The sequence below is a fragment of the Solirhodobacter olei genome (assembly GCF_004010155.1).
GTDB lineage: Bacteria > Pseudomonadota > Alphaproteobacteria > Rhodobacterales > Rhodobacteraceae > Solirhodobacter > Solirhodobacter olei.
The window spans coordinates 111837-166969 of record NZ_RRYH01000003.1 but is presented as its reverse complement, the minus strand read 5'-3'; the positions used below and the strand labels follow the sequence as shown (position 1 = coordinate 166969).

Here is a 55133-nt window from a genome sequence, read left to right as displayed (position 1 = left end):
AGCGTGGCGATCAGCAGGTTCTCCTTGCTCTCGAAATGGAAGTTGACGATGCCGCGCGACAGCCCCGCGCCGTCGGCCACGTCGGCCATGGTCGTCTCGGCGTAGCCGCGCTTGGCAAGGCTGTCGATCGTCGCCTCGATCAGCTGCGCCCGCCGCGCCGCCTTCGACGCCTTGCGTCCCTTCACCGGCGTCGCGGCCGTCGCCCGCCCCGGTCCCGCCTCGCCCGCATCATCCGCCATGTCCGCCCGTTCCAATCCTTCCGATCCGCCTTCCCGGCAGGCCCCGCCCCGGGCGCCGCCGCGCAGGAGACCCTACCCCAATCCCCGCCGCACGCAATGCAAGCGCCGCACAGGAGCGGCAGGACCGTGTAACCTGTGTGAAACGACTCGCCTCCGCCTTGCGCCAGATCAACGTCACGCCTGCCCGAGGTTGCTACCGAAACGCATGACCCGCGCGCCGCTGCACTTGCCCGATCCAACGCTTCTCCTCGCCGCCCTGCTGGCCGAGGGCATCCGCGTGATCGGCCCGGCCCCGGTACAGGGCGCCATCGCCTATGAACCGCTTGACCGGCCCGAGGACCTTCCCAAGGGCCTTTCCGACAGCCAGTCCCCCGGCCACTACCGCCTGGCCGAAACAGCGCCCGGCCGCTGGTTCGACTACGTCGTGGGCCCCCAGTCCTGGAAGAAATGGCTCTTCCCCGCCCGCCAGAAGCTCTGGAGCGCGGAACGCACGGCCGACGGCTTCGAACTCGGCCAGCCGGATGAACCCTGGCCCAGGACGGCCTTCTTCGGTGTCCGCCCCTGCGAGATCGCGGCGATGGAGATCCAGGACCGCGTCTTCGACAACGGCAGCTTCACCGATCCCGGCTACGCCCGCCGCCGCGCGGGGACACTGATCGTCTCCGTTAACTGCGCCCGCGCGGCAGAGACCTGCTTCTGCGCCTCCACCGCGACCGGCCCCCGGGCCGAGGCCGGCTACGACCTCGCGCTGACCGAACTTGCCACCGGCACGGGCCTCCTGCTGGAGATCGGCAGCGACGAAGGCGCGCGCATCGCCGCCACGCTCGCCCTCGCCCCCGCCACCCCGGCCCAGATCGCCGAGGCGAAGGCCACCAGCGCCGCCACCGCCCGCGCGCAGACCCGCGCCATGCCCGAAGCCATCGCCGGCACGCTGAAAGCCAACCCCGAGCACCCCCAGTGGGAGGATGTCGCCGCCCGCTGCCTTGGCTGCGCCAATTGCACGCTGGCCTGCCCGACCTGCTTCTGCACCGATGTCGAGGATGTCACCGACCTCTCCGGCGATCATGCCGAGCGCTGGCGGAGCTGGGACAGCTGCTTCTCCATCGACTTCACCTATGTCCACGGCGGCGCCGTCCGCCGCTCCGGCAAGTCCCGCTACCGGCAATGGATGACCCACAAGCTCTCCGCCTGGCATGACCAGTTCGGAAGCTCCGGCTGCACCGGCTGCGGCCGCTGCATCGCCTGGTGCCCCGTCGGCATCGACATCGTGGCCGAAGCCCACGCCCTGTCCGCCCCCGATCCCTCCCTTCCCGCTCCCGCCCCGCACGAGGAGGCCTGACTCATGGAAATCCACCGTTTCGAGGAGATCCTCGCCCAGCACCCCCTCTTCGCCAGCTTCGACACCGCGACGATCGCGCTTTTCGCAGGCTGCGCCCGGCACGAGCATTTCCGCGCCGGCGAGCGGATCTATTCCGAGGGCACCCCCGCCGACCGCTTCTTCATCGTCACCCATGGCGACGTCGCCCTCGAGGTCGCCACCCCGGAGCGCGAGCCGATCATCACCGAAACCGTCCACGCCGGAGAGCTCTTCGGCTGGTCCTGGCTGATCGCCCCCTTCAAGCATTCGAACGATGCCGTCGCGCTCAACGAGGTCCGCGCCATCAGCCTGGACGGCGCCTGCCTGAGAACGAAATGCGAGGCGAACCCGGCGCTCGGCTACACCATGTTCCAGCACTGGGTGCCGCATCTCGTCACCCGCCTGCGCTCGCTGCGCCTGCAGGTGCTCGACCTCTACGGCGTGAAGGCCTGAGATGGCCGCGCCCCTCCCGACGCCGGACCCGATGCTGCCCCGCCGCTATCGCGTGACCCGCGCGAAGGGCGAAATCGCGGGCACCGCGACGGTGGAACTTGCCCCCATCGACGGTGCGCCGATGACCTTCTCGCCGGGGCAGTTCAACATGCTCTACGCCTTCGGCGTGGGGGAGATCCCGGTTTCCATCTCCGGCGATCCGGCCCGCCCCGGTCAGCTCACCCACACCACCCGCGACGTGGGCCTCGTCTCGAAAGCCATCGTGGGTCTGAAGGAAGGCGACATGCTCGGCATCCGCGGCCCCTTCGGATCCGCCTGGCCGATCGAGGCCGCCGCGGGCCGCCACGCGCTTTTCATCGCGGGCGGCCTCGGCCTCGCGCCGCTTCGCCCCGCGATCTACCACGTCCTGAACAACCGCGCCGATTACGCCGGCCTCACCCTCGTCTACGGCGCCCGCTCTCCCGACGAACTGCTTTATGCCGAGGAGATCTCCACCTGGAAATCCCGCCTCGACACCGAGGTGGAGGTGACGGTCGACCACGCCCGCCCCGGCTGGACGGGCCGCGTCGGCGTGGTGACGACCGCGCTTCCCCACGCCTTGGCCGGCACCGATCCCGCAACGATCGAGGCCTTCATCTGCGGGCCGGAGATCATGATGCGCTTCACGCTGCAGGCGCTGGAGGCGGCGGGCGTGTCCTCCGATCACTGCTGGGTCTCGATGGAGCGCAACATGAAATGCGCCCTCGGCTTCTGCGGCCATTGCCAGTTCGGCGGCGATTTCATCTGCAAGGACGGCCCGGTCTTCCGCCACGACACAGTCGCCGCCCGCCTTGGCCTGAAGGAGCTCTGAGATGGCGAACCCGAAGCTCGCGGTCTGGAAATTCGCCTCCTGCGACGGCTGCCAGCTGACGCTTCTCGATTGCGAGGACGAGCTTCTGGAGATCGCCGGACGGGTCGACATCGCAGAGTTTCTCGAGGCCAGCTCCGGCCGCTCCGGCGGGCCCTATGACGTCTCGCTTGTGGAAGGCTCCGTGACGACAGCCCATGACGCCCAGCGGATCCAGGAGATCCGGGCGAACTCGAAGGTCCTGATCACCATCGGCGCCTGCGCCACCGCGGGCGGCATCCAGAGCCTGCGCAACTTCGCCGATGTCGCGGAATTCACCCGCCAAGTCTACGCCCACCCGGACTACATCTCGACACTTGCCACCGCGACGCCGATCTCCGACCACGTGAAGGTGGATTTCGAGCTGCGCGGCTGCCCGATCAACAAGCGCCAGCTGATCGAATTGATCTCCGCCACCCTCGCCGGCCGGACCCCGCATGTGCCGAAGACCTCGCAATGCACCGAATGCAAGGCGCATGGCACGGTCTGCGTGCTCGTCGCCCACGGCACCCCCTGCCTCGGCCCGGTGACACAGGCCGGTTGCGGCAACCTCTGCCCCTCGCACGGGCGTGGCTGCTACGGCTGCTTCGGCCCGAAGGAGGCGCCCAACCCCGAAAGCCTCTCCGCCCGGCTCGCCGAGCTGGGCGAGACGCCCCGCCAGATCCGCGACCTTTACCGAAGCTTCAATGCCGCCGCCCCCGACTTCAGCCGCGAAAGCCAGCGCCATGACTGAAAAGATCATCCAGGTCGACGCCCTCGCCCGGGTCGAGGGCGAAGGCGCGCTCTACGTCAAGCTGAACGGCGACGTGCTGGAGAAATGCGAGTTCCGCATCTTCGAGCCGCCTCGCTTTTTCGAGGCGTTCCTGCAGGGCCGCGACTACCACGAGGCGCCCGACATCACCTCTCGCATCTGCGGGATCTGCCCGATCGCCTATATCGCCTCCTCCTCGCAGGCGATGGAACAGGCGCTGGGGATCGAGATCACGCCCGAGATCCACGCGCTGCGCCGCGCGCTCTATTGCGGCGAATGGATCCAGAGCCACACGCTCCACGCCGCGATGCTGCACGCGCCGGATTTCCTCGGCCTCGACAGCGCGATGGACATCGCCCGCGACGCGCCGGACCTGGTGCGCAAGGCGCTGCGGCTGAAGAAGCTGGGCAACACGCTGATGGAGGTCATCGGCGGCCGCGCCGTCCATCCCGTCAACACGCGCGTCGGCGGCTTCTACACCGCGCCCCCCCGCGCCGCGATCGAGGCGCTTCTGCCCGAACTCGACTGGGGCGCCCAGGCCGCGCGCGAGCTGGCGCTCGACTTCGCCCGCTTCGACTTCCCCGACGATGAGGGCGATTATCACTTTGTCTCCCTCACCCACCCCGAGGTCTACCCAATCATTGAGGGCCGCATCGGATCCTCCCGCGGGCTCGACATCGCCCCCGCCGAGTGGGAGGCGCATTTCGTCGAAGAGCATGTCGCCCGCTCCAACGCGCTGCACGGCCACATGCGGGACGGCTCGGCCTATCTCACCGGCCCCCTCGCCCGATACGCGCTGAACTTCGCTCGACTGTCCCCCACCGCGCAGCAGACCGCGCGCGACTGCGGCCTGGGTGAGGTGGTGACGAACCCGTTCAAATCCATCCTCGTCCGCATGGTCGAGGTGCAATACGCAGTGGAAGAGGCCGCCCGGATCCTCCGCGGCTACACGCCCCCCGCCCCGGCCTTCGTCGAGGCCGCCGCCCCCCGCGCCGGCACCGGCCATGGCGCGACCGAAGCGCCGCGCGGGCTCTGCTACCACAGCTACCGCCTCGACGGCGAAGGCCGCATCGTCGAGGCGCGGATCGTGCCGCCCACCTCGCAGAACCAGCCGCAGATAGAGGCCGACCTCGCCCGCGTGGTTCAGGCGAACCTCGCACTGAACGACGGCGCGCTGAAGCTGCGCTGCGAGCAGACGATCCGGAACTACGATCCCTGCATCTCTTGCGCGACGCATTTCCTCAAGCTGACGGTCGACCGTGGCTGAGTCGGAGGGGCCGCAGGCGGGGGTTTCACACCCCCGCGCCCCCGTGGAGTATTTCGGCCAGGAGAAAGCAGGCGTGCTGATCCTCGGGATCGGCAACGCGATGCGGGCGGATGATGGGGTCGGACCCTTCGTTGCCGCGCGGCTGGCCGAGGCGGGGCTGCCCGCCCGAGCGCATGAGGGCGACGGGACCGGCGTGATAGATGCGATGGCGGAGGCGGCGCACCTCGTGCTGGTCGACGCCACCGCCAGTGGCGCGGCGCCGGGGCATCGCAGCATGCTCGACGGGCTGCAGCCGGTGCCGGCAGAGTTCTTCCATTACTCCACCCATCGCTTCGGCGTGGCGGAGGCGGTGGAGACCGCCCGCGCCCTGGGCCTCCTGCCCGCGCGGCTGACGATCCACGGCATCGAAGGCGCGGATTTCTCGGCCGGAGAACGGCTCAGCGCCCCGGTGGCCGATGCCGCCGGGGCGCTGATATCCGAGCTTTTGCAGGAGTTTGCGGGCTGATCCTCAGCCGCGCTTCTTTTTCTTGGCGACCATGGAGCGCGACTCGCGCTCCCCCGCCATCACCGCGTCTTCCTGCAGCTCCAGCCACATCGCGTTGACGACGGCGAAGCCCGCGGCCAGCGGCAGTCCCAGCATCCAGGCGAAATACCACATCTGCCTTCTCCTTCTCAGTAGACCGAGTCACTGGCCTCGGCGACACCATCTTCCGTCACCTTGCCCCAGAGCACTTTGTAGACCCAGGCCGTGTAGGCCAGGATGATCGGCACGAAGATCACCGCGCAAACCAGCATGACGAAAAGCGTCATTTGCGACGACGAGGCGTTCCACACCGTCAGCGAGCTTTTCGGGTCGGCCGAGGACGGCAGGATGAACGGGAACATCGTCAGCCCGACCGAGGAAATGATCCCGATGATCCCAACCTTCGACCAGGCGATGGCACCCAGTTCCCAGCCCCGGCGCAGACCCAGCGAGGCCATCAGCATGCCCAGGAGCCCCGCCACCGGCGCAATCGCGATCCAGGGCCGCGCGTCATAAGCCGCCATCCAGTTTCCGCCGCGCGCCATGTCGATCAGGAAGGGGTTGGAGGGCGCATTGGCCGCCGCCGGCCCCACGATGTGGTAGCCCACGATCCCCTCGGCCATCCAGACGCCCGCCAGCGCATAGGCGACGGCCGCGACAAGCCCGGTGACCGAACCAATGGCCCGCGCCCGCTCCGCCACCGGCCCCTCCGCCTTCAGTTGCAGCCAGCCCGCGCCGTGGGTGACCAGCATGGTCAGCGAGACGACACCCGCGAGCAGCGCGAAGGGATTGAGAAGCCCGAAGAAGGTGCCGGTGTAGATCGACATCAGGTCCTCGTTGAAGTGGAAGGGCACGCCTTGCAGCACGTTGCCCATCGCCACCCCGAAGATCAGTGCCGGCACCGCGCCGCCCACGAAGAGCGCCCAGTCCCAGGCCGAGCGCCAGCCCGCCCCGTCGCGCTTGGAGCGGTACTTGAACCCCACGGGCCGCAGGATCAGCGCCGCCAGCACCACGAACATCGCGAGGTAGAAGCCCGAGAAGCTGACCGCGTAAAGCGGCGGCCAGGCCGCGAAGATCGCCCCGCCGCCAAGGATGAACCACACCTGGTTGCCCTCCCAGACCGGGCCGATCGTGTTGATCGCGACGCGCCGCTCCAGGTCCGTCTTGCCCACGAAGGGCAGCAGCGTGCCGACACCGAGGTCAAAGCCGTCGGTCAGCGCGAAGCCGGTCAGAAGGACGCCCAGAAGGACCCACCAGATGACGCGCAGTACGTCGAGGGAAATGAGGTCATGCAGGATCATCAGTCTTACTCCGCCGGATTGCCGAAGGGCAGGTTGCCGTCATGGGTGCGCAGCCGGTGCTCATGCTTCGCCATCCAGCGCTCGGTCTCCTCGACCTCCATGTACGGGCCCTTCCGGATGTATTTCACCATCAGCCCCATCTCGACGATGAAGAGGACGGTGTAGAAGATCACGAAGCCCGCCAGCGTGATCGAGAGGTCGAGGATGCTCAGGTGGCTCACCGACATCGCCGTGGGCAGGACACCGTAGACCGTCCAAGGCTGGCGCCCGAACTCGGCGACGAACCAGCCCAGTTCGGCCGCGATCCAGGGCGTCGGAATCAGCGCCACCGCGAAGACCAGCATCCCGCGCGGGAACTTCATGCCGCGGAACGAGGCGCGGTAGAAGAAATAGCCCAGCGTGAAGATGAAGAGGAACCCGAGCCCGACCATGATCCGGAAGCCCCAGAACATCGGCCAGACGGTCGGCACCGTATCGGCGGCGGCCTTTTGGATATCGGCCTCTGTCGCCTTGGACGGGTCGGCCGTGTACTGCTTCAGCAGGAAGGCGTAACCCAGATCGCCTGCGTGCTCCTTGAAGGCCTTGGCGATCTCCGGCGTAACCGTGCCCTTACCCGCGCGATAGGCGGCAAGCGCGTCATAGGCGACAAGGCCGGACTTGATCTTGCCGACGGCCTGGGCCTCCAGCTCCTTGATCCCCGGGATCGGCGTGTCGAGCGAGCGGGTACCGATCAGCCCCATCACCCAGGGCACCTTCACCGCGTAATCGGTCTTGTGCTCGGCCTGGTTGGGAATGCCGAAAAGGGTGAAGGGCGCGGGCGCGGGCTCCGTCTCCCACATCGCCTCGATCGCGGCGAGCTTCATCTTCTGGTTCAGCGTCGCGTCGTAACCGCTTTCGTCGCCAAGCAGCACCACCGACAGGGCCGAGGCCAGGCCGAAGGCGGCCGCGATCGCGATGGAGCGGCGGGCAAGCTCGATATGCCGGCCCTTCAGCAGGTACCAGGACGAGACGCCCAGAACGAAGATTGAGGCGGTGACATAGCCCGCCGAGACGGTATGGACGAATTTCGCCTGCGCGACGGTGTTGAAGAGCACGTCGTAGAAGCTCGTCATCTCCATCCGCATCGTCACCGGGTCGAAGGTCGCGCCGACCGGGTGCTGCATCCAGCCGTTGGCGATCAGGATCCACAGCGCCGAGAGGTTGGAGCCGATCGCGACCAGCCAGGCCACCACGAGGTGCGCCCGCCGCGACAGCTTGTCCCAGCCGAAGAAGAAGAGACCGACGAAGGTGGCTTCGAGGAAGAAGGCCATCAGCCCCTCGATCGCCAGCGGCGCGCCGAAGATGTCGCCCACGTAATGGCTGTAATAGGACCAGTTCATCCCGAACTGGAATTCCATCGTCAGGCCGGTCGCGACGCCAAGGACGAAGTTGATGCCGAAGAGCGTCCCCCAGAATTTGACCATCTGTTTCCAGATCGGCCGGCCGGTCATGACGTAGACCGTCTCCATCGTCGCGACGATGATCGACAGTCCGAGCGTGAGCGGAACGAAGAGGAAGTGATAGAGCGCTGTCATCGCGAACTGAAGGCGTGACAGGTCGACCAGTTCTTGGTGCATGGGCTTGTCCCCGGTCTTGCCGGGCCAAAAGATGTCCCGGCGATTCAAATTACAGCATGATCTAGAACCAATGCAGATTTCCCGACTTGATCCCGATCAAAGTTTTCGCTGCGAACGCGAAGAAACTTGCTGCGTTCGTGAAATTATTAGGGCTGCCAGTCGGATATTCCATCGCGCTCGGTCTACATGAGACGAAAGACCGCTGCCCCTGTCCGTCCAGCGCGGGATGAGAGAGCAGGCGCAGCCCTGCGGGCCGGCACCCGCCCGGTCGCAGCACAGGCGCACCACGAATGATCGACCCGCCCGGGGCGTGACGGCGCGCGTCACACCAGCCGGATCACCCGATCCGCCCAGGCCAGCTCCGCCGCCCGGTGCGAGGCAGTGAGGATCGCCGCATCCGGCAGGAAGTCCCGGATCCCGGCCAGCACACGCTCCGCGGTCGCCGCATCCAGCCCCTCGGTCGGTTCGTCGAGAAGCAGCACCGCAGGCCGCCGCAGCAGCACCCGCGCCAGGGCCAGCCGCCGCTGCTCGCCCCCCGAAAGCCCGGCCCCCGCTTCGCCCAGCGTGGCGCCCAGCCCGCCCTTGTCGCGGATCACCGCGTCCAGGCCCGCCGCCGTAAGCGCGGCCCAGGCCTCGGCCTCGCTCACCCCGTCACGGGCCAGCGCGAGGTTCTCCATCACCGTCCCGGCCACCAGCGCACTGCGCTGCGGCAACAGCGCAAGCCGCCCGCGCAGGTCGGCCTCGCCCAGATCGCCGACCCGCGCGCCCGCGATCCGCACCTCCCCCGCCTCCGCCGGCAGCAACCCCGCCAGCACCCAGAGGAGCGTCGACTTGCCGGTGCCGCTTGGCCCCGCCAGGGCCACAGCCTCGCGCGGCGCGACGCGGAAGGAGAGGCCGTCGAGCACCGTCCGCTCCGCCCCCGGCCGCCTGAAGGTGAGGGCCGAGACCTCGATCCCGCCGCCTGTGGCCGCGCCCTCGGCACCGGGCGCGGCGGCAGTCCCCTCGACCCCTTCCATCACCCGGCCCGCGGCGTCCCGCATCCGGCCCAGCTCCGCCATGCCCCGCTGAAGGGCCGGGGTGATCTCGGCCAGCGCGAGCGCGACGAAGACCGCCAGCGCCGCCACCGGGCCAGAGATCGCCCCGCCGGCCACCAGCGCCCCGCCCAGCGCCATCGCGGCCGCCACGGCCCCCGCCACCACCAGCGCAAGCGCCAGCCCAGCGCCCCGGTCCACCCGGTCGAGCGCCCGCGCCGCCGCCCGGGCAGAGGCATCCTCCGCCAGCACCCGGGCGCGCTGGTCCGCCATCCGGCCATGGACGGTCAGTTCCACCCGCGCACGGATCATGTCGATCGCCTCGCGGCGAAGCGCCTGGCCCGCCCGCTCGGCCTGGACCGACGGCGCGGCGCCAAGCCGTGCGGTCAGCCACAGCACCCCGGCCCCGGCAACGACGAAGATCCCCGTGACCGCGAGCGCAACCTCCGGCCCGACCGCGACCCAGAGGAGGAGGACCGCCAGCCCCAGCACCGCCAGCGCCGCGACGAAGGGCAGAACAAGCCGCAGCGCCACCCCGTCGAGCGCATCGACATCCGCCGTCATCCGGTTCAGAGCCACCGCGCCCCGCAACCGCAGCATCTGTTCCAGCCCCGCCGCCGCCTGCCGGCGCAGCAGGTCCACCCGCAGCGCGGCCAGCGCGCTCAGCACCGCCTCGTGGGTCAGAAGCCGCTCGCCATAGCGCCCCGCCGTCCGCGCGATCGCAAGGCCGCGCACCCCGGCCGCCGGACCGAAGACGTTGAAGGCAAGGCCGAGGCCGGCCAGCCCCGCCGCGCCTGTCGCCGCGATGAACCAGCCGGAAAGGCCCAGCAGCCCGACCCCGGCGGCAAGCACCACGACCTCCAGCCCCAGCCCCGCCACCAGCACCCCTGGCCGCGCCCGCGCGATCAGCCGCCATACCTGCCAGAGCGGCCTCATAGCCTCAGCTCCCGCCCCATCGCCGCGATCAGCGCCGGGTCATGTGTGGCGACGATCAGCCCCACCCCTTTCACGCCCAGCGCCATCAGGGCTGAGATCACCGCATCCGCCGTTTCTGGGTCGAGGTCCGCCGTCGGCTCGTCCGCCAGCACCAGGTCCGGCCCCGCCGCCAGCGCACGGGCCAGCATGAGCCGCCGCGCCTCGCCACCGGAAATGCCGCCGCCGCTCTCGCCAAGCCGCGCCTGAAGCCCCCCCGGCAGCCGGGCCACCACGTCGCCCGCCCGCGCGGCCTCCAGCGCCGGGGCGAGATCGGCGCCCGTCCCGCGCGGGTCCAGGTTCTCCGCCAGCGACCGGTCGAGGAAATGCGGCGCCTGCCCGACCCAGGCGATCCGCGCGCGCCAGGCATCGGCATTGGCCTCGGACAGCGGCGCGCCCGCCACCAGAACGGCGCCGGAGGCGACCGGCACCAGCCCCGCCACGGCGGCCAGCAGCGTCGACTTGCCCGACCCGCTGAGCCCCGTGACCGCCAGCCGCTCGCCCGCGTCAAGCGAAAGCTCCGGCAGGCGCAGCCCCCGGCCGCCGCGCCGGATCTCCACATCCCGAACCACGACAGAGGCCGGGCCGGAAAGCCGCGCCGCGGGCCCGCCCGCGCCAAGAACCGCGACCGGCGCCACCGCCGCAGCTTCGGCCCCCGCCAGCTCGCCCGCCACGGCCAGCGCCGCCGCGCGGTCATGCCAGGCGGCAGCGACGTCGCGCAGCGGCTGGAAGAACTCTGGCGCGAGGAGCAACAGGAAAATCCCCTCGCCCGCGCCCAGCGGCCCGGCCCATGTGCCGAAACGCAGGTAGCCCAGAAGCGAGAAGCCCACGAAAACCGCCACCATCGCGATCCCGAGCGAGGCGAAGAGCTCCAGCACGGTAGAGGACAGGAACGCGATTCGAAGGACCGCCATCGTGCGCTGCCGCAGACCCTCGGCCCTCGCCTCGAAATCCCGCGCCGTCCGCCCGCCCGCGTCCAGAAGGCGGATGTCGACCAGCGCGCCCAGTCGCTCCATCAACAGCGTGTTGAGATCGCCGATCTCCGCCATCTGCTTCTGGCTCGCCTCCCGCGCCTTCATCCCGATCAGCGCCATGAAGGCCGGGATCATCGGCCCGGCGACAACCAGGATCAGCGCCGCCGCCCAGGAAAACCACAGCGTTATCAAAAGGATCACGGCCGGCAGCACCACGGTGCGCAGACGCGCCGGCCGGTAGCGGGTGAGGTAGGGCAGAAGCATCGGCAGCTTCTGCGCCAGAAGCGCGCCAAGCGCGGCGGACCCCGGGCCGCCCTCCGCCCGCCGGCTCTCCCGCGCCACGGCGGCGGCGCGCTCGGCCGCCACGACCCGGTCGGCGGCGGCAAAGACGATGCCGCCCGCGCGATGCTCGATGAGCGCGCGAAGCGCCGCCAGGGCCAGGAAGGCCAGGGCCGAGGTCACCGCGTCTTCGACGCCCGCGCGTTGGTTCAGCCAGCTTGCCACCAGCGCGGCGATGACCCAGGCCTGAAACGGCCAGATCAACCCGGCCGTGACGGAAAGCCAGCCTGCCAGCCGGAACGCCCGCCCCTCGCGCGCCTCCAGCGCCTCGAGCCGGATCGCATCTGCGGTCTCCTCGCGACCCGCGGAGCCAGCGGCGGCACCCGCGCCGGCATCCGCGCCGGCGGCCAAGGCTCAGCCCTTCTCCGCCGCCAGCGCCTCGAGCTGCGGACGAAGTCCCGCAAGCTGGTAGCCGTATTGCGCCGGCAGACCGATCAGCTCCTCGACCGGGCGCTTGCCCGCCTGGCTCAGGGCCCAGAGGACCGAGCTGCGGTTGCCCGAGGCGCAATAGGCGAAGACCGGGCCCGGGGCGGTTTCGATCGCGTTGCCCTGGCACTCGACGATCTCCATCGTCAGATTTCCGTGGCTCAGCGGGTTCTCGACGAAGGCCATGCCCTCGGCTTCCACCGCCGCGCGCACGGCTGCGGCGGAGAACTCGGGCGGCACCTCGGCATCGGGGCGGTTGCAGATCACCACGGCGAAGCCCGCCGCCTTCAGCGCCGGCACGTCCTCCGGCGCGATCTGCGGCGAGACGGCGTAACTGTCGGTGATCTGTCGGATGTCCATCGGCGCTCCTCGGGCTCTGCGTCCCGGGCCGGCCCGGGCGGCGGCGATCCTAGCCGCTCGCCCGGCGCTGCGAAAGCCCGTTCACAGGCCGTTGACGGGGACCTTGAGGTAGGTGGTGCCGTTCTCCTCCGGCTCCGGCATCCGGCCCGCGCGCATGTTCACCTGAAGCGAGGGGATGATCAGTTTCGGCATCCCCAGCGTGGCATCCCGCGCCTCGCGCATCTGGACGAAATCGGCCTTGGACCGGCCCCCGCCGATATGGACGTTGCGCGCCTTCTCCTCGCCCACCGTAGTCTCCCAAGCGTAATCCTCGCGGCCCGGGGCCTTGTAGTCGTGGCACACGAAAACCCGCGTTTCGTCGGGCAGGCTGAGGATCTTCTGCACCGAGTCGTACATGACCTCCGCCGAACCGCCGGGAAAATCGCAGCGTGCCGTGCCGAAATCGGGCATGAAAAGCGTGTCGCCCACGAAGGCGGCATCGCCGATCACATAGGTCAGGCAGGCCGGCGTATGGCCGGGGGTATGCAGCACGTCCCCTCTCAGCTGGCCGATATGGAAGCTGTCGCCCTCGGTGAAGAGCCGGTCGAACTGGCTGCCGTCGCGCTGGAAACGGGTGCCTTCGTTGAAGACCTTGCCGAAAGTCTCCTGCACCAGGGTGATCCGGTCGCCGATGCCGATCTTGCCGCCCAGCCGCTCCTGAATATAGGGCGCGGCCGACAGGTGATCGGCATGGACGTGGGTCTCCAGCAGCCAGTCGACGGTCAGCCCCTCGGCCTCGATCCAGGCGATCACCGCGTCGGCCGAGCGCGTGTCGGTCCGGCCGGAGGCATAGTCGAAGTCGAGCACGGAATCGACCACCGCGCAGCGGGTTCCGGCCGGATCGCGGACGACATAGGTGACGGTATTCGTGGCCTCGTCGAAGAACGCCCGCACGACGGGCGAGACTTTACTGGGCATGATCCCCTCCGCGTTTGCCTGCCTCTGGATATGGCGAGAAGGGGACATATATCAAGCTTTGAATACCACCCAGGCCCGGAGTGCACGACGCGGTTGATTTGCGTCAAGGCGGCCGGACCGGCCCGTCCCTAGAGTGGCGGGACGAAAGGGAGACATCATGACACCAATCGCCACCCGCAAGGCGCAGCTCGAGGACCGTCTGAACCATCTGACGGCCCGGCTGAACACCATCGGAACCGAGCTCGACACCCACAACTCCCGCGACTGGGAGGAGCTCGCCACCGAACGCGAAGCAGACGAGGCGCTGGAGGCGATCGGCAATTCCGGCAAGCAGGAGATCCGCATGATCGAGGCCGCCCTGCGCCGGATCGAGGACGGCGAATACGGCTTCTGCGCCACCTGCGGCAAAGAGATCGCCGAGGCCCGGCTGGACCTCCTGCCCTACACCCCGTTCTGCAGCAGCTGCGCCCCCTGACGCCCGCTGCCGCATCGCGAGACACCGAGAGAGAGGCCCCGATGCCCCGACAGCCCCGCCCCGAAGGTCGGCCCCTCCGGCCCGCCGATTCCGCGCTCGCCCGGTTGCGCGATGAGCTTCTCGCCCTCGCCGCCATCCTGCCCCCGGCAGAGGCGGGACAGGCCCCCCTGCCCGCCCGCGCCGCTGCCCGCGAGGCCGCCTGACGGCCCGCATGTGGACCGCATGTGGACCACCGGCGGATCGCCCCATGCGCGCCAATCGGCAGCCTCCCGCCGGGCCGTGCCACGCGCACCATTGCCAAATGCCTGTATTGTCTTGTTAATGCCCCAAAGGGGCTGGGCGTGGACAAGGGTCCCGCACCCCCGGGGCCGCCCGTCGCACCCCGGCCGCCATACCGTGCCCACCCGCCGATGCGAGGAGAGCCGCTGACATGACGAGCCCCGTGACCTGGGAAAACCGCGACGGCATCGCGCTGATCACCATCGACAGCCCGCCGGTCAACGCCCTCGGCCACGCCGTCCGCGCCGGGCTCTGGGAGGCGGTCGAGGCGGCCGAGGCCGATCCCGCCGTCCGGGCCCTTGTGATCACCGCCGCCGGCCGCAGCTTCCCCGCCGGGGCCGATATCCGCGAATTCGGCAAGCCCCCGCAGGCGCCGCTGCTGCCCGATCTCTGCGACCGGATCGAGGTCTGCACAAAGCCGGTGATCGCCGCGCTGCATGGCACCGCGCTCGGCGGCGGGCTGGAGCTGGCGCTCGCCGCCCATGTGCGCATCGCCCATGCCAAGGCCCGCGTGGGCTTCCCCGAGATCAATCTCGGCCTTCTGCCGGGCGCCGGCGGCACCCAGCGCGCCCCGCGCCTGATCGGCGCCGAACAGGCGCTGCAGCTGATGACCGGCGGCCGCCCCGTCCGCGCCGCCGACGCGCTCGCCATGGGCCTTCTCGACGGCGTCGTGGAGGACGGTCTGACCGAGGCCGCGCTCGCCCTCGCCGCCGATCTGGTGGCCGACGGCACCGCCCCGGTGCCGACCCGCGACCGGACCGAAGGCTTCCGCAACCCGCAGGTCTACGCCGAGGCCATCGCCGCCGCCCGCCGCCAGCCCCATCCGCCCGAACAGCCCGCCGCCACGCGCATCGCCGATTGCGTCGAGGCGGCGCTCCTCCTGCCGTTCGAGGCCGGCCTCGCCTATGAACGCGCCGCCTTCGAGGAACTGCAGGCAACCCCCGCCGCCCGCGGCCTGCGCCACGCCTTTCTCTCCGAGCGCCGGCTGTCCAAGACGCCGGAGGCCGGGACCGAGGCCCGGCCGGTCGAGCATCTCGGCGTCATCGGCGGTGGCCGCACCGGGGCCGCGCTGGTCCTCTCGGCGCTTTCCGCCGGGCTGAGGGTCACGCTGGTCGAACGCGACCATGACGCGCTGATTGCGGCGCTCGAACGCATCGCCGATATCCACGAGGCAGAAGTCGCCCGCGGCCGCCTGACACCCGAGAAGCGCGACGAGGACTGGGCCCGCCTCGCCGGCTCTGCCGAGCTGCCGCGGCTGGCGGAGGCCGAGATGATCGTCGAGGCCGTGCCCGAGGACCTCGGTCTGAAGGCCGAGATCTTCAGCCAGCTCGGCCGCGTCGCCCGCCCCGGCGCGATCCTCGCCAGCGCCACCGCGGCGCTCGACATCGCAGCACTGGCCACCGCCGCCGGCCGCCCGGCCGACACGCTCGCCTTCCGGCCCTGGACCGAGATACCGCGCTCCGGCCTCGTAGAGCTCGGCGTGACGCCCCGGACCGGGGCGGAAGCCGTCGCCACCGCCACCGCGCTCGCCGCCCGGCTCGGCCACCGCGCGGTCCGCGCCACCGGCCCGCTTCTCGGCCGGATGATGGGGGCCTGGGCGGCGGCGGCCGACGGGCTCCTGCTGGCCGGCAGCACGCCGCTTCGGATCGACACCGCCCTGCGCGGCTACGGCTACCGCCGCGGCCGCTACCAGGCCGAGGACCTGATCGGCCTCGCCACGCTCTCGGGCCTCCGCCGGCCGGGGCTGGCCGACGGCCTCGCCGCGCGGGGCCGCACGGGCTGCGCAGTGGGCGCGGGCTGGTTCGACTGGCCGGAGGGCACCCGCCGGGCGCAGGAGAACGACGAGGTCCTCGCCCTGGTCGAGGCCGAGCGCCAGCGCCACGGCCTTCCCTCCCGCCCGGTGGGAGAGGAGGAGATCGTGCTGAGCTGCCTTCTCGCCCTGATCGCGGAGGGCACGCGGGTCCTGGCGGACGAGACCGCGCTGCGGCCGTCCGACATCGACATGGCTCTGATGATCGGGCTCGGCTTCCCACGCTGGCGCGGCGGCCCGATGCTCGCCGCCGACATGATGGGCCTGCTCGACGCGAAGAATGCGCTTGCCGCGCTCGCGCCGGAGAACCCCGAGCTCTGGACGCCCGCGGACCTGCTGGCCGACCTGCTCAAGAACGGCCGCAGCTTCGAGGATCTGAACGGCATCTGAGGCAAAGGGCAAAGAACTGCCCGTAGGGTGCGCATTCATCGCGCACCATGCCGCACTTCCTCCCCCCTTCCCCCGGCCCGAATGAGCGGTGCGCAGCACCGCCGGGCCAGCGCCCGTCCGCCCCTAAGGGCGGGCGCTTCCGGTGAGTCTGCCGCCCCGACGAAAAGAAGGGGGCGATGAAACCATAAACGGACAGACCTTCACCGCCCCTCGCGCCCACCCGCGGACGGTCGCTGCCCCTCCTCACTGCGCAAACATCCCCGTCGTGCGCGTCACCCCGCGCCCTTCCCCTCCGCGCCGCAATCGGGCATATCTCCGCGCAAGCAAAGAGGTGAGACATGCACGACATCCGCGCCATCCGCGAGACCCCGGACGCTTTCGACGCCGCCCTGGCCCGCCGTGGCCTCTCGCCGCTTGCCTCCGAGGTGCTGGCCATCGACGAGGCCCGCCGCGCGAAGATCCTCGCCGCCGAAACCGCCCAGGCCGCCCAGAACGCCGCCTCCAAGCAGGTGGGCGCCGCCAAGGCCGCCGGGGACGAGGCCGAATTCGAACGCCTCCGCGCCCTCGTCGCCGACAAGAAGGCCGAGGTCGCGCGCCTGAATGAGGAAGCCGCCGCCGAGGACGCCCGGCTGCGCGACCTCCTCATGACGATCCCCAACCTGCCGCTCGACGACGTCCCCGAGGGCGCCGACGAGGAGGCCAATGTCGAGTTCAAGCGCTGGGGCAGCCCGCGCGACTTCGCCTTCACCCCCAAGGAGCATTTCGAGATCGCAGGCGTAAAGCCCGGCATGGATTTCGAGCTTGCCGCCAAGCTCTCCGGCTCCCGCTTCACCGTGCTGCGCGGCGCGGTCCTGCGCGTCCACCGCGCGCTCGGCCAGTTCATGCTCGACACCCATGTGACCGAGCATGGCCTGACCGAGACCTGGACCCCGGTCCTGGTGAAGGAAGAGGCGATGTACGGCACCGGCCAGCTGCCGAAATTCGGCGAGGACAGCTACCAGACCACGAACGGCTGGTGGCTGATCCCGACCTCGGAGGTGACGCTGACCAATACAGTCGCGGGCGAGATCCTCGATGAGGCGGCCCTCCCGATCCGCATGACCGCCCATACCCAGTGCTTCCGCTCCGAGGCGGGTTCGGCCGGCAAGGATACCGCCGGGATGCTCCGCCAGCACCAGTTCGAGAAGGTGGAGATGGTCTCCATCACCACGCCCGAAACCTCGCGGGCCGAGCATGACCGCATGACCGGCTGCGCCGAGGCGATCCTGCAGAAACTGGGCCTGCCCTACCGGGTCGTCGTCCTCTGCACCGGCGACATGGGTTTCGGCGCGACCCGGACGCATGATCTCGAGGTCTGGCTGCCGGGCCAGGGCAAGTACCGCGAGATCAGCTCGGTCTCCGTCTGCGGCGCCTTCCAGGCCCGCCGGATGAATGCCCGTTTCCGCCTCGCCGCGGGCGGCAAGCCGGACTTCGTCCACACCCTGAACGGCTCCGGCCTCGCCGTCGGCCGCGCGCTGATCGCGGTGCTGGAGAACGGCCAGCAGGAGGACGGCTCGGTCGACCTGCCGGAGGCGCTCCACCCCTATCTCGGCGGCAAGACCCGCATCACCGCCGAGGGCACGCTGGCCTGATCTCCTGTGGTGTGCTTCCACGGCGCACCACACGATGCCACCGCCTTGCGCAAACGGAGGGCAGCGCCCGACCGCGGGTGGGCGCACACCGCGCGCCCGGTCTGTCCGTTTATGGCGAAGCGCCCCCTTCGGCATAATCCGCCGCAAGGGTGAAGAAGCGCCCGCCCGTCGGGGCGGTCGGGCGCTGACCGGCGGCACTTCGTGCCGCGCCTCGGGCGGGGCCGCGCCCCGTTCTATCCAGTGGCGTGGGGGCGCTTCGCCCCGCCCCCCTTGCCTCCGGCTGGCCCTTCCGCTTTCTTCCCAGCGAAGGAGCCCCCGATGACACTGCCCAAGATATCCCAATCGCCCACCGATCCCGCCTTCGTGCAGGATCCCTACCGCTTCTACGAGGCCGCCCGCGCCAAGGGTGGCATCGTCTTCTGGGAAGACTACGCGCTTCCCTGCGTCCTCTCCCACGCCGGCGTAAACGCCATCCTGCGCGACCGCCGCTTCGGCCGCGAGATCCCGCCCGAGAAGCGACGCCCCATCCCGCCCCACCAGGCTCCGTTCTACGCCGTCGAGGCTCATTCCATGCTGGAGCTGGAGCCGCCCCGCCACACCCGGCTCCGCGGTCTCGTCCTGCGCGCCTTCACCTCGCGCCGCATCGCCGCCATGGGCCCGGAAATCGCGCAGCTCTCCCATGAGCTGATCGACCGCTTTCCCGCGGGCGATTTCGACCTTCTCCCCGCCTTTGCCCGGCTCATCCCGGTCGTGGTCATTTCGCGCCTCCTCGGCGTGCCGGAAACGATGGCAGAGGACCTGCTCGGCTGGTCGAACGCCATGGTCGGCATGTACCAGGCCCGCCGTACCCGCGAGATGGAGGAGGCCGCCGCCACCGCCGCGACCGAGTTCTCCACCTTCCTGCGCGCCTATGTCGAGGAACGCCGCGCCCGCCCGGCGGACGACCTGATCACCCATCTCATCGCGGCCGAGGCAGAGGGAGAACGACTGACGACGGACGAGCTGATCACCACCTGCATCCTGCTGCTGAACGCCGGCCACGAGGCCACGGTCCATTCCATCGGCAATGCGGTGAAGACCCTCCTGCAGACCGATACACCCGCCACCGCGCTTGGCCCCGACGCCATCGAGGCGACGGTGGAGGAGCTTCTGCGCTACGACCCGCCGCTGCACCTCTTCACCCGGCACGCCTATGAGGATGTCGAGGTCATGGGCCACACGTTCGAGAAGGGCTCCGAGGTCGCCCTCCTCCTCGCCGCCGCGAACCGCGACCCCGGCATGTTCGACCGCCCGGCCCGGTTTCTTCCCGACCGCATCGCCAAGCCCAACCTCAGCTTCGGCGTCGGGCTGCACTTCTGCGTCGGCGCGCCGCTCGCGAGGCTGGAGATGCAGATCGCCCTGCCGATCCTGTTCGAGCGCCTGCCGAACCTGCGGCTCGCCGGAGCGCCGGGCTACGCCAATCTCTACCACTTCCACGGGCTGGAAAGCCTGAAGGTCGCGGCATCGTAACCCTCCCCGGCCTGAAAAAGCGGCACGAAATGCCGCCGGGCCAGCGCCCGTCCTCCCGGACGGATGGTCGCTGGCCCGGCGCCCCGCGCAATGCGCACCCCGATCGCGTACTGCCGCGCGGTTTCCCCTTGGCCCCCGCCCTCCGGCCCGGCTACACCTGCCCCATGACCGCCGCACCCCGCCCCGATGCCCGATTTTGACGCCACCATCGTCGGCGCCGGGGCCGTTGGCCTCGCCTGCGCCGCGGCCCTCGCCGACGCAGGCCAGTCGGTCCTCATTCTCGAGGCCGAGGCCCTCCCCGGCAGCCACACCTCCGCACGCAACAGCGAGGTGATCCACGCCGGCCTCTACTACCCGACCGGCAGCCTAAAGCACCGGCTCTCGGTCCGCGGCCGCCGCCTGCTCTACCCGTTCCTCGCCGCCCATGGTGTGGCCCATCGCAAATGCGGCAAGCTCGTCACCGCCACCAGCCCGGCCGAGCTGCCCGCCATCGAGGCCATCGCCGCCCGCGCAGCGGCCAACGGGGTGGAGAACATCCGCCTTCTCACCGCCGCCGAGGCCCGCGCGCGCGAGCCCGAGGTCCAAAGCCACGGCGCGCTCCTCTCAGCCGAGACCGGCATCCTCGACAGCCACGGCTACATGGCCGCGCTTCTGGCCCGGATCGAGGCGCAGGGCGGTCTGCTCGCCTGCCGCAGCCCCCTCGCCTCCGCCGAGCCGACCCCAGACGGCTTCAACCTCACCACCGGCGGCGACGATCCCGCCCACCTCACGACGGCCCGCCTCGTCAACAGCGCCGGCCTCTTCGCTCAGGCCACCGCCGGCCGTATCATGGGCCTCTCGCCCGAACACGTCCCGGCCCTCCACCTCGCCCGGGGCTGCTACTTCGGGCTGACCGGCAAAAGCCCGTTCCAAGGCCTCGTCTACCCCGCGCCGGTGGAGGGCGGGCTGGGCATCCACGCCACCATCGACCTTGCCGGGCGCACCCGCTTCGGCCCGGATGTCGAATGGCTCCCGCCCGGGGCCGCCGCCAGCCCGCCCGACTACTCCGTCGACCCCGCCCGCGCTGCGGCCTTCGCCACCGCGATCCGGCGCTACTGGCCCGGCCTGCCGGAGGGCGCGCTCTATCCCGACTACGCCGGGATCCGGCCGAAGCTCGCCCCCCGCGGCAGCCCCGACGCCGATTTCCGTATCGACGGGCCCGAGGTCCACGGCGTCGAAGGTCTCGTCAATCTCTTCGGGATCGAGAGCCCCGGCCTCACCGCCTCCCTCGCCATCGCCGAGGAGGTCGCGGCCCGCCTCGCCGAAGGTTCCGGCATGACATGGCGCAAGGACGGCCCGCCGCAGCGGCCCTAGACTCCCTGCGGCGGGCCAGCACCCGGCCCGCGCGGAGGAAAGAGCCATGAAAACCATCCTCACCGCCACCGACGGCTCCGAAGGCGCCGCCCGTGCGCTCGATTTCGCCATTTCGTTGGCCAGCCAGAGCGGCGCAACGCTGCACCTGATCAACGTGGTCGGCGGTTACGGTCTGCCCTCGGATGTAATGAGGCAACTTTCCACCCCCGGCAGCGCCTGGTTCGACGACGCGCTCGCAGCGGATTCGGCCGAGGTGCTGCACCAGGCCCGCGCCCGGGCCACCGCCGCCGGCCTCGGCTCGGTGATCCTCGAATCGCGGCATGGCGACGTGGCGGCGAGCATCCTGGACTATGCCCGCGAGCGCGGGATCGAGGTGATCGTTGTCGGCAAGCGCGGCCAGGGGCGGGTCGAGGCGATGCTGCTGGGCAGCGTGTCCCAGAAGCTTGTCAGCCTCGCCGACCGGGTCGTCGTCGTGGTGCCCTGAGCACAGGCGCAGGCAAAGGCGCAGGCGGCCGGCTCAGACCGGGCCGCTGTCCTTCTTCCGCTTCGGCACGGTGGCGTTCATCACCCCGGTGCCGAGCTGCACCAGCTTGCCGGTCTCGGCGGCATACTGCTCCAGCGCCTTCTGCAGGAACTCCGCCTGGATCTGCTGCGCCTGGGCGAAATCCCTGCAATTCAGCAGCGCGTGCTGGGTCTTGAAATCCTCCGCGATCCGGGCAGAGACGAACTGGATCACCTCGTTGCCGAGCGCGGCCAGCGTCTCGGTCATCGCGGCGCTCATCCACGCCATCTGGCCCAGCCCCTCGCGCTGCAGCGCGGTCAGCGAGGCCTCGGCCGCTGTGTCGGACCCGGTCTTTCCGGGCGTGTTTTCGGTCGGCTTGTCGGTCGCGGCCATGACTCTTCTCCTCTGCTTCCCGCGGGTATCCTGCCAGCCGCGCCTGCACGGCGCCTTGACCTTGCGCAAACCGGCGGCGCGCAGGCGGTTCCGCGCCGAGGCGGAATCGGCTAGGAGGGATCAGCCATCCAAAACAGGCCTGCCATGACCGACCGTTCCTACCGCTTCACCCACGCCATCTGCCGCGCGCCCTCCATCAGCGTGATCAACGGGTTGCGCGCCATCGATACCGGCACGCCCGACCTTGGGCTGATGCGCCAGCACCATGCCGATTACATCGCCGCCCTGCGCGAGGCCGGTGCCAAGGTGATCGAACTCTCGCCACTGACAGATTACCCCGATTCGCTCTTCGTGGAAGACACGGCCCTGTGTCTGCCGGAGGGCGCGATCCTGATGCGCCCCGGCGCCCCTTCGCGCCAGGGCGAGCCCGCGCATATGGCGCCGACCCTCACCGGCCTTTACGCCGAGGTCCTGCAGATCGAGGGTCCCGGCACCATCGAGGGCGGCGACATCCTGGTGACAGAACGCGAGATCCTCGTCGGCCGCTCCGCCCGCACCGACGCCAAGGGCGTCGAGGAGCTCACCCGCCTGACTGCCCGCTGGGGCTACAAGGTGCGCGAGATCGCAGTTCCCGAGGGCGTGCTGCATTTCAAGACCGACTGTTCGCTGCTGGACGAGGAGACGATCCTCTCGACCGAGCGCCTCGCCGCCTCCGGCTGTTTCGAGGGCTACCGGGTGATCCACACCGCCGAGGGCGAGGAGGCCGCAGCCAACTCGATCCGCTTCAACGGGCGGGTGATCATGCCGGCAGGCTTCCCGCGTACGGCCGAACTGCTGGATTGGGGCGATTACGACGTCCGCCAGATCGGCAACAGCGAATGCGCCAAGCTCGACGGCGGCATGTCTTGCCTCAGCCTGCGGTTCACCCCGAAGATCTGACGCGCCCGCACCCGACCTGTCGTCCCTGCGAAAGCGGGGACCTCCACCCTTCCCGACCACCCCATCGTTACCCCCGCCGGGAACAGCGGCCCGCTGGGCCGCCGGGCAGCGCTTGGCCTCGCGGCAGCGGCCTGTCATCCTGCCTGAGAAGGGAGGCCGCGCCATGCCCATGCCCTACACCTACCGCCATGCCACCGAGGAATTTCGCGCCTATATCGCCGACGCCAAGGACCGGCTCGACACCCCTTCCGACAATGTCGCCTATACCGCCACGGATGCCGTCTTCCAGACTTTCCGCCGCCGCCTCGCCGTCCAGGACGCGCTACGCTTCGCCGATGTCCTGCCCTGCGTCCTGCGCGCCGTGTTCCTCTGGCGCTGGAAGATCGCCGATCCGGTAGCCTTCGCCTCCCGCGATGAACTCACGGCCGAGGCGCTCGCCATTCGCGCGCATCACAACTTCGCCCCGCCGACGCTCATCGGCGATGTCGCCTGGGCGCTGCGCCGCCATGTCGACACGACGGAGTTCACGCGAACACTCGCGCAGCTCGGCCCGGAGGCGCAGGCGTTCTGGGCGCCCGGCGAGTGATCCCACCGCGCTTTCCGCTCCAAAGCGTCGCTTTCGCTCTCGCGAATCCGCCCCGCCCGACGCACTCTCCCCCCGACCTTGCGCGAGCGCTCCCCATGTTCCTCTCCGTCTTCGACGTCTTCAAGATCGGCATCGGCCCGTCCTCGTCCCACACCATGGGCCCGATGGTCGCCGCCGCGCGCTTCCTCGAGATGCTGCGCCAGAGCCCGTTTCACCCGAAGGGCCTGAAAGCCTCGCTCCACGGTTCGCTCGCCTTCACCGGTGTCGGCCATGCCACCGACCGGGCGACGATCCTCGGCCTCGCCGGCTTCGCGCCCGAAAGCTATGACGCCACCAAGGCCGAGGCCGCGCTGGCCGCCATCCGCGCCGAGAAGACCGTGACGCCCCCGGGCCTGCCGCCGCTGGCCTTCGACCCGGCGACCGACCTGTCCTTCGACTACGGCCCGGCCCTGCCCGGCCATGCCAACGGCATGATCCTCGCCGCCACGGACGCCCAGGGCGACGTCATCCTGCAGGAGACCTTCTATTCCATTGGCGGCGGCTTCGTGCTGACCGCCGCCGAGCAGGAGGCCGCCCGCGCGATCACCGACGACCCCAAGAAGGCCACCGCCCGCTCGCCCGTCCCCTACCCGTTCCAGACCGCAGCCGAGATGCTGGAGATGGCGGCCACCTCCGGCCTCACCATCGCCCAGATGAAGCGCGCCAACGAGCGCAAGTACCGCAGCGATGCCGAGATCGACGCCGGCCTCGCCCGGCTCTGGGAGGTCATGGGCGCCTGCATCGACCGCGGCCTTGCCACCTCCGGCACGCTGCCGGGCGGGCTGAACGTCCGCCGCCGCGCCGCTGCGATCCATGCGGCGCTGGAGGCCGAGCGCGGACTGAACATCACCGCGCCCCACACGATCAACGACTGGATGTCCTGCTACGCCATGGCGGTGAACGAAGAGAACGCCGCCGGCGGCCAAGTCGTGACCGCCCCTACCAATGGCGCGGCGGGCGTTGTGCCGGCGGTGATCCGCTACTGGCTCGATCACGTGCCCGGCGCCGTCCCCTCGAAGATCGGGGACTTCCTGCTGACCGCAGCGGCGATCGGCGGGCTGGCCAAGCACAACGCCTCCATCTCGGGCGCCGAATGCGGCTGCCAGGCAGAGGTCGGCTCCGCCTCAGCGATGGGCGCGGCGGGGCTCGCTGCGGTTCTGGGCGGTACGCCCGAGCAGGTGGAGAACGCTGCCGAGATCGCGCTGGAGCATCACCTCGGCATGACCTGCGACCCGGTCAAGGGGCTGGTGCAGGTCCCCTGCATCGAGAGGAACGGGCTTGGCGCGATCAAGGCCGTCTCCGCCGCTTCGCTCGCGCTCCGGGGCGACGGCAAGCACCTCGTCAGCCTCGACGCCTGCATCGAGACCATGCGCCAGACCGGCCAGGACATGCACGAGAAATACAAGGAAACGAGCCTCGGCGGCCTCGCCGTGAACGTCCCGAACTGCTGAGGGCTTAGTCAACCCCGGCCCGAAACAGCGGCACGCAGTGCCGCCGGGCTGGCGCCCCCGCGGACGGGCCCTGCCCCTCCTCTCCTCGCAAACCCCGCGTAGGGTGCGCAATTTTTGCGCACCGTTCACAGCCCCCGCACCCGAACCCGAACGCACCCAAACGTGACCAGTCTTTGACAGCCCTCCGCTTTGTGGGCACAGTCTTCCAAATCCTGTCCGACCGCCACGGGGAGGGGCACCGGATGGCCAAACACGTCCTGCTCGTCGAAGACGAGCCGAACATCGCCGAGGCGATGCGTTATATCCTTGCGCGCGACGGCTGGCGCGTAAGCACCCATACCGACGGCACGGACGCGGCGCAGGTGATCCGCGCCTCCGCCCCCGACGTGGTGGTGCTCGACGTCATGCTGCCCGGCCGCTCCGGCTACGACATCCTGCAGGAGCTCCGCGCCGGAGAGACGACGCGCCGCCTTCCCGTCCTCATGCTCACCGCCCGCAGCCAGGCCCGCGACCGCGAACTGGCCGAACGCTACGGCGCGAGCGATTTCCTGACCAAGCCGTTCTCCAACACCGAGGTACTCGCCTCGGTCCGGGCGCTCGCGGGGCTCTGATGCCGCAGGGCCGGCCCCTGTTCCTGGCGCGGCAAAGCTACCGGCTGCGTCGTCTGATGGATGCGGCCCGGCTGCTGCCGGTGCTCGGCCTCTTCCTGTTTCTGGTCCCGGTCCTCTGGGGTCCGCCCTCCAGCCATTCGACCGTCACCGACGGGATCTACCTCTTCTTCGTCTGGCTGGTCCTGATCGTCTGCGCGTTCCTGCTGTCCCGCGCGCTCGGTCCCGCGACCGAAACGCCAGAGGAGGACGAGGAAAAGTGATCCCCTTCCGCCTCCTGGTTCTCGCCTGCCTGATCTACGTGGGGTTCCTCTTCCTCGTGGCCTTCCTGGTCGAGCGCCGCGCCCGCCGCCGCGGCATCGCCTGGCTGCGCTCGCCGCTGGTCTACACGCTCTCGCTCTCGATCTACTGCACCGCCTGGACCTTCTACGGCGCGGTCGGCTACGCCGCGCGCTCGGGGCTGGAATTCGTGACGATCTACCTCGGCCCCACGCTGGCCTTCGTCGGCTGGTGGTGGATGCTCAGAAAGCTCGTCCGCATCGGCAAACGCGAACGGATCACCTCGATCGCCGACCTGATCTCCTCGCGCTACGGCAAGTCGAACCTGGTGGGGGTGATCGTCACGCTCCTAGCCGTGGTCTCGGCCACCCCCTATATCGCGCTGCAGCTGCAATCGGTGACGCTGTCGTTCGGCGCCTTCGCCGCGGGCCCGCCGCAAAGCTGGGCGCTGCTTCGGCCGGGCGCCACCGCGCTCTGGGTCGCGGTGGGGCTGACGATCTTCACCGTGCTCTTCGGCACCCGCAACCTCGACGCCAACGAACAGCACCAGGGCGTCGTCACGGCCATTGCGGTGGAAGCGGTGGTGAAGCTCCTCGCGCTGCTCGCCGTCGGCATCTTCGTCGTCTGGTTCGTGGCAGACGGGCCCTCGGACATCCTCGCCCGTATCGACGCCTCGCGCATGGCCCGGTGGCAGGTGACCCCGAGCCGCTGGATCGGCCTGACCTTCCTCGCCGGCGCCGCGGTCTTCGTGCTGCCCCGGATGTTCCAGGTCATCGTGGTCGAGAGTTTCCACGAGCGCCAGCTCGCCACCGCCTCCTGGGCCTTCCCGCTCTACCTCTTCGCGATGAGCCTCTTCGTCGTCCCGATCGCCGTGGTCGGGCTGGAGGTGCTGCCGAAGGGCGCGAACCCCGACCTTTTCGTGCTGACCGTGCCGCAGGCGATGCACCAGGGTGCGCTGGCCATGTTCGCCTTCCTCGGCGGATTCTCCAGTGCCACCTCCATGGTCATCGTCGCCGCCATCGCGCTCTCGACGATGGTCTCCAACCACATCGTCATGCCGCTCTGGCTGAAGATCGCGCCGCGCCGGGCGACGCTCGCCGGCGACGTCCGGCGCATCGTGCTGATCTCGCGCCGACTCTCCATCGCCGCCGTCCTCGCCCTCGGCTACACCTATTTCCGCCTCACGGGCGGGGGAGAGGCGCTGGCCGCCATCGGCCTGATTTCCTTCGCCGGCGCCGCCCAGGTGCTGCCCGCCATGATCGGCGGCCTGTTCTGGCGCGGCGCCACCCGCACCGGGGCGGCGGCGGGGCTGCTGATCGGCTTCACCGTCTGGCTCTACACCCTCTTCCTGCCCAGCTTCGGCGGCGACAGCCTGCTGTCGCCCGGGATCCTCGCCCATGGCCCCTGGGGGATCGCCTGGCTTCGCCCCCACGCGCTCTTCGGCGTCACGGAGCTCGACCCGCTGATCCACGCGATCTTCTGGTCGCTGACGCTCAACACGCTCGCCTTCTGCGCCCTCTCGCTCGCCACCTTCCCGACCCCGGTCGAGCGCCTTCAGGGCGCGCAATTCGTCAACGCCTTCGACCGCGCGCCCGGCACGCAAAGCTGGCCGCGCGGCCTTGCCGGGGCAGAGGACCTCCTCGTCATGTCCCAGCGCATCCTCGGGGGGGAGGCCGCCCAGGCCTTCTTCGCCCGCGAGGCCGCGACCCAGGGGATGGAGGGCTTCCTGCCTGACACGACGCCCGGCTTCATCGACCGGCTGGAACGGCTTCTCTCCGGCTCCGTCGGCGCCGCCGCGGCCCACGCCATGATCCGCCAGATCGCCGGCGGCACGGCGGTCTCGGTCGAGGACCTGATGGCCGTCGCCAACGAGACCGCCCAGATAATGGAGCATTCGAGCCAGCTCGAGACCAAGTCCGAAGAGCTTGCCCGCACCGCCCGCCAGCTGCGCGAGGCCAATGCCAAGCTCACCCAGCTCTCGCTGCAGAAGGACGCCTTCCTCGGCCAGATCAGCCACGAACTCCGCACCCCCATGACCTCGATCCGCGCCTTCTCCGAGATCCTGATGGAGGGCCAGCTCCCCCCGCAAGAGGCGCTCCGCTACGCCGGCATCATCCATGACGAGACGATCCGCCTCACCCGCCTTCTCGACGACCTCCTCGATCTCAGCGTGCTGGAGAACGGACAGGTGAAGCTGACCCGGTCGGAGGTGAGCTTGCGCGCCCTGATCGACCGCGCCCTCTCCGCCGCCTCCCCGGCAGGGCTCGCGGTCGAGCGCGACGAGGGCGCCGAGGCCGTGAGCCTCAACACCGATGCCGACCGGCTGGCGCAGGTCTTCATCAACCTCATCAGCAATGCAGGGAAATATTGCGACGCCGCCGCGCCCCGCCTGCGCATCGCCGTGCGGGAGCGCGCGGGCCGGGTCGAGGTCGATTTCATCGACAACGGCTCCGGCATCCCGAAAGAGGCGCAGGCGCTGATCTTCGAGAAATTCGCCCGCCTCGGCGATCAGAGCCATGCCGGCGGGGCCGGCCTCGGCCTCGCCATCTGCCGCGAGATCATGGCCAATCTCGGCGGCACCGTGGCCTATCTGCCGGGCCAGGGCGGCGGGGCCTTCCGCGTCAGCTTCCCGCGCCAGCTGACCCGGCTCGCGGGCCAGGTCGCCTGACCGCCCCGCCGGGCGTCAACCCAATTTCAACGTTGATCCGGCAGACCGGGGGGACCGGTCCCACATTCCGGGCCGGCGGCCGGAGGCATTGGTGCAGTCGGAATCGGTACTCAGACGCAAGCTAGGCGGTGGCCGGGCGGCAGAGGCGGGCGAAGGGCTCGAGAAGGCCTTCCGCCTTGCCCTCGCGCGCGCGGCGCAGGCCACACCCGCCTTCCGGATCGACATCGCCCGGGTGACGGAGGCGCCCCGCTCGCTGCCCGAGGTGCTGGAGCTTCTGCCCGAGCGCGCGCTTCTGGCGATGCTGGAAGGGCCGGGCGAGGCGCTCGGCCTCGTCGCGCTCGACCCCGCCTTCCTCTCCGCGCTGATCGAGGCGATGACGACCGGCCGCATCGGCCCCGTGGCCCCCGCCCCGCGCAAGCCCACCCGCACCGACGCCGCCATGGCCGCCGAACTGGTCGAGGCCACGATGCGCGAATTCGAGGCCGAGCTCGCCGAGACGGCGGACTTCGCCTGGGCCAGCGGCTTCCGCTACGCCTCCTTCCTCGAGGATCGCCGCCCCCTCGCCCTCCTGCTGGAGGATGCACCCCACCGTGTGCTGCAGGCCGAGGTTCAGATGGGACCGGAGCGCTCCGGCACCTTGCTCGCCGCTCTCCCCGCCCAGCCCCATCACAGCCGCGGCGCGAAATCTCCGCCCCCGCCCCAGGCACGCCCCAGGACGGTCGAGGCCGTGGCGCTTCTGGCGGAGGCGGAGCTGACCGCCGTGCTCGACCGGATCGCGCTGCCGATCTCCGCCGTGCTCGCGCTGAAGCCGGGCGATATGCTGCCACTTCCCAACGCCGCCATCGACGCCATCGCCATAGAGGGTGCCGACGGCATCCGCCGGGGCGAGGGCAAGCTTGGCCAGAACCGCGGCAACCGCGCCGTGCGCCTCGGCGCCCACGCCATCCAGCAGGCCGGGCCGGGCGAGGCTGCCGCCCCGCCGCCTGCCTTCTCCGCCGATCCCCTTCCCCTCGCCGGGGCGGCGCAGGCGGAGGAGCAGGAGGAGGAGACGGCAGAGGCCGAAGAGACGCCCCAATTCGCCTTGGCGATGAACATGGACCTGGGCGCGGAGGAAGGGGAAGAGGCCGAGGGAGACCTGGAAGCAGAGCCCCTGCCAATGGCGATCAACCCCATCGCGATGACCGGCTGAACGCGCTCAGACCGCCTCGGCCAGGATCGAGGGTTCCCGCCTTGCCGGGCAGGCCTCGCGCGGGCAGATCCGGCAGGTGGCGCCCACCGCCTCCGCCGCGCCCGGCCCGTCGTCAGGCACGATCAGCATCACCGCCTCGCTCACCTGCGGCGCGTCGAACCCCGCCGGTCCCCGCGGCCGGCAGATCGCATAGGCGAGGAAGCGCCTTGCCTGTCGCCCGGCCATCTCCAGCCGCGCCCTCAGCGGGATCATCGGCCGCCCAAGCGCCTGGTAAAGCGGCCAGAGCGGGCAGCCCGCGCCGAAGCGCGGCATGGCAAAGCCCTCGGCCGGCTTGCGGAAGGTGACCGCACCCGAGCCGTCGCAGATGACCAGGCCGGCGCCCAGCTCCGGCAGCGCCGCCATCCGCCGCAACACCATGGCCAGCTCCGCGCCCGTCGCCGTCGCCACCGCGCCCGGATCGCCCCCCGCCTGCGCCACCGCCCCCCGGAACGCTGCCAACGGCAGCGCCGCCGCATCCGCCGCGTAGCGCGCCACCGCCACCTCGGCGAGCTTTCGTGCCGCGCCCGCGCCAAAACCCTCTGCCACCAGCCGCGCCCCGGCCGGGGCACCCCCGGCCTCCACCGCCTCCAGGTGATAGGCCTGCGCCGCGAACCAGGCCTCGACCTCCTCGCGCGGCGAGGCGACCGCCGTCTCCTGCCCGGCGGGCCCGTCGAGATAGGCCACCAGCGCCTCGGCCCCCCGCGCCAGCCGGTCGGCATCGGCGCCGAGATTGGCCTGGAACCGCGCCTGCCATTCCGGCTCCAGATCCTCCGTCTCCGCCAGGATCGCCGCCGCCGAGCGCACGCCGGTCAGCGCCGAAAGCACCTCGTGAAGCGAGGCCGACAGATGCGGATCATGCGCCATCCGGTCGCTCAGCGCCGCCACCGTCCGCTCCAGCAGCGCCACACGCCCGTGCCGCGCCGCCAGCAGCGCCGCCCAGCCCGGGAACCGGCCGACGAACTCCTCCACCCGCTCCAGCTCGGGCGCAGGCTCCGCGCCCCCCAGCGCCGCCGCATCCCGCAGCCCGTCGAGAAGCGCCGCCTCCGCCCCCTCGGCAAGCGCCTGCACCTCCACCCCCAGCGCCCGGGCGATCCGCGCCAGCAGATCCTCGCCCACCCGCCGGCGGTTATGCTCGATCAGGTTGAGGTAGGAGGCCGAAACCCCCACCGCGCGCGCCAGATCGGCCTGTTTCATACCGGCCAGCCCGCGCCGCTCGCGGATCCGGCTGCCGGTCAATGCGGAACGTGGCATGGCATCCCTCCGCCGTCAGATTGACAGCAAAACCGCCCCTGCTCAATGCCTTGCCTTTCCCTTTGCACCCCTTCGATTTGTTCTTGGCAAAAGTACTCCCGCCGGGGGCGCAAATGAAAAGGGGCGGTCCGGCCGGACCGCCCCTCGCCATTCGCGGGAAAGCCGCCCTACTTGAGCGCCTTGTCGGTGATTTCATGCGTCCAGGCGCCCTTCGTCGGCTCCTTGGTGATCGCCGGATTGTCCTTCGACACGGCCGACAGCAGCGTCTGCACCGTTTCCTTGTAATCCGCCGGATCGAGCGCGCCGTTCGAGCCCTCGGTGAGCTTGGCCACCTCTTTCATCATGTATTCCTGATGCGAGAGCGTCTGCGCACCCGAGGCATCGTTGTCGATGACGATCTTGGCCGCCTCGGTCGGATGCGCCTCGGCCCATTTCCAGCCCTTCATCGAGGCCCGCACGAAACGCACCATCTTGTTGTCGAAGGCGGCATCCTTCAGCTTCGGCTGCAGGACGTAAAGCCCATCCTCCAGCATCCCGACGCCTTCCTTCAGGTAGTTGAAGGTGACAAGCTCGTCCGGCTTGATCCCGGCGTCGAGCACCTGGCCATACTCGTTATAGGTCATGGCAGAGATGCAGGCCGCCTGGTGCTGCAGCAGCGGGTCGACGTTGAAGGCCTGCTTCAGCACCGTCACGCCCTTCGGCCCGCCATCGGTCGGAATGCCCAGCTTCGCCATCCAGGCGTAGAACGGGTATTCGTTACCGAAGAACCAGACGCCCAGGGTATGGCCCGGGAAGTCCTTGGGCGAGGTGATGCCGGTCGACTTCAGGCAGACCAGCTCGAGGCCCCCATGCTTGAACGGCTGGGCGATGTTGGTCAGCGGCAGCCCGCGTTCGCGCGCCGCCAGCGCCGCCGCCATCCAGTCGACGATCACATCGGCACCGCCGCCCGCGATCACCTGTTCGGGCGCGATGTCCGGCCCGCCCGGCTTGATCGTCACGTCGAGGTTCTCTGCCTTGTAGAACCCCTTGTCCTTGGCGACGTAGTAGCCCGCGAACTGAGCCTGGGTCACCCACTTGAGCTGCAGCGTGACGTGATCCGCCGCCTGCGCTCCACTTGCCATCATCAGGCCTAAGGCCAGGCCCGCCACCATCTTCTTCATCTTCCGACCTCCTGCTGTTCGCCCCATTTCGGGGCCTCTGGTTATTGCTTTATCCCCGTTGCGACGGATGCCAGAAGGTCACCGCCTTCTCGACCATCGCCACGACCCCGTAGAAGGCAGAGCCCGCGAGCGCCGCCACCGTGATCTCCGCCCAGACCATGCCAAGGTCGAGCTTGCCGACCTCGGTCGAAATCCGGAACCCCATGCCCCGGATCGGCGAGCCGAAGAACTCCGCCACGATGGCGCCGATCAGCGCCAGGGTGGTGGCGATCTTCAGCCCGTTGAAGATGAAGGGCATGGCCGCAGGCAGGCGCAGCTTCATCAGGCTCTGGGAATAGCTCGCGCTCCAGGTCGCCATGAGGTCGCGCTGCATCGGATCGGCGGCGCGCAGCCCCTCGACCGTGTTCACCAGCACCGGGAAATAGATCATCGCCACCACGACCGCGGCCTTCGATTGCCAGTCGAAGCCGAACCACATGACAAGGATCGGCGCGATCCCCACGACGGGCAGCGCGGCCACGAAATTTCCCACCGGCAGCAGGCCGCGCTGCAGGAAGGGCGAGCGGTCGATCAGGATGGCCGTCAGGATCGCGGCGGAGCAGCCGATCGCATAGCCGCCGAGCGCACCCTTGAGGAACGTCTGGCGCAGATCCTCCCACAGCGTCGGCAGGTTCGTCGCGATCTTGCCCGCGATGGCCGAGGGCGGCGGCAGGATCACCTCCGGCACATGCAGGCCGCGCACCAGCGCTTCCCAGATGATCAAGACGGAGAGCCCGAAGATCGCCGGGACCAGCAGCCGGACGGCACGCGTCTGCGCCATCGCTGAGCGAGAAAGAACCACGTTCAGCCGCCAGCCGCCGAGCCAGACGAGAAGCGCCGCGACAACCCAGATCATCGCTCCATCCCCATCCGCTTCAGCGTGACGCTCTGCACGCCCCCGATCACCATGACGAGGCCCGCTGCCAGCACCGCCGCCACCACCAGCACCGCCCAGATCTGGATCGTCTGCCCGTAGTAGGAACCGGAGAGAAGCCGCGCCCCGAGGCCCGCCACAGCACCCGTCGGCAACTCTCCCACGATGGTCCCTACCAGTGCCGCCGCCGCCGCCACCTTCAGCGAGGTGAAGAAATACGGCATCGAGGAGGGCATGCGAAGCTTCCAGAAAGTCTGCACCCCGCCTGCATTGTAGGTCTTCAGCAGATCGATCTGCATCGCGTCGGGGCTGCGCAGCCCCTTCACCATGCCGACGACGACCGGGAAGAAGCTGAGATAGGCCGAGATGATCGCCTTCGGGATCAGCCCGGTGATGCCGATGGAATAAAGCACCACGATGATCATCGGCGCGATGGCGACGATCGGGATCGTCTGCGAGGCGATCGCCCAGGGCATCACGCTCATGTCCATCGCCCGGTTGTAGACCATGCCCACGGCCAGCAGGACCCCGGCGGCGGTGCCGAAGACGAAGCCCAGCAGCGTCGCCGACAGCGTGACCCAGCCGTGGTAGACGAGGCTCCGCTTCGAGGTCGGCGAGACCGCGAAGACCCCCTGCCACAGGGCCACCGCCACCTGGTGCGGTGCCGGCAGAACCGGGCGCTTCTGCTCCATGGTCTGAATCACGAGCTCGGAGGTGGTGAGGGTCTTGTGCGCGCGCTGAGCCTGATCCTCGGCCCAGCGCGCGTTCATCAGAACCGCGCCGACATACCAGATCGCGAGGATCGCCACGAGGACGGTCAGGACCGGCCCGAGCGACCTCATGACCCCACCGCCGGGCAGTTTTCCGGGGGCGCGCCGAAGGCGGTCGATGCCGGTGCGAATTCGGTGCGAAAGCGGTGCAAATACGGTATCGGCTGTACGCTGCCTTTACTCTTCATAAGAATGCCCCGCCCTCAACCCCTCGCGCACCCTGTGGGCAACGTCGATGAACGCCTGCGTGTCACGGATCTCCAGCGGCCGTTCCCTCGGCAGCGGGCTCTCGATCACGTCGGTGATCCGGCCCGGGCGCGGGCTCATCACCACGATCCTGGTCGACAGGTAGACCGCCTCGGGGATCGAATGGGTGACGAAGCCGATGGTCTTTCCGGTGCGGCTCCAGAGCTTCAGAAGCTCCTCGTTCAGCCGGTCGCGGACGATCTCGTCCAGGGCGCCGAAGGGTTCGTCCATCAGCAGGATGTCGGCGTCGAAGCCCAGCGCCCGCGCGATCGAGGCGCGCTGCTGCATGCCGCCGGAAAGCTGCCAGGGGAACTTGTTTCCGAACCCGTCGAGGTCGACCAGCTCCAGCACTTTTCGAACACGCTCGTCCTGTTCTGCCTTGGAAAATCCCATGATTTCCAGTGGAAGTTTCACATTTCCAGCAATTGTGCGCCAGGGATAGAGACCGGCCGCCTGGAAGACATAGCCATAGGCCCGCGCCTGCCGCGCGGCATCCGGCGCCATCCCGTTGACGGTAAGCGTGCCCTCCGTCGGCGCCTCCAGCGCCGCGATCGCGCGCAGGAACGTGGTCTTGCCACAGCCCGAAGGGCCGATGAAGCTGACGAAGTCGCCCTTCTCGATCGTCAGGGTGACGTCCTTCAGCGCGTGGACCGGCCCGTCGGCGGTCTGGAAGGTCAGACCGACCCCCGCGGCCTCGACCACCGGCACAGCCGGCAGCGTAGCCCCGCCGCCTGGTGCCTTGTCTTCGCTCATCGCTCCATCCGCCAAAACAGCGTCCTTTCCCCGGATCCGACCGCCATCTCGCCCCTCATACCCCGCTTGCCGGGATACCCGACCGGCTCACCGGCCGGGGCGAGGTCAGCTCCTTCCAGGTGCTCAGCGCCCGGTTGACCGACCCGTTCGGCTTGCGCGCCACGAACTGGCCGTGGCCCTCCTGCGAACTCATCGCTCCTTCGGTCACCGCGATATGGCCGCGGGTCAGCGTGAAACGCGGCAGGCCCGTGACAGTTTTGCCCTCGAACACATTGTAATCGATGGCAGATTGCTGAGCCTTGGCAGAGATCGTCTTGCTGGCCTTCGGATCCCAGACCACCAGGTCCGCGTCCGCGCCGACAAGCACCGCGCCCTTCTTCGGGTAGAGGTTCAGGATCTTGGCGATGTTGGTGGAGGTGACGGCAACGAACTCGTTCATGGTCAGCCGCCCGGTGTTCACCCCGTAGGTCCAGAGCATCGGCATCCGATCCTCCAGCCCCCCCGTCCCGTTCGGGATCTTGGTGAAGTCGCCAACGCCGTAGCGCTTCTGCTCGGTGGTGAAGGCGCAATGGTCCGTCGCCACAACGGAAAGCGACCCCGCCTGCAGCCCGGCCCAGAGACTGTCCTGGTGCTGCTTGTTGCGGAAGGGCGGGCTCATGACGCGGCGGGCGGCGTGGTCCCAGTCCTTGTCGAAATACTCGCTCTCGTCGAGCGTCAGGTGCTGGATCAGCGGCTCTCCCCAGACCCGCTTGCCTTGCTGGCGGGCACGGCGGATCGCCTCGTGGCTTTCCTCGCAGGAGGTGTGGACGACGTAGAGCGGCACGCCCGCCATGTCGGCGATCATGATGGCGCGGTTGGTGGCCTCGCCCTCGACCTGCGGCGGACGGGAATAGGCATGCGCTTCGGGCCCGGTGTTGCCTTCGGCCAGCAGCCGAGCCGAAAGCTCCGCCACCACGTCGCCGTTCTCGGCATGGACCAGCGGGATCGCCCCCAGCTCTGCGCAACGACGGAACGACGCGAAAAGCTCGTCGTCATTCACCATCAGCGCGCCCTTGTAAGCCATGAAATGCTTGAAGGTGGTGATCCCCTGATCGACCACCTTCTGCATCTCGTTGAAGACCTGTTCCCCCCACCAGGTGATCGCCATGTGGTAGGAATAGTCGCAATGCGCCCGGCCGGATTTGTTGTGCCACATCGACAGCGCGTCGAGCAGCCCCTGCCCTGGCGCCGGCAGCGCGAAATCGACGACCATCGTCGTGCCGCCGGCCAACGCCGCCCGCGTGCCGCTTTCGAAATCGTCGGTGGAATAGGTGCCCATGAAGGGCATCTCCAGGTGCGTATGCGGGTCGATCCCGCCCGGCATGACATAGCAGCCTGCCGCGTCGAGGACCTTGTGCCCCGTCAACCCCTCGCCGATCTCGACAATCCTGCCGTCTTCGATCTTCACATCCGCCTTGTAGCTCAGATCGGCCGTGACGACGGTTCCGCCCTTGATGACCGTGCTCATGATGCCTCCCGCTTCACCCGAAGAGCCTCGCCCTTCTTCTGTCCGAAAATATCCTGGGGGGCCGGGGGCAAGCCCACCGGCGCCGGCCTCAGGCCACGATCTCCGCCGTCTCCACGACGGCATGGAACAGCACATCCGTCCCTGCCGTCGCCCAGGCGGGAGAGATCTCCTCCGCCTCGTTATGCGACAGGCCGTCAACGCAGGGGCACATCACCATAACGGTGGGCGCCACACGGTTGATCCAGCAGGCGTCGTGTCCGGCGCCGGAGACGATATCCATGTGCGAATAACCCAGCCGATCGGCCGCGCCGCGCACCACTTTCACCAGCTCGGGGTCGAAGGTGACCGGATCGAAATGGCCGGTCGGTTCGATCTCGATCCCGAGGCCCAGTTCGGCCGCAATCTTGGCCGCGCCCTCCTCCAGCTCTGCCCGCATCGTGGTGAGCTTGGCAAGGTCGGGTGAGCGGAAGTCGATGGTAAAGACCGCGCGGCCCGGGATCACGTTGCGCGAGTTCGGATAGACATTGGCCTGGCCCACCGCGCCCACGGCGTTCGGCTGATGCGCCATTGCAATCTGATGCACGAGCTCCGTGATCCGCGCCATGCCGAGCCCGGCGTTCACCCGCATGTTCATCGGGGTGGAGCCGGTATGCGCGTCCTTCCCGGTCAGCCGCACCTCCAGCCACCAGAGGCCCTGTCCATGGGTGACGACACCGATGTCCTTGCCCTCAGCCTCGAGGATGGGGCCCTGCTCGATATGCAGCTCGAACATTGCGTGCATCTTGCGGTCGCCGACCTTTTCCGAGCCGACCCAGCCGATCCGCTTCAGCTCGTCACCGAAGCTCTTGCCCTCGGCATCCTGACGGCCATAGGCCCAGTCGAGATCGTGCATCCCGGCGAAAACGCCGGAGGCGAGCATCGCGGGCGCGAAGCGGGTGCCCTCTTCGTTGGTCCAATTCGTCACCACGATCGGATGCCTGGTCTTCAGGCCGAGGTCATTCAGCGTGCGGATCACCTCCAGCCCGCCGAGAACGCCAAGGACACCGTCGTATTTCCCGCCCGTCGGCTGGGTGTCGAGGTGGCTGCCCACGTATACCGGCAGGGCATCGGGGTCGGTGCCTTCGCGGCGGGCGAACATGGTGCCCATCTCATCGATGCCCATGCTCAGGCCGGCGGTGTCGCACCAGCTCTGGAAAAGCTTGCGGCCCTCGGCATCGGCATCGGTCAGAGTCTGGCGGTTATTGCCTCCCGCCACGCCGGGGCCGATCTTGGCCATTTCCATCAGGCTGTCCCACAGCCGCTCGCTATTGATGCGCAGGTTCGCGCCGGGCGCGGTCATCGTCGTCTCCCTGTGTGTCTGCCCTCTTTTCGGGGCGTTTGGCCGGATACTTGTCCGACTCCAATCCTGACCGTATGGTCAGGTTGAAGCGCACCATAACCTGACCATCCGGTCAAGGAAAATTGAGGGGGCCCGGCACGCATGACCGCTCAGGATCGCCCGCTCCGCCGCGCAGAGATCCGCCGCGAGCGCGAATCGCTCATTTTGAAGGCGGCGGAAAAAGTCTTTGCCGAGGCGGGCTTTGGCGGCGCCACGATGCAGCTTATCGCGGATATGGCCGGACTGCCGAAGGCCAACCTGCATTATTATTTCGCGACTAAGGAGGATCTTTACCGTCAGGTCGTGCGCAATATTTTCGAGATCTGGCTTCATGCCGCCGACAGCATGGACGGCGCAGCCGGCCCGGCAGAGGGGATCGGTGCCTATATCGACGCCAAGATGGAGATCTCGCGCCGGCATCCCTTCGGCTCCAAGGTCTGGGCGAGCGAGGTGATGCATGGCGCGCCGGTGATCCAGGATTACCTGGAGACGACGCTCCGGGACTGGACCGAGGGGCGGGCCCAGGTGATCCAGCGCTGGATCGATGCCGGACTGATGGCACCGTGCGATCCGAAGCACCTGCTCTACATGCTCTGGGCCACGACGCAGCATTACGCCGATTTTGGCCACCAGATCGAGACGCTGAACGGAGGAAAACCGTTGAGCGACAAGCAGTGGAAGGCGGCCAAGGATGGGGTGAAGGCGATCGTGCTGCGGGGGATCGGCGTGCTCTGAGGGGCGTGATGCCACTGGCTCTAGCGCCCGCGAGCGCAGGGCCGCCCCTGAGTCAGGCGGGGATCAGGCCGACGCCCAGATCTCGCGCCGACTGGCGACGAGGTTTTCCAGGGTCGCTGCAAGCGCCCAGTCCCCCATCTGAACGCCGGCCAGCCGGTGCGTTGACCGCCGCCGCCCGTCCTGATGCGGCAGGTCGACCGTCCAGCGATAGCTTTCGTCCCAGTGGAAACGGACGCGATCGGTCTTGCCAGGAGCGGCCTCGGCGGCTGTTTCCTGCGCTATCTGCGCATCGACAAGGATCGGCTCCCCCCCGGCGAGGGCGGCATTCACGGTCGTGGTCACGGCGGTGTTCTTGGGGCGGGTCATGGCGCGTCTCCTGTCTCGGGGCCGGTCTGGCCGATTGCGTCGTCGCAGGGCAATTGACGGCCCCGAATGGACGCAAGAACGAAAGGATTCGGGCAGAACCGGTTCGTATTCCTAGAATTTTAGGGAATGCGCCATGGCGGCGCCGAGGGCTATTTCAGCTCAACCTCGACGAAGCTCATCGGATCAGGGCCGTCATTGACGACGTTATGTTCTACCCCCTCCGACCGGCGGTAGGAGGTTCCGGCGGGGACGAGCACGCGCCGCGCGCCCCCGCCGGGCTCTTCCAGCAGCATCGGACAGTCGGTGATCGCAGTGATCAAATAGTCCAGGCCGTGCCGGTGCCAGCCCGTCTCCGCCCCCGGCGCGAAGTCGAAGCGGGTCACGCGGACCCGTTCATCGTCAATCATCGGGGTGGCGGTGCAGGCTGGCCGCATCGCTCTAGTCCAGGGACTTCAGCACATCGGCGAGGGTGCCGATCAGCTGGTCGATATGGGCCTTCTCGATGATCAGCGGCGGCGACATGGCGATGATGTCGCCTGTCGTGCGGACCATGATGTTCTTCTCGAAGCCCTTGAGGAAGGCGTTGAAGGCGCGCTTGGTGGGCTCGCCCGCGATCGGCTCCAGCTCCACCGCGCCGATCAGGCCCATGTTGCGGATGTCGATGACATGCGGCAGGCCCTTGAGCGAATGAAGCGCGTCCTCCCAATAGGGCGCAAGGTCGGCCGCGCGCTGGAAGAGGCCCTCTTCCTTGTAGGTCTCCAGCGTCGCGATCCCGGCGGCTGAGGCGACCGGGTTGCCGGAATAGGTGTAGCCGTGGAAGAGCTCGATCATATGCTCGGGCCCGTTCATGAAGGCATCATGCACATCGCCCGTGGTCAGCACCGCGCCCATCGGGATCACCCCGTTGGTCAGGCCCTTGGCGGTGGTCATCATGTCCGGCAGCACGCCGAAATGCTGCGCAGCAAAGGGCGAGCCGAGGCGCCCGAAGCCGGTGATGACCTCGTCGAAGATCAGAAGGATGCCGTGCTTCTTGGTGATCGCCCGGAGCTTTTCCAGATAGCCCTTCGGCGGCAACAGCACGCCAGTCGAGCCGGCCATCGGCTCCACGATCACCGCGGCGATGGTCTCCGCCCCGTGCAGCGCCACGATCCGTTCCAGATCGTCGGCCAGCCATTCGCCCTTCTCGGGCTGGCCACGGGTGAAATCGTTCTGGCCCGGCAGATGGGTGTGGGGCAGATGGTCGACACCGGTCAGCAGCGTGCCGAAATGGCGGCGGTTGTTGACGATCCCGCCGACCGAGATGCCGCCGAAGTTGACGCCGTGATACCCCCGCTCGCGCCCGATCAGCCGGGTCCGCGTGCCCTCGCCGCGGGCGCGGTGATAGGCGATGGCAAGCTTCAGGGCCGTCTCCACCGACTCGGAGCCCGAGTTGGTGTAGAATACGTGCTCGATCCCGTCCGGGGCGATCTCGACGATGCGGTTGGCGAGTTCGAAGGCGATCGGATGGCCCATCTGGAAGGCGGGGGCGTAGTCGAGTTCGGCCACCTGCTTCTGTACCGCCTCGGTGATCTTCGGGCGGCAATGGCCGGCGTTGCAGCACCACAGGCCCGCCGTCCCGTCCAGCACCTGCCGGCCGTCAGCGGTGGTGTAATGCATGTCCTTCGCGGCGACGAGCATTCGCGGCGCCTTCTTGAACTGCCGGTTCGCAGTGAACGGCATCCAGAACGCGTCCAGATCGTTCGGTGCCGGCTTGCGGTCGAGCGCCATGGCCCTTCTCCCCCGTCTTGCACGCCCCGGCCTTCGCGGTCCCGCTGGCGGCGGATGAATGAATGTTTGACCAATTGGTCAGCGGCAGGCTACCAAAGGTCAAAAGGCAGTCAAGGCGAAGCCTGAGCACTTTGCAAGGAAGATCGGCGGGGGGAGACAGGCCATGGCGGCACCGCGGGCGCGCACCCGCATCCAGGCGCGGAATTCCGAGGTGATCCTGGACGCCGCGCTCGATGTCTTTTCCCAATATGGCTTCCGAGGCGCGACGCTCGACCAGATCGCCGAGCGGGCGGGGCTGTCAAAGCCGAACCTGCTTTATTACTTCCCGTCGAAGGAGGCGATGCACGTCACGCTTCTCTCGGGACTGCTGGACACCTGGCTCGATCCCCTACGCGCGCTCGATCCGGAGGGCGAGCCGGTGGAGGAGATCCTCGCCTACGTCCGCCGCAAGCTTGAGATGAGCCGCCTCTACCCGCGGGAAAGCCGGCTTTTCGCCAACGAGATCCTGCAGGGCGCCCCGCGCATCCTCGACATGATCGAGCAGGATCTGAAGGCGCTGGTGGACGAGAAGGCAGCGCTGATCCGTGGCTGGAGCGCCGCCGGGAGGTTGGCGGACATCGATCCCTATCACTTGATGTTCTCGATCTGGGCGACGACCCAGCATTACGCGGACTTCGACATTCAGGTGCATCGCGTCCTCGGGCAGAGCGGCGACGCGCCTTATGACGAGGCGGAGCGGTTTCTGTCCCATCTCTACCGCGCCGCCCTTGCCCCGCCGGGGCCGGGCGCGCGTTAATCGACTGGAAAGGCCCGGGGTCTAGGTTTCTAGACGCAAGGATGTCTGAGCCCTTCCGAAAGGCAGCATCATGGATATCGGGAATCTGTCGCCCGTTACCTCGGTCTGGCCGGTCAGCGCGACCGCGCGAGACGGGGACGTCGGCACCGCCATGACCACCACGGGCCGCCCGGCCGCCGGGACCACTCGGCGCGATGCGCGCGATGGCGTGGGTACCGCTGCGGCCCTGCCCGCCACGGCCGCGCCCATCGCGGCCCCGCTAGCCCCGGCCACGAGCCCCGGCAGCGCCCAGGCCCACCAGCCGGATCTGAACACGCCGACCGGCCCGCCGCCCACCTTCACCACCACCCCACTGGAGCTGGACGCCTATCTCCAGAACCTGCTCGCCCGGCTGAACGCCGAGGGTTACGCCCAGGTCCAGGCGCTTTCGGCCGCGGATCCGGGGGCTTCCGCAGGCCTTTCGGCGGCGCAGGCCTCGGCCACGCACCAGCCGCATGCGGTCGCGCCGGGCGTCGGGACGGAAGCTAAGGGAGCCGGTTCAGGGCCTGCGTGGGGACCGGCCAGCGCCGAGGTGGCGCGCGCGACCGCCGCCCCCGATCTGGCGGCGAACGCCCCGATCCCGGCCCCACATTCGACCACCAGTCCTGACGTGGCGCCGGGCGCGCCGGCCTGATCCGGGGCCTCGCGCTCACCATCGCGTCGGGGCGTGGGCCGTGGCTGGCGGGCCGAGGGCCGGGCCCGCCAGAAGGGCAAGGGCCCGCGCCCTCCCGCTTCACCTAATTCGCCGCGATCCGTGCTACATTGCCGCCCCGCAAGCGTGTTCCTCAGTTGGAAAGGGCCATCCGATGCGCTTTCGTCTTTGGACGCCCTGACTGTTTCCAATCCTGCTTGCCGCCTGCGCCCCGCAACAGAGTTTCGGCCCGTCCGGCGGGTCCATGCCCGCTTCCGCGCCCGCGGGGCAGATCCCGGTCGGCCTGCTCGGACCTGCGAAAGGCGCGCGCTGCGATCTTCCGGTCCGCTTTATCCATGACACGTTCCACGGCCGGCGACAGGTTCTCGCCGGGCCGGGCGTGCTGGCCTTCTCGACCGATTACGCGGTCAACACCGATGGCGCGCCCAATGCCTATGATCCGCGAGACCCCTGGGGCAAGCAGGGCCGCGCCATCAATACCGTCTGCGACGCGGTGAACGCGCGGACAGCCGCGGGAGAGACGGTGGATTACCGTCAATGTTCCCGACTGATCGGCCTCTTCCGCAGGGCGCGGGATGCTGGCTGGTCCCCTGCCGCGCCTCAGATCGATTTCTACGGCGCCGCAACCCCGGCAGACCAGGGCCCCGAAGCGCACCGGCCCTGCCTGCAGACCGCAGGCCCCGATGCCGGTGCCATGGTCTCCACCACCAGCCGCGCGGCCAACCCCGGGCTTGGCCGCTGCGACCAGCGGCGCTACCTGAACGCGCTAAGCCTGCCCTTCATCATCGTCCCCGGCGGATCGCGCCTTGCCGCACGGGGGATGGGGCTCGGCGATCTCGCAGTGGTGGTGAACCCGGCCAACGGGCGGATGGTCTATGCCATGGTCGGTGACACCGGCCCGCAGCGCGGCCTGGGCGAAGGGTCCGTCGCGCTTAACATGGCGCTTCTCGGCCAGACCGCCTTGCCTCGGACCCGGGCTGAGGCTCGCCGGCTCGCCCTGCCCCGCGCCTTCACCTTCGTGATGCCGGGCGCACGGATCTCGCGGCCCTATACGCCGGCCCGGATCGCCGCGGCCGGGGCCGCTGCGCTAGACAAGCTGGGCGGGCCCGCACGGCTGCGGGCCTGCCTGGACGCGGCCGACCGATAGCCTATTCGGCTGCCCGGGCCATCGGGTTGTTCGGATGGGTCGTCCAGTTGGCGTAATCGCCGACCACAGCACCCGTCCGCGGATCGGTCGCGCCCTTGGCCAAGGGTTCCATCGTGATGCAGCCCTCAACCGGACAGACGTCGATACAAAGGTTGCAGGCCACGCATTCGCTGTCGTCGACCTCGAAAACCCGACCCTCCTTCATCAGAATCGCCTGGTGCGAGGTATCCTCGCAAGCCGCATAACACCGCCCGCATTTGATGCAGGATGCCGGATCGATCCGCGCCTTTGTGACGTAGTTGAGGTTCAGGTACTGCCAGTCCGTCACGTTCGGCACCGCCCGGCCGACGAGGTCGGACAGCGCGATGCCCTTATCGTCGAGGTATTCGGAGAGGCCGGAGATCATCTCCTGCACGACCTTGAATCCGTAGGTCATCGCCGCGGTGCAGACCTGCACATTGCCCGCGCCGAGCGCCATGAACTCCGCCGCGTCGCGCCAGGTTGTCACCCCGCCGATGCCCGAGATCGGCAGGCCGCGCGTCGCCTCGCCGCGCGCGATCTCGGAGACCATGGAGAGCGCGATCGGCTTCACCGCAGGTCCGCAATAGCCGCCGTGCGCGCCCTTGCCGTCGATCGACGGCTCGGGCGAGAAGCTGTCGAGGTTTACCGAGGTGATCGAGTTGATCGTGTTGATCAGGCTCACCGCATCGGCACCGCCGCGCTTCGCCGCCTCGGCGGGCTTGCGGATATCGGTGATGTTCGGCGTGAGCTTCACGATGCAGGGCATGCGGGAGTTCTGCTTCACCCAGCGCGTCACCATCTCGATATATTCCGGCACCTGCCCTACGGCCGATCCCATGCCGCGCTCGCTCATCCCGTGCGGGCAGCCGAAGTTCAGCTCGACCCCGTCGGTGCCTGTCTCCTCGACCAGCGGCAGGATCGCCTTCCACGCGGCCTCCTCGCAGGGCACCATGAGCGAGACGACCAGCGCCCGGTCCGGGTAGTCGCGCTTCACCTGCTTGATCTCACGCAGGTTTACCTCGAGGGGCCGATCGGTGATCAGCTCTATGTTGTTGAGGCCAAGAAGGCGGCGGTCCGCGCCCCAGATCGCGCCGTAGCGCGGGCCGTTGACGTTGACGATCGGCGGCCCCGCTTCGCCCAGCGTCTTCCAGACCACACCGCCCCAGCCGGCCTCGTAGGCGCGGCGGACGTTGTATTCCTTGTCGGTCGGCGGCGCGGAGGCCAGCCAGAACGGGTTGGGAGATTTGATCCCGACGAAATTCGAAGAAAGATCGGCCATGTCCGCCTCCTTCAGCCCACCAGGGCCGCATGAATGTCGAGTGCCGCGTCGCGCCCCTGCGCGACCGCGGTCACCGTGAGGTCGTCGCCGCCAAGCGCGCAATCACCGCCCGCCCAGACCCCGGCAACCGAGGTGCGGCCCGCCGCGTCGGTCGCGATCTTCCCGCCCTCGATCTTCAACGCCTCCGGCGCTCCGTCCAGCTTCTGCCCGATAGCCTTGAAGACCTGGTCGGCCTTCAGCCGGAAGGTCTCGGACGAAAGCGTCAGCCCGCCCGGCCCGTCTTCGGTATAGGCGAATTCGACCGATTCGACCGTATCGCCGCCATGGACACGGATCGGCGTGGCATTGGTCAGGATCCGCACCCCCTTGGAGGCCGCCAGCTCACGCTCGTAGCCCGAGGCGCCCATCCGGTCCGCGCCGCGGCGGTAGACGATCGTCACTGTCTCGGCACCGAGCAGCTTCGACTGCACCGCGGCATCGACCGCAGTCATGCCGCCACCGATCACCACCACGTCACGGCCCACCGCGAGCGCGCCGAGGTCGGCCGTCTGGCGCAGATCGGCGATGAAATCGACCGCGTCACGGACCTGTGCCCGCCCCTCGCCCTCGGCGCGAAGCGCATTGACGCCCGCAAGGCCGATGCCGAGGAAGACCGCGTCGAATTCCGCCTTCAGCGCCTCGAGCGTAAGGTCCCGGCCGAGGCGCTTTCCGGTCTCGACCTCTATGCCGCCGATGTGCAGCAGCCAATCGACCTCTGCCTGCGCGAAGCCTTCCACCGCCTTGTAGGCGGCGATGCCGAATTCGTTGAGCCCGCCGGCCTTCGGCCGCCCGTCGAAGAGCACCACATCATGGCCGAGCATGGCGAGGCGATGCGCGCAGGAAAGCCCCGCCGGCCCCGCGCCGACCACGGCGATCCGCTTGCCGGTCGCAGCCGCCCGCGCGAAGGGGTGCCCCCCCTTGGCCATCACCACGTCGGTCGCGAAGCGCTGCAGGCGGCCGATTTCTACCGGCTTTCCCTCGGCCGTCTCGCGGACGCAGACCTCCTCGCAGAGCGTCTCGGTCGGGCAGACGCGGGCGCACATGCCACCAAGGATGTTCTGGGAGAGGATCGTCCGCCCCGCCGCCTCGGCCGTGCCGGTCGCGATCTGCCGGATGAAAAGCGGGATATCGATCGAGGTCGGGCAAGCTACCGTGCAGGGTGCGTCGTAGCAGAAATAGCAGCGGTCCGCGGCGACCTGCGCCTCGTGGCGATCAAGCGGCGGGGCGATGTCTGAAAAATTCTCCGCCAGCGCCGAGGCGGCCAGACGCCCCGGCACCACGCCGGGTGTCAGAGGGGTGTTGGACAAGGTGGAGCTCTCCTGTTGGGACGTTTGTTTTCAGGAAGGCTGCCACAGGTCCATTTTTTTATCAAATGGTAAAGTTTCAAAATCCGACCGCCGGGAGACCTTTCCTTGCGCCGAAACCCATGGATCCGGCCTCCCCCGGGGAAAGATTGGGGAAATGGGGTGCTTTTCACCCCCGGACAGCTGGCGTATAAGCGGCCCACTCATGCAGACCCGTGCGAGACGGGCAAGGGAGTGATCGAGGACAGTATGACCAACGAACCCCACGAACAGGATGTGGCCTTCATCCAGGCCCTCGCCGAGCTTCTCCATAAAAACGAACTCACCGAGCTGACGGTGAAGCGCGAATACGGCGAGAACGACAGCCTGAACGTGCGCGTTTCGCGCCAGACCCAGGTTGTGAGCGTGGCCGCGCCCGCCGTTGCCGCGGCGCCGATGGCCGCCCCCGCCGTGGCGGCGGCCCCGGCCGCAGCGGCACCCAGTGTCGAGGACCCCGCCCAGCATCCGGGTGCCGTGACCTCGCCCATGGTGGGCACGGCCTATATGGCCGCCGAGCCGGGCGCCGCGCCCTTCGTCTCCGTCGGCGCGCAGGTCTCCGAAGGCCAGACCTTGCTTATCATCGAAGCGATGAAGACGATGAACCACATCCCGGCGCCGAAGTCGGGCACGGTCAAGCGCATCCTGGTGGAGGACGGCAGCCCCATCGAATATGGCGCGCCGCTGATGATTATCGAATAAGGGCTTCGCGATGTTCGAGAAGATCCTGATCGCTAACCGCGGCGAGATCGCGCTCCGCGTCATCCGGGCCTGCCGCGAGATGGGGATCAAATCGGTCGCCGTCCATTCCACGGCCGACTCCGACGCAATGCATGTCCGCATGGCCGACGAATCGGTCTGCATCGGGCCGAACTCATCGGCGCAGAGCTATCTGTCGATCCCCGCGATCGTCTCCGCCTGCGAAATCTCGGGCGCCGAAGCGATCCACCCGGGCTATGGCTTCCTCTCCGAGAACGCCAGCTTCGTTCAGGTGCTCGAGGACCACGGCATCACCTTCATCGGCCCGACCGCGGAACACATCCGCGTCATGGGCGACAAGATCACCGCCAAGGAAACCGCCAAGGCGCTCGGCATCCCGGTGGTGCCCGGTTCCGAGGGCGGCGTGCCTGATATGGCCGCGGCGCTGAAAGTGGGCGAGAGCTTCGGCTACCCGGTGCTCGTCAAGGCCACGGCAGGTGGCGGCGGGCGCGGCATGAAGCTCGCCCGCAATGCGGCGGAGCTGGAAACCGCCTTCCGCACCGCGCGCTCCGAAGCCAAGGCCGCCTTCGGCAATGACGAGGTCTATATCGAGAAATACCTCGAGAAGCCGCGGCATATCGAGATCCAGGTCTTCGGCGACGGCAAGGGCAATGCGGTCTACCTGGGCGAACGGGACTGCTCGCTGCAGCGCCGTCACCAGAAGGTGTTCGAGGAGGCCCCCGGCCCCGTCATCACCCCCGAGCAGCGCGCCCGGATCGGTAAGATCTGCGCGGACGCGGTCGGCAGCATCAACTACATCGGTGCCGGTACGATCGAGTTTCTGTTCGAGGATGGCGAGTTCTATTTCATCGAGATGAACACGCGCCTGCAGGTGGAACACCCGGTAACCGAGGCGATCTTTGGCGTCGACCTAGTGCGCGAGCAGATCCGCGTGGCGGCGGGGCTTCCGATGTCCTTCACGCAAGATGAGCTGGAGATCAACGGCCACGCCATCGAGGTGCGGATCAACGCCGAGAAGATCCCCGAATTCGCCCCCCGCCCCGGCAAGGTGAAGATGTTCCATGCCCCCGGCGGGCTTGGCGTGCGGATGGATTCAGCGCTCTATGGCGGCTATTCGATCCCGCCCTATTACGACAGCCTGATCGGCAAGCTCATCGTTCACGGCCGCGACCGGCCGGAGGCGCTGGCCCGGCTCCGCCGCGCGCTCGGCGAGCTGATCATCGACGGGATCGAGACCACGGTGCCGCTCTTCGACGCGCTGCTGGACGAGCCCGACATCCAGACCGGCAACTACAACATCCACTGGCTGGAGAAATGGCTCGCTGCCACCTACGGCTAGGCCCCCGCGGCCCGGCCCGGCGGATCGAGGCACAGACCCGCCCTTCGCCAATGGCGCGGGGCGCCCAGGCGGGGCGACATCCGTGACCGAGGAGATCACGCCCGAGCTTTTGCTGCAGGCCTATGCCGCCGGGATCTTCCCGATGGCAGAGAGTCGCGACGATCCGGAACTGCACTGGGTCGATCCCCATCACCGCGGCATCATCCCTCTCGACGGGTTCCACATCTCGCGCTCGCTTAGGCGGCGGATCCTCTCGGGCCAGTTCCGCGTCAGCGTGAACACCGCATTTGCGGCGGTCGTCGACGCGTGCGCCGACCGTCCGGAGACCTGGATCAACGCACCGATCCGGGCACTCTACCTCGCGCTTCACGAGCGTGGCTTCGCGGCCTCCGTCGAGGTCTGGGAGGGGGACGCGCTGGTAGGCGGGGTATATGGGGTCACGCTTGGCGCGGCGTTCTTCGGCGAGAGCATGTTCTCGCGCAGGACCGACGCCTCCAAGGTCGCGCTGGCCTATCTGGTCGACCGGCTAAAACGCGGAAATTTCACGCTTTTCGACACGCAGTTCCTGACGTCGCATCTCGCCTCCCTCGGCGGGGTGGAGATCCCGCGGATGGACTATCGCAGGCGGCTCGCCAAGGCGCTGCGTGGGCGGGGCGATTTCGACGCGCCGGGGCCGGTGTCCGCGCCTCAGGACGTGGTGCAGTGCAGCACCCAGACATCGTAACGCGCCGAATCGAGCGGGTTGAGCGCCGGGCTTGAGGCAATCATCCAGCCCTTGAAGATCGGGGCGGAGACCGCCTTGTCGTGGATCGTCAGGTAGGCAAAGGCGTCGGAGGCCGGATCGTTTACCGGGTAGCGGCAATCGGCGAGCGTGATGGTCAGCCGCCCCTCGGTCTTGCTCTGCCCATCCATCAGCGTCACGTCGACCACGTCGCCGGAGATCTTGTCGAGCCAGCGCACCACCGCGCCCTTCGCCTCGGCGACCTGGGTGGTGGTCGTGGTGGTGGTGGTCTGGCCAGGGACCGACGGGGCCGGCGCGCTGCTGTCAGTCTGGCCCGCCGTGCCCTGGCCTGCGGTACCCTGACCCGCCGTGCCTTGACCTGCTGTGCCTTGGCCAGCCGTCCCCTGCGCCGGGACTCCCTGGTCCGCGCCGAGGCCGAGGCTGTTGAGGCCCAGCCCACCCTGGTTCTGCCCGAGGGGCGCCTGGCCCGGCGTCACCGGCTGGGTCTGCCCGAGCCCGGGCTGGGCCGTTCCCGTGCCTGCACCCGGCGCGACGGCCTGCGGCTTCAGCGCGTTAAGCGGCTGCATCTGGATCACGCCGCCCTGCGTGCCGTCGCCGGCAGTCTGTGCGCTCGCGGGGCCGGCGAGCCAGGCCACCGAGCCAAGGATCACCGCAAAGACGGGGGCCGTTCTCATGGCGAACCGGTGCCCGACGTGGCCGCGGCGCCGCTTGAGCTTTTCGAGCCACCGCCTTGGCCGCCAACGAATTTCATCAGAAGCGAGATCAGGCTGACCGAGCCCTGCGTGTCCAGAATCCGGTCGCCGGGCTTCAGGTTGCCCGGGGCGCCGCCGGGGACGATCTCGACGTAATCGCCGCCGAGGAGGCTTTCCTGCGAGATCAGGATGGCGCTGTCGGTCGGAAGTTCGAGGCCCTTCTTCACCGCGATGGTGGCGTCGGCGAAATAGGTTTTGGGGTCGAGTTTCAGCGAGGTGATGGTGCCGACCTTGATGCCGGCGAGGCGAACGTCGGTGCCGACGCTGATGCCCTGTACCGAACGGAAGGAGGCGATCAGCGGATAGGTGTCACCCTGGCTCTTGGCATAGCCCGTGGCCTGCGCCGCGAAGAGCACGAAGGCAACGGCGGCGGCCAGGACCACCCCGCCAACGACCACTTCGGCGGCGTTTTCGGACATCAGTTCACTCCGGCTGCCAGGCCTCGTAATCCCGCCGCTCGGCCGGCTGCTCGCGGCGGATGGACCCCGGCGGCACATAGGCGAGCATGGTGCCGGTCAGGTTCTCCTGGTGCGGTTTTTCCCATTTCTTATGGGCGATCGGCTGCTTCGAGGGCGGCTGGTCCCAGGTGAAATGCAGCCAGCCATGCCAGTCGGCGGACACGCGGGAGGCTTCCGCCTCGCCGTTGTAGATCACCCAGCGGCGCTTGCCGTCGCGGGACTCGTAGAAGACATTGCCTTCGCCGTCCTCGCCGACCTTGACGCCGTGGCGCCAGGTGAAAATCTGCGTGCCGAGCGTCTGGCCGTTCCACCAGGTCAGGAGCCGCTTCAGGAATTCCATCGAAAAAACCTCCGGGGTGGTTTGGCCTCATATGGACCATCGCCGCGCCGAGGTCCAGTGCTTCCGGGGACAGCGGGCGGGAAGCGGCGACGGGGGGCCGAGGGGGAATTCTGCGCTGCTGCGGTACTTGCCGGTGCGCGGGGCGCAAGCGTTTGGGAATGCTGGGAAAAGCAAATACCGTAAAAGCACCGCTTTTGCACCGTTTTGGCACCGCAACGGACGCGGGTTTCGGTGGCGCCAAGAGCGGGGGTTTTGCACCCCCGCGCCCCCGCAGGATATTTCCAGACAGGAAATCCGGGGCGCACGCGCGGGCTGACATATGCGTGAGCGTCGAAATTCGCGCCGGATCGGCTATGATCGGGGGGCAGACAAGCGACAGGGAAAGGATGGACCATGAGCAAGGACGATCCGAAGGTTTCCCGCAAGGCCTATGAGATCTGGGAGGCCGAGGGCCGGCCGCATGGCCGGGACCAGGAGCATTGGCACCGCGCGAGGGCCGAGGTGGATGCGGAAAAACCCGCCAAGCCAAAGCGCGCGACAGCCAAACCCGCAGCGGCCAAGCCCGAGGCAGCCAAGCCAGCGGCAGCCAAGGCCAAGCCCGCGCCGAAAAAGCCCGCGGCAAAACCCGCGGCGCGCAAGCCTGCGGCGAAGAAGAGCTAGGCCCGGCCTCCGTGGCAACAACGCGCCACGGATGGTGAGGCCCGATCCGGCAACCCTGCGGTGAAGGGTTGCCGGGACGAACGCCCGGGCCAGCGGCCCGGGCGAGGACCGGTCAGATGTCGAACTTCACGCCCTGCGCCAGCGGCAGCTGGGCGGAGTAGTTCACCGTGTTGGTCGCGCGGCGCATGTAGCCCTTCCAGGCGTCGGAGCCGGATTCGCGCCCGCCGCCGGTTTCCTTCTCGCCGCCGAAGGCGCCGCCGATCTCCGCCCCCGAAGGACCGATGTTGACGTTGGCGATGCCGCAGTCGGATCCGGCGGAGGACAGGAAGGCCTCCGCCTCGCGCAGATTGAGGGTGAAGATGCAGGAGGACAGCCCCTGCGGCACGGCGTTCTGAAGCGCGATCGCCTCCTCCAGCGTCTCGTAGCCGATAGTGTAGAGGATGGGGGCGAAGGTCTCCTCGCAGACGACCTCGGTCTGGCCGGGCATCTCGGCGAGCGCGGGTTCGACATAGGCCCCGCCTTCCGGCACGCCGGAGGTGACGGGGCGGCCGCCGTGAACCGTGGCGCCATCGGCGCGGGCACGGTCAAGCGCCGCCGTCATGCGGTCGCGCGCGGCGGCGTCGATCAGCGGGCCAACCAGCGTTCCGGCGGTCCGCGGATCGCCGATGGGGAGCGTGGCATAGGCCTTCACCAGCCGGCGGGTCAGCTCCTCCCGGATCGAATGATGCACGATCAGGCGGCGGAGCGACGTGCAGCGCTGCCCGGCCGTGCCGACGGCGGAGAAGACGATGGCCCGCGTCGCCATGTCGAGATCGGCCGAGGGCGCGACGATCATCGCGTTGTTGCCGCCAAGCTCGAGAATCGCACGGCCGAAGCGCTCTGCCACCACCGGGCCGACCGCGCGGCCCATCCGGGTCGAGCCGGTTGCGGAGACGATGGGCACATCCTTCGAGGCGGTCAGCGCGGCGCCGATCTCCGCCCCGCCGATGACGACCTGCATCAAGCCCTCGGGCGCGTCATCGCCGAAGCGGGCCATGGCACGGGCGAGGATGTTGGCGCAGGCAAGCGCGGTCAGCGGCGTCTTGTCCGAGGGTTTCCAGATCACCGGATCGCCGCAGACGAGCGCGAGCGCGGTGTTCCAGGACCAGACCGCGACGGGGAAGTTGAAGGCGGTGATGACGGCGCATGGCCCCATCGGGTGCCAGCTTTCCATCATCCGGTGGCCCGGCCGTTCCGAGGCGATGGTCAGACCGTAAAGCTGGCGCGAGAGGCCCACGGCGAAATCGCAGATGTCGATCATCTCCTGCACCTCGCCGAGGCCTTCGGAGGTGATTTTGCCGGCTTCCAGCGTCACCAGCGCGCCGAGCGCTTCCTTGGAGGCGCGAAGCTCCTCGCCGAGCAGGCGCACCAGCTCTCCGCGCCGCGGGGCGGGCACGTCGCGCCATGCGCGGAAAGCGGCCTGAGCGCGGGCGATCACCGCCGGCATCTCCGCCGCCGGGGTCTCGGCAAGGCGGGCGACCTCGGCGCCGTCGATCGGCGAGCGCACGGAAAGGGTGCCGCCGGAGAGGGTTTCGGGGGACAGGCCGAGGGCCTTGAAGATCTCTGCTGTGTTCATCTCGGGCATTCTCTGTTGCGTCTTTTGCGACAGGGATGCACGGGGAGCGCCCCGAGGTCCAGCCCTGCCGCCGAATTCTCCGCCGGGCCCCGCGGACCGCCGATTGGCCGGGTGGCCTTGCGGGCGCCGGTGCGCACAACTAAGACTCTGGCAAGGCGCTTGCGCTAGACAACTCGAGATGAGGCGGAGAGCAATGAAAGACCCCTTCGATCTTTACATGAATACCCTCGTCCCGATGGTGGTCGAACAGACCTCGCGCGGCGAGCGGGCCTACGACATCTACTCGCGCCTGCTGAAGGAGCGGATCATCTTCCTGGCCGGCCCCGTGCATGACGGGATGGCGAGCCTGATCGTGGCGCAGCTGCTGTTCCTTGAGGCGGAGAACCCGTCGAAGGAAATCGCCATGTATATCAACAGCCCCGGCGGCGTCGTGACCTCGGGCCTGTCGATCTACGACACGATGCAGTACATCCGGCCGAAGATCTCCACGCTCTGCATCGGGCAGGCGGCCTCGATGGGCTCGCTGCTGCTTGCGGCGGGCGAGAAGGGGATGCGGATGAGCCTGCCGAACAGCCGGATCATGGTTCACCAGCCCTCGGGCGGGTACCAAGGCCAGGCGTCGGATATCATGATTCACGCCCGCGAGACGCAGAAGCTGAAGGACCGGCTGAACGCGATCTACGAGCGCCATACCGGGCAGTCGCTGGAGGCGGTCGAGGCGGCGCTGGAGCGCGACAACTTCATGTCCGCCGAGGAAGCCAAGGCCTGGGGCCTGGTCGACGAGGTGATGGACAGCCGCGGCAAGGCCGACGAGGATTCGGCGTGAGCCGGAAAACCACGTGGGAAATTTGGCATTGTGAAGGTTCTGTGGCTGTCCTAGACTTTTCCAAAGGCGGCCATGAGAAGGGATGCAGTCTTCCCGGCGGGAGGCGCACCGCAGAGGTGAGAGATGGCAGGCAATTCCGGTAGCGACAGCAAGAACACGCTCTACTGCTCGTTCTGCGGCAAGAGCCAGCATGAAGTGCGCAAGCTGATCGCGGGTCCGACCGTCTTCATTTGCGACGAATGCGTCGAGCTGTGCATGGATATCATCCGGGAGGAGACCAAGACCTCCGGGCTGAAGGCGACCGACGGCGTTCCGACGCCGCGCGACATCTGCAAGGTGCTGGACGATTACGTGATCGGCCAGGCGCATGCGAAGCGCGTGCTCTCGGTGGCGGTGCACAACCACTACAAGCGGCTAAACCACGCGGCCAAGGCGGCGGATATCGAGCTTGCGAAGTCGAACATCCTGCTGATCGGGCCGACCGGCTGCGGCAAGACGCTGCTGGCCCAGACGCTGGCGCGCATCCTCGACGTGCCCTTCACAATGGCGGATGCGACCACGCTGACCGAGGCCGGCTATGTCGGCGAGGACGTGGAAAACATCATCCTGAAACTGCTGCAGGCCTCGGAATACAACGTCGAGCGCGCCCAGCGGGGCATCGTCTACATCGACGAGGTCGACAAGATCACCCGCAAGTCCGACAACCCGTCGATCACGCGGGACGTCTCGGGCGAGGGCGTGCAGCAGGCGCTGCTGAAGATCATGGAGGGCACCGTCGCCTCCGTGCCGCCGCAGGGCGGGCGGAAGCATCCGCAGCAGGAATTCCTGCAGGTGGACACGACGAACATCCTGTTCATCTGCGGCGGCGCCTTCGCGGGGCTGGAGAAGATCATCGCCCAGCGCTCCAAGGGCACCTCGATCGGTTTCGGTGCCGAGGTGAAGGACAACGACACCCGCGGCGTGGGCGAGGTCTTCCGTTCGCTGGAACCCGAGGATCTGCTGAAATTCGGGCTGATCCCGGAATTCGTGGGCCGTCTGCCCGTCATCGCCACGCTGAACGACCTCGACGAGGACGCGCTGGTCACGATCCTGACCGAGCCGAAGAACGCGCTGGTGAAGCAGTACCAGAGGCTTTTCGACATCGAGGGCGTGGCGCTGACCTTCACCGACGACGCGCTGCGCGCCATCGCCAAGCGGGCGATCAAGCGCAAGACCGGCGCGCGTGGCCTGCGTTCGATCATGGAGGACATCCTCCTGGACACGATGTTCGAACTGCCGGGCATGGACAGCGTCGAGGAGGTCGTGGTGAACGAGGAGGCTGTGAATGCCGCCGAGGCGAAGCCGCTGCTGATCTATGCCAAGTCGAAGGGCGAGCCGGCGACGGCGGGCTGATCCCTTTCGGCATGGGATTTCGGGGGCGGGCCTTTGGGCCCGCCCTTTTTCGTTAGGCAGATCAGGGGGCTTCCGCCCCCTCGGCCTGCAGCCTCACCCCCGAGAGTATTTTGCAAGGAAAAGTCCGGGGCTTCTTCCTGGCCCAAATACTCCCGCCGGAGGCGCCGCGCGCAGCGCGGGTTACGCGCCCGCCGACCAGGTCCGGGTGAGCTGCAGCGCGTCGTCGAGATGGACGAGATCGGCCGCCCGTCCGGGGGCGAGATGGCCGATGCGCTCCCCTGCCCCGATGCAGGCGGCAGGCGTGGAGGTGGCCATGCGCAGCGCGGCGTCAAGCGGCAGGCCAACCTTTTCCACCATCACCTTCAGCGCGGCGGGCAGCGTGACGTCGGCACCCGCAAGCGTGCCGTCGGCAAGCGTCAGGCGGCCGTCGCGGCGGTAGATCGGGCGGTCGCCGAGGGTGAACTCGGCCATGTCCGTCCCGGCCGGGGCCATCGCGTCGGTGACGAGGAACAGCCTGTCCTCGCCACGCTTGGCGGCG

At 68.8% G+C, this 55133-nt stretch carries 56 protein-coding genes (2 of these 56 cut by a window edge); 30 read left to right on the top strand and 26 right to left on the bottom strand.

The genetic code is table 11. The features are described 5' to 3' along the window. Nucleotides 1–239, bottom strand: partial view of a TetR family transcriptional regulator C-terminal domain-containing protein gene (locus tag EIP85_RS03035; RefSeq protein ID WP_127900673.1) — the start only. The gene continues 436 nt to the left of window position 1, outside the view; only the first 239 of its 675 coding nucleotides appear in the window; the start codon lies at nt 237–239; its stop codon lies off the left edge, out of view. 205 nt (nt 240–444) lie between these two features. Between EIP85_RS03035 and EIP85_RS03030 the strand changes: the two genes are divergently transcribed. Genes EIP85_RS03030 through EIP85_RS03005 form a run of 6 tightly spaced genes read left to right on the top strand, consistent with a single transcriptional unit; the run spans nt 445 to nt 5458 of the window. Continuing rightward, on the top strand, nt 445–1578 hold the full coding sequence (locus tag EIP85_RS03030; RefSeq protein WP_127900672.1) for a 4Fe-4S dicluster domain-containing protein: 1134 nt from the start codon (nt 445–447) through the stop codon (nt 1576–1578). Nucleotides 1579–1581: 3 nt separating this feature from the next. Continuing rightward, the gene (locus EIP85_RS03025) at nt 1582–2049 is read left to right on the top strand and encodes a cyclic nucleotide-binding domain-containing protein (RefSeq protein ID WP_127900671.1); all 468 of its coding nucleotides are present in this window, start codon (nt 1582–1584) and stop codon (nt 2047–2049) included. A gap of 1 nt (nt 2050) precedes the next feature. After that, a complete protein-coding gene (locus EIP85_RS03020; protein WP_241559872.1) occupies nt 2051–2899 on the top strand; it encodes an FAD/NAD(P)-binding protein in 849 nt (282 codons plus the stop codon). A 1-nt stretch (nt 2900) separates the two neighbouring features. Then, nucleotides 2901–3668, top strand: coding sequence for an NADH-quinone oxidoreductase subunit B family protein (locus EIP85_RS03015; protein WP_127900670.1), 768 nt, complete (start codon nt 2901–2903; stop codon nt 3666–3668). Beyond that, on the top strand, nt 3661–4953 hold the full coding sequence (locus EIP85_RS03010; protein ID WP_127900669.1) for a Ni/Fe hydrogenase subunit alpha: 1293 nt from the start codon (nt 3661–3663) through the stop codon (nt 4951–4953). Before EIP85_RS03015 ends, EIP85_RS03010 begins: the two co-directional genes overlap by 8 nt. After that, nucleotides 4946–5458, top strand: a complete 513-nt coding sequence (locus EIP85_RS03005) for a hydrogenase maturation protease (RefSeq protein WP_127900668.1) — start codon at nt 4946–4948, stop codon at nt 5456–5458. The genes EIP85_RS03010 and EIP85_RS03005 overlap by 8 nt, the downstream gene beginning before the upstream one ends. Before the next feature lie 3 nt (nt 5459–5461). Here the strand turns inward: EIP85_RS03005 and cydX are convergent, their stop codons facing one another. The 7 genes from cydX to EIP85_RS02970 all read right to left on the bottom strand — a co-directional run bounded on the left by cydX (nt 5462) and on the right by EIP85_RS02970 (nt 13452). Further along, nucleotides 5462–5611 (bottom strand): cytochrome bd-I oxidase subunit CydX, encoded by a 150-nt coding sequence (cydX, locus tag EIP85_RS03000; protein ID WP_127900667.1) that lies wholly within the window; start codon nt 5609–5611, stop codon nt 5462–5464. 14 nt (nt 5612–5625) lie between these two features. Next, nucleotides 5626–6777: a cytochrome d ubiquinol oxidase subunit II gene (gene cydB, locus EIP85_RS02995; RefSeq protein WP_127900666.1), complete on the bottom strand. Its 1152-nt coding sequence runs from the start codon at nt 6775–6777 to the stop codon at nt 5626–5628. Nucleotides 6778–6782: 5 nt separating this feature from the next. Then, nucleotides 6783–8393, bottom strand: a complete 1611-nt coding sequence (locus EIP85_RS02990) for a cytochrome ubiquinol oxidase subunit I (RefSeq protein ID WP_127900665.1) — start codon at nt 8391–8393, stop codon at nt 6783–6785. Between the two features lie 323 nt (nt 8394–8716). Next, nucleotides 8717–10360 (bottom strand): amino acid ABC transporter ATP-binding/permease protein, encoded by a 1644-nt coding sequence (locus EIP85_RS02985; protein ID WP_127900664.1) that lies wholly within the window; start codon nt 10358–10360, stop codon nt 8717–8719. Beyond that, entirely contained in the window at nt 10357–12060 is a 1704-nt protein-coding gene (locus tag EIP85_RS02980) for an ABC transporter ATP-binding protein/permease (protein ID WP_241559871.1), read from the bottom strand. The genes EIP85_RS02985 and EIP85_RS02980 overlap by 4 nt, the downstream gene beginning before the upstream one ends. Nucleotides 12061–12063: 3 nt before the next feature. Continuing rightward, on the bottom strand, nt 12064–12495 hold the full coding sequence (locus EIP85_RS02975) for a protein tyrosine phosphatase family protein (protein WP_127900663.1): 432 nt from the start codon (nt 12493–12495) through the stop codon (nt 12064–12066). 81 nt (nt 12496–12576) lie between these two features. Beyond that, a complete protein-coding gene (locus EIP85_RS02970; protein WP_127900662.1) occupies nt 12577–13452 on the bottom strand; it encodes an MBL fold metallo-hydrolase in 876 nt (291 codons plus the stop codon). Between the two features lie 157 nt (nt 13453–13609). On the opposite strand from EIP85_RS02970, the gene EIP85_RS02965 reads away from it, so the two are divergent. The 7 genes from EIP85_RS02965 (at nt 13610) to EIP85_RS02940 (ending at nt 21383) form a co-directional block, all read left to right on the top strand. Continuing rightward, complete coding sequence (locus EIP85_RS02965) at nt 13610–13927, top strand: TraR/DksA family transcriptional regulator (protein ID WP_127900661.1); 318 nt, start codon at nt 13610–13612, stop codon at nt 13925–13927. A gap of 41 nt (nt 13928–13968) precedes the next feature. After that, complete coding sequence (locus EIP85_RS22725) at nt 13969–14130, top strand: hypothetical protein (RefSeq protein ID WP_164871627.1); 162 nt, start codon at nt 13969–13971, stop codon at nt 14128–14130. 227 nt (nt 14131–14357) lie between these two features. Then, entirely contained in the window at nt 14358–16406 is a 2049-nt protein-coding gene (locus EIP85_RS02960) for an enoyl-CoA hydratase-related protein (RefSeq protein ID WP_127900660.1), read from the top strand. 338 nt (nt 16407–16744) lie between these two features. After that, nucleotides 16745–18037 carry a serine--tRNA ligase gene (gene serS, locus EIP85_RS02955; protein ID WP_127900659.1) on the top strand — a complete coding sequence of 431 codons (1293 nt, stop codon included), beginning with the start codon at nt 16745–16747 and terminating at the stop codon, nt 18035–18037. A 318-nt stretch (nt 18038–18355) separates the two neighbouring features. Further along, the gene (locus EIP85_RS02950; RefSeq protein ID WP_422067201.1) at nt 18356–19546 is read left to right on the top strand and encodes a cytochrome P450; all 1191 of its coding nucleotides are present in this window, start codon (nt 18356–18358) and stop codon (nt 19544–19546) included. 186 nt (nt 19547–19732) lie between these two features. Next, a complete protein-coding gene (locus EIP85_RS02945) occupies nt 19733–20899 on the top strand; it encodes an NAD(P)/FAD-dependent oxidoreductase (RefSeq protein WP_127900658.1) in 1167 nt (388 codons plus the stop codon). 46 nt (nt 20900–20945) lie between these two features. Further along, complete coding sequence (locus EIP85_RS02940) at nt 20946–21383, top strand: universal stress protein (RefSeq protein WP_127900657.1); 438 nt, start codon at nt 20946–20948, stop codon at nt 21381–21383. Between the two features lie 33 nt (nt 21384–21416). On the opposite strand, the gene EIP85_RS02935 is transcribed toward EIP85_RS02940, so the two are convergent. After that, the gene (locus EIP85_RS02935; RefSeq protein WP_127900656.1) at nt 21417–21794 is read right to left on the bottom strand and encodes a phasin family protein; all 378 of its coding nucleotides are present in this window, start codon (nt 21792–21794) and stop codon (nt 21417–21419) included. Between the two features lie 144 nt (nt 21795–21938). Here EIP85_RS02935 and EIP85_RS02930 point away from each other — a divergent pair, with 144 nt between their 5' ends. The 7 genes from EIP85_RS02930 to EIP85_RS02900 all read left to right on the top strand — a co-directional run bounded on the left by EIP85_RS02930 (nt 21939) and on the right by EIP85_RS02900 (nt 29553). Beyond that, nucleotides 21939–22733: a dimethylarginine dimethylaminohydrolase family protein gene (locus EIP85_RS02930; RefSeq protein WP_127900655.1), complete on the top strand. Its 795-nt coding sequence runs from the start codon at nt 21939–21941 to the stop codon at nt 22731–22733. 163 nt (nt 22734–22896) lie between these two features. After that, complete coding sequence (locus EIP85_RS02925; RefSeq protein ID WP_127900654.1) at nt 22897–23319, top strand: DUF2267 domain-containing protein; 423 nt, start codon at nt 22897–22899, stop codon at nt 23317–23319. Between the two features lie 95 nt (nt 23320–23414). Beyond that, entirely contained in the window at nt 23415–24809 is a 1395-nt protein-coding gene (locus tag EIP85_RS02920; protein WP_127900653.1) for an L-serine ammonia-lyase, read from the top strand. A 242-nt stretch (nt 24810–25051) separates the two neighbouring features. Further along, nucleotides 25052–25420, top strand: a complete 369-nt coding sequence (locus EIP85_RS02915) for a response regulator transcription factor (protein WP_127900652.1) — start codon at nt 25052–25054, stop codon at nt 25418–25420. Next, nucleotides 25420–25680: a hypothetical protein gene (locus EIP85_RS02910; RefSeq protein WP_127900651.1), complete on the top strand. Its 261-nt coding sequence runs from the start codon at nt 25420–25422 to the stop codon at nt 25678–25680. The genes EIP85_RS02915 and EIP85_RS02910 overlap by 1 nt, the downstream gene beginning before the upstream one ends. Next, complete coding sequence (locus EIP85_RS02905; protein ID WP_127900855.1) at nt 25680–28364, top strand: sensor histidine kinase; 2685 nt, start codon at nt 25680–25682, stop codon at nt 28362–28364. Before EIP85_RS02910 ends, EIP85_RS02905 begins: the two co-directional genes overlap by 1 nt. 91 nt (nt 28365–28455) lie before the next feature. Beyond that, nucleotides 28456–29553 (top strand): FliM/FliN family flagellar motor switch protein, encoded by a 1098-nt coding sequence (locus tag EIP85_RS02900; RefSeq protein ID WP_127900650.1) that lies wholly within the window; start codon nt 28456–28458, stop codon nt 29551–29553. 6 nt (nt 29554–29559) lie between these two features. Here the strand turns inward: EIP85_RS02900 and EIP85_RS02895 are convergent, their stop codons facing one another. From EIP85_RS02895 to EIP85_RS02865, 7 genes are all read right to left on the bottom strand, one after another. Beyond that, nucleotides 29560–30843, bottom strand: a complete 1284-nt coding sequence (locus EIP85_RS02895) for a short-chain fatty acyl-CoA regulator family protein (protein ID WP_127900649.1) — start codon at nt 30841–30843, stop codon at nt 29560–29562. A gap of 167 nt (nt 30844–31010) precedes the next feature. Then, nucleotides 31011–32003: an ABC transporter substrate-binding protein gene (locus tag EIP85_RS02890; RefSeq protein WP_127900648.1), complete on the bottom strand. Its 993-nt coding sequence runs from the start codon at nt 32001–32003 to the stop codon at nt 31011–31013. A gap of 49 nt (nt 32004–32052) precedes the next feature. After that, complete coding sequence (locus EIP85_RS02885) at nt 32053–32898, bottom strand: ABC transporter permease (RefSeq protein WP_127900647.1); 846 nt, start codon at nt 32896–32898, stop codon at nt 32053–32055. After that, nucleotides 32895–33758, bottom strand: a complete 864-nt coding sequence (locus EIP85_RS02880) for an ABC transporter permease (protein ID WP_127900646.1) — start codon at nt 33756–33758, stop codon at nt 32895–32897. Before EIP85_RS02880 ends, EIP85_RS02885 begins: the two co-directional genes overlap by 4 nt. A gap of 105 nt (nt 33759–33863) precedes the next feature. After that, on the bottom strand, nt 33864–34685 hold the full coding sequence (locus tag EIP85_RS02875) for an ABC transporter ATP-binding protein (protein WP_127900645.1): 822 nt from the start codon (nt 34683–34685) through the stop codon (nt 33864–33866). A 55-nt stretch (nt 34686–34740) separates the two neighbouring features. Further along, nucleotides 34741–36192 carry a dihydropyrimidinase gene (hydA, locus tag EIP85_RS02870; RefSeq protein WP_127900644.1) on the bottom strand — a complete coding sequence of 484 codons (1452 nt, stop codon included), beginning with the start codon at nt 36190–36192 and terminating at the stop codon, nt 34741–34743. 88 nt (nt 36193–36280) lie between these two features. Further along, nucleotides 36281–37531: a Zn-dependent hydrolase gene (locus tag EIP85_RS02865; protein ID WP_127900643.1), complete on the bottom strand. Its 1251-nt coding sequence runs from the start codon at nt 37529–37531 to the stop codon at nt 36281–36283. Between the two features lie 141 nt (nt 37532–37672). Between EIP85_RS02865 and EIP85_RS02860 the strand changes: the two genes are divergently transcribed. Beyond that, a complete protein-coding gene (locus EIP85_RS02860) occupies nt 37673–38305 on the top strand; it encodes a TetR/AcrR family transcriptional regulator (RefSeq protein ID WP_127900642.1) in 633 nt (210 codons plus the stop codon). Nucleotides 38306–38368: 63 nt separating this feature from the next. Here the strand turns inward: EIP85_RS02860 and EIP85_RS02855 are convergent, their stop codons facing one another. The 3 genes from EIP85_RS02855 to aptA all read right to left on the bottom strand — a co-directional run bounded on the left by EIP85_RS02855 (nt 38369) and on the right by aptA (nt 40438). After that, entirely contained in the window at nt 38369–38671 is a 303-nt protein-coding gene (locus EIP85_RS02855) for a hypothetical protein (protein ID WP_127900641.1), read from the bottom strand. A gap of 149 nt (nt 38672–38820) precedes the next feature. Continuing rightward, nucleotides 38821–39105, bottom strand: coding sequence for a cupin domain-containing protein (locus tag EIP85_RS02850; protein ID WP_127900640.1), 285 nt, complete (start codon nt 39103–39105; stop codon nt 38821–38823). Between the two features lie 4 nt (nt 39106–39109). Continuing rightward, nucleotides 39110–40438, bottom strand: a complete 1329-nt coding sequence (gene aptA / locus EIP85_RS02845; protein WP_127900639.1) for an omega-aminotransferase AptA — start codon at nt 40436–40438, stop codon at nt 39110–39112. A 163-nt stretch (nt 40439–40601) separates the two neighbouring features. On the opposite strand from aptA, the gene EIP85_RS02840 reads away from it, so the two are divergent. From EIP85_RS02840 to EIP85_RS02830, 3 genes are all read left to right on the top strand, one after another. Further along, nucleotides 40602–41234, top strand: coding sequence for a TetR family transcriptional regulator C-terminal domain-containing protein (locus EIP85_RS02840; RefSeq protein ID WP_127900638.1), 633 nt, complete (start codon nt 40602–40604; stop codon nt 41232–41234). 70 nt (nt 41235–41304) lie between these two features. Continuing rightward, on the top strand, nt 41305–41907 hold the full coding sequence (locus EIP85_RS02835; protein WP_127900637.1) for a hypothetical protein: 603 nt from the start codon (nt 41305–41307) through the stop codon (nt 41905–41907). Nucleotides 41908–42169: 262 nt separating this feature from the next. Continuing rightward, nucleotides 42170–43072 (top strand): glycoside hydrolase family 75 protein, encoded by a 903-nt coding sequence (locus EIP85_RS02830; protein WP_127900636.1) that lies wholly within the window; start codon nt 42170–42172, stop codon nt 43070–43072. Between the two features lies 1 nt (nt 43073). Here EIP85_RS02830 and preA read toward each other — a convergent pair whose 3' ends face one another. Further along, the gene (preA, locus tag EIP85_RS02825; protein WP_127900635.1) at nt 43074–44372 is read right to left on the bottom strand and encodes an NAD-dependent dihydropyrimidine dehydrogenase subunit PreA; all 1299 of its coding nucleotides are present in this window, start codon (nt 44370–44372) and stop codon (nt 43074–43076) included. 11 nt (nt 44373–44383) lie between these two features. Further along, complete coding sequence (locus tag EIP85_RS02820; protein ID WP_127900634.1) at nt 44384–45718, bottom strand: NAD(P)-dependent oxidoreductase; 1335 nt, start codon at nt 45716–45718, stop codon at nt 44384–44386. 246 nt (nt 45719–45964) lie between these two features. On the opposite strand from EIP85_RS02820, the gene accB reads away from it, so the two are divergent. The 3 genes from accB to aat all read left to right on the top strand — a co-directional run bounded on the left by accB (nt 45965) and on the right by aat (nt 48534). After that, nucleotides 45965–46453: an acetyl-CoA carboxylase biotin carboxyl carrier protein gene (accB, locus tag EIP85_RS02815; RefSeq protein ID WP_127900633.1), complete on the top strand. Its 489-nt coding sequence runs from the start codon at nt 45965–45967 to the stop codon at nt 46451–46453. A 10-nt stretch (nt 46454–46463) separates the two neighbouring features. Beyond that, nucleotides 46464–47810 carry an acetyl-CoA carboxylase biotin carboxylase subunit gene (gene accC / locus EIP85_RS02810; RefSeq protein WP_127900632.1) on the top strand — a complete coding sequence of 449 codons (1347 nt, stop codon included), beginning with the start codon at nt 46464–46466 and terminating at the stop codon, nt 47808–47810. A gap of 82 nt (nt 47811–47892) precedes the next feature. Further along, a complete protein-coding gene (aat, locus tag EIP85_RS02805) occupies nt 47893–48534 on the top strand; it encodes a leucyl/phenylalanyl-tRNA--protein transferase (protein WP_277749280.1) in 642 nt (213 codons plus the stop codon). On the opposite strand, the gene EIP85_RS22985 is transcribed toward aat, so the two are convergent. From EIP85_RS22985 to EIP85_RS02790, 3 genes are read right to left on the bottom strand one after another with little or no spacing between them, the layout of a single operon-like run. Then, entirely contained in the window at nt 48498–49226 is a 729-nt protein-coding gene (locus tag EIP85_RS22985; protein WP_241559870.1) for a DUF2155 domain-containing protein, read from the bottom strand. The two genes, aat and EIP85_RS22985, sit on opposite strands and share 37 nt — an antisense overlap. Further along, on the bottom strand, nt 49223–49723 hold the full coding sequence (gene mlaD, locus EIP85_RS02795) for an outer membrane lipid asymmetry maintenance protein MlaD (RefSeq protein WP_127900630.1): 501 nt from the start codon (nt 49721–49723) through the stop codon (nt 49223–49225). Before mlaD ends, EIP85_RS22985 begins: the two co-directional genes overlap by 4 nt. 4 nt (nt 49724–49727) lie before the next feature. Then, complete coding sequence (locus EIP85_RS02790) at nt 49728–50102, bottom strand: NADH:ubiquinone oxidoreductase subunit NDUFA12 (protein ID WP_127900629.1); 375 nt, start codon at nt 50100–50102, stop codon at nt 49728–49730. A gap of 393 nt (nt 50103–50495) precedes the next feature. Here EIP85_RS02790 and EIP85_RS02785 point away from each other — a divergent pair, with 393 nt between their 5' ends. Then, a complete protein-coding gene (locus tag EIP85_RS02785; RefSeq protein WP_127900628.1) occupies nt 50496–50762 on the top strand; it encodes a DUF2934 domain-containing protein in 267 nt (88 codons plus the stop codon). A gap of 112 nt (nt 50763–50874) precedes the next feature. Here the strand turns inward: EIP85_RS02785 and amaB are convergent, their stop codons facing one another. Continuing rightward, nucleotides 50875–52377, bottom strand: a complete 1503-nt coding sequence (gene amaB, locus EIP85_RS02780) for an L-piperidine-6-carboxylate dehydrogenase (protein WP_127900627.1) — start codon at nt 52375–52377, stop codon at nt 50875–50877. Between the two features lie 193 nt (nt 52378–52570). Here amaB and clpP point away from each other — a divergent pair, with 193 nt between their 5' ends. Further along, nucleotides 52571–53203 (top strand): ATP-dependent Clp endopeptidase proteolytic subunit ClpP, encoded by a 633-nt coding sequence (gene clpP / locus EIP85_RS02775; protein ID WP_127900626.1) that lies wholly within the window; start codon nt 52571–52573, stop codon nt 53201–53203. 123 nt (nt 53204–53326) lie between these two features. Beyond that, the gene (gene clpX / locus EIP85_RS02770) at nt 53327–54595 is read left to right on the top strand and encodes an ATP-dependent Clp protease ATP-binding subunit ClpX (protein ID WP_127900625.1); all 1269 of its coding nucleotides are present in this window, start codon (nt 53327–53329) and stop codon (nt 54593–54595) included. Nucleotides 54596–54775: 180 nt separating this feature from the next. Here the strand turns inward: clpX and nagA are convergent, their stop codons facing one another. Beyond that, nucleotides 54776–55133 carry the 3' end of an N-acetylglucosamine-6-phosphate deacetylase gene (nagA, locus tag EIP85_RS02765; RefSeq protein WP_127900624.1) on the bottom strand. The gene runs 779 nt beyond the window's last position, so 358 of the gene's 1137 nt are visible here — the last part of the coding sequence; its start codon lies beyond the right edge, outside the window; its stop codon occupies nt 54776–54778.

Bases quoted from the DNA above. Each gene is read 5' to 3' on its own strand.
- EIP85_RS03030 (WP_127900672.1), top strand. From the start codon at position 445: ATGACCCGCGCGCCGCTGCACTTGCCCGATCCAACGCTTCTCCTCGCC.
- EIP85_RS03025 (WP_127900671.1), top strand. From the start codon at position 1,582: ATGGAAATCCACCGTTTCGAGGAGATCCTCGCCCAGCACCCCCTCTTC.
- EIP85_RS03020 (WP_241559872.1), top strand. From the start codon at position 2,051: ATGGCCGCGCCCCTCCCGACGCCGGACCCGATGCTGCCCCGCCGCTAT.
- EIP85_RS03015 (WP_127900670.1), top strand. From the start codon at position 2,901: ATGGCGAACCCGAAGCTCGCGGTCTGGAAATTCGCCTCCTGCGACGGC.
- EIP85_RS03010 (WP_127900669.1), top strand. From the start codon at position 3,661: ATGACTGAAAAGATCATCCAGGTCGACGCCCTCGCCCGGGTCGAGGGC.
- cydX (WP_127900667.1), bottom strand. From the start codon at position 5,611: ATGTGGTATTTCGCCTGGATGCTGGGACTGCCGCTGGCCGCGGGCTTC.
- cydB (WP_127900666.1), bottom strand. From the start codon at position 6,777: ATGATCCTGCATGACCTCATTTCCCTCGACGTACTGCGCGTCATCTGG.
- EIP85_RS02990 (WP_127900665.1), bottom strand. From the start codon at position 8,393: ATGCACCAAGAACTGGTCGACCTGTCACGCCTTCAGTTCGCGATGACA.
- EIP85_RS02985 (WP_127900664.1), bottom strand. From the start codon at position 10,360: ATGAGGCCGCTCTGGCAGGTATGGCGGCTGATCGCGCGGGCGCGGCCA.
- EIP85_RS02975 (WP_127900663.1), bottom strand. From the start codon at position 12,495: ATGGACATCCGACAGATCACCGACAGTTACGCCGTCTCGCCGCAGATC.
- EIP85_RS02970 (WP_127900662.1), bottom strand. From the start codon at position 13,452: ATGCCCAGTAAAGTCTCGCCCGTCGTGCGGGCGTTCTTCGACGAGGCC.
- EIP85_RS02965 (WP_127900661.1), top strand. From the start codon at position 13,610: ATGACACCAATCGCCACCCGCAAGGCGCAGCTCGAGGACCGTCTGAAC.
- EIP85_RS22725 (WP_164871627.1), top strand. From the start codon at position 13,969: ATGCCCCGACAGCCCCGCCCCGAAGGTCGGCCCCTCCGGCCCGCCGAT.
- EIP85_RS02960 (WP_127900660.1), top strand. From the start codon at position 14,358: ATGACGAGCCCCGTGACCTGGGAAAACCGCGACGGCATCGCGCTGATC.
- serS (WP_127900659.1), top strand. From the start codon at position 16,745: ATGCACGACATCCGCGCCATCCGCGAGACCCCGGACGCTTTCGACGCC.
- EIP85_RS02950 (WP_422067201.1), top strand. From the start codon at position 18,356: ATGACACTGCCCAAGATATCCCAATCGCCCACCGATCCCGCCTTCGTG.
- EIP85_RS02945 (WP_127900658.1), top strand. From the start codon at position 19,733: ATGCCCGATTTTGACGCCACCATCGTCGGCGCCGGGGCCGTTGGCCTC.
- EIP85_RS02940 (WP_127900657.1), top strand. From the start codon at position 20,946: ATGAAAACCATCCTCACCGCCACCGACGGCTCCGAAGGCGCCGCCCGT.
- EIP85_RS02935 (WP_127900656.1), bottom strand. From the start codon at position 21,794: ATGGCCGCGACCGACAAGCCGACCGAAAACACGCCCGGAAAGACCGGG.
- EIP85_RS02930 (WP_127900655.1), top strand. From the start codon at position 21,939: ATGACCGACCGTTCCTACCGCTTCACCCACGCCATCTGCCGCGCGCCC.
- EIP85_RS02925 (WP_127900654.1), top strand. From the start codon at position 22,897: ATGCCCATGCCCTACACCTACCGCCATGCCACCGAGGAATTTCGCGCC.
- EIP85_RS02920 (WP_127900653.1), top strand. From the start codon at position 23,415: ATGTTCCTCTCCGTCTTCGACGTCTTCAAGATCGGCATCGGCCCGTCC.
- EIP85_RS02915 (WP_127900652.1), top strand. From the start codon at position 25,052: ATGGCCAAACACGTCCTGCTCGTCGAAGACGAGCCGAACATCGCCGAG.
- EIP85_RS02910 (WP_127900651.1), top strand. From the start codon at position 25,420: ATGCCGCAGGGCCGGCCCCTGTTCCTGGCGCGGCAAAGCTACCGGCTG.
- EIP85_RS02895 (WP_127900649.1), bottom strand. From the start codon at position 30,843: ATGCCACGTTCCGCATTGACCGGCAGCCGGATCCGCGAGCGGCGCGGG.
- EIP85_RS02890 (WP_127900648.1), bottom strand. From the start codon at position 32,003: ATGAAGAAGATGGTGGCGGGCCTGGCCTTAGGCCTGATGATGGCAAGT.
- EIP85_RS02885 (WP_127900647.1), bottom strand. From the start codon at position 32,898: ATGATCTGGGTTGTCGCGGCGCTTCTCGTCTGGCTCGGCGGCTGGCGG.
- EIP85_RS02880 (WP_127900646.1), bottom strand. From the start codon at position 33,758: ATGAGGTCGCTCGGGCCGGTCCTGACCGTCCTCGTGGCGATCCTCGCG.
- EIP85_RS02875 (WP_127900645.1), bottom strand. From the start codon at position 34,685: ATGAGCGAAGACAAGGCACCAGGCGGCGGGGCTACGCTGCCGGCTGTG.
- hydA (WP_127900644.1), bottom strand. From the start codon at position 36,192: ATGAGCACGGTCATCAAGGGCGGAACCGTCGTCACGGCCGATCTGAGC.
- EIP85_RS02865 (WP_127900643.1), bottom strand. From the start codon at position 37,531: ATGACCGCGCCCGGCGCGAACCTGCGCATCAATAGCGAGCGGCTGTGG.
- EIP85_RS02860 (WP_127900642.1), top strand. From the start codon at position 37,673: ATGACCGCTCAGGATCGCCCGCTCCGCCGCGCAGAGATCCGCCGCGAG.
- EIP85_RS02855 (WP_127900641.1), bottom strand. From the start codon at position 38,671: ATGACCCGCCCCAAGAACACCGCCGTGACCACGACCGTGAATGCCGCC.
- EIP85_RS02850 (WP_127900640.1), bottom strand. From the start codon at position 39,105: ATGCGGCCAGCCTGCACCGCCACCCCGATGATTGACGATGAACGGGTC.
- aptA (WP_127900639.1), bottom strand. From the start codon at position 40,438: ATGGCGCTCGACCGCAAGCCGGCACCGAACGATCTGGACGCGTTCTGG.
- EIP85_RS02840 (WP_127900638.1), top strand. From the start codon at position 40,602: ATGGCGGCACCGCGGGCGCGCACCCGCATCCAGGCGCGGAATTCCGAG.
- EIP85_RS02835 (WP_127900637.1), top strand. From the start codon at position 41,305: ATGGATATCGGGAATCTGTCGCCCGTTACCTCGGTCTGGCCGGTCAGC.
- EIP85_RS02830 (WP_127900636.1), top strand. From the start codon at position 42,170: ATGCCCGCTTCCGCGCCCGCGGGGCAGATCCCGGTCGGCCTGCTCGGA.
- preA (WP_127900635.1), bottom strand. From the start codon at position 44,372: ATGGCCGATCTTTCTTCGAATTTCGTCGGGATCAAATCTCCCAACCCG.
- accB (WP_127900633.1), top strand. From the start codon at position 45,965: ATGACCAACGAACCCCACGAACAGGATGTGGCCTTCATCCAGGCCCTC.
- accC (WP_127900632.1), top strand. From the start codon at position 46,464: ATGTTCGAGAAGATCCTGATCGCTAACCGCGGCGAGATCGCGCTCCGC.
- EIP85_RS22985 (WP_241559870.1), bottom strand. From the start codon at position 49,226: ATGAGAACGGCCCCCGTCTTTGCGGTGATCCTTGGCTCGGTGGCCTGG.
- mlaD (WP_127900630.1), bottom strand. From the start codon at position 49,723: ATGTCCGAAAACGCCGCCGAAGTGGTCGTTGGCGGGGTGGTCCTGGCC.
- EIP85_RS02790 (WP_127900629.1), bottom strand. From the start codon at position 50,102: ATGGAATTCCTGAAGCGGCTCCTGACCTGGTGGAACGGCCAGACGCTC.
- EIP85_RS02785 (WP_127900628.1), top strand. From the start codon at position 50,496: ATGAGCAAGGACGATCCGAAGGTTTCCCGCAAGGCCTATGAGATCTGG.
- amaB (WP_127900627.1), bottom strand. From the start codon at position 52,377: ATGAACACAGCAGAGATCTTCAAGGCCCTCGGCCTGTCCCCCGAAACC.
- clpP (WP_127900626.1), top strand. From the start codon at position 52,571: ATGAAAGACCCCTTCGATCTTTACATGAATACCCTCGTCCCGATGGTG.
- clpX (WP_127900625.1), top strand. From the start codon at position 53,327: ATGGCAGGCAATTCCGGTAGCGACAGCAAGAACACGCTCTACTGCTCG.